The organism is Devosia sp. (assembly GCF_014860165.1).
In the GTDB taxonomy this organism is placed as follows: domain Bacteria; phylum Pseudomonadota; class Alphaproteobacteria; order Rhizobiales; family Devosiaceae; genus Devosia.
Genome location: NZ_JACZKG010000032.1, coordinates 56,360 through 113,172, shown reverse-complemented (window position 1 = coordinate 113,172; position 56,813 = coordinate 56,360). Strand labels below are relative to the sequence as shown.

Sequence of the window (56,813 nt, the reverse complement as noted above, 5' to 3'; positions counted from 1 at the left end):
AGGAGTCTGCCGCACCGCTATCCGTTTCTGATGATCGACAGGATCATCAAAATCGATGGCGACGAAAGTGCAGTCGGCATCAAGAACGTCACGTTCAACGAGCCGATCTTCCAGGGCCACTTCCCGGAAAACCCGATTTTCCCGGGCGTGCTGATCATCGAAGGCATGGCCCAGACGGCCGGGGCCATCGTCATCAAGCATGACTCGGGCACGGGCAAGAAGAACATTGTGCTGATGCTGGGCGTCGACAAGGCGAAGTTCCGCAAGCCGGCCGGACCGGGCGATACGATCGAGTTTCACATCGCCAAGATCCAGCGCCGCCGCAATGTCGGACGCTATGAGGCCAAGGCCATGGTGGATGGCGCGGTCATCGCGGAAGCCGAGATCACCGCGATGATCGTCGAGGCCAATTCGTGAGCGACGCGGTCATTCACCCGACCGCGATCGTCGGCTCGCTGGCCCGGCTGGGCAAAGGCGTGCAGATTGGCCCTTACTGTATCGTCGGCGACAATGTCGTGCTGCACGATAATGTCGAACTGATCTCGCATGTCTCGATCGACGGACATACAGAGATCGGCGCCGGTTCCAAGATCTACCCCTTCGCCTCGATCGGCCACCGACCGCAGGACCTCAAGTATCACGGTGAGGCGTCACGGCTGGTCATCGGCGAGCGCTGCACTATCAGGGAGTCGGTCACCATCAATCCGGGCACCGAAGGTGGCGGCATGCTGACCAAGATCGGCAATGACTGCCTGATCATGGCCGGAGCCCATGTGGCGCATGATGCGATCATCGGCAACAAGGTCGTCATGGCCAATTATGTCGGCATTGCCGGCCATTGCCATGTCGGCGACAACGTCATTTTCGGTGGCATGTGCGTGGTGCACCAGTTCACGCGGGTCGGTGCGCATGCCTTTATCGGGGCGGCATCGATGGTGGATGGCGATATCATTCCCTATGGCATGGCGGTGGGTAATCGCGCCTCCCTGACCGGGCTCAACCTGGTGGGTCTCAAGCGCCGGAAGTTCGACCGCGAGGCCATTCACCGCCTGCGCGCGGCCTATCGGCTGATCTTTGCCAGCGAGGGCACCCTGCGCGAGCGTGTCGAGGACGCGGCCGAACTGTTCAAGAATGACCCTCTGGTGCAGGACGTCGTCAGCTTCATTGCCGCCGCCTCGGATCGGCCGATCCTGATGCCGCGCAACGGCCATGACGCCGACTAGATGACCGCGCCGGCCAATGCCACAGGCGGTGAGCGCCTCAGGCTGTTCATTCTGGCCGGCGAACCCTCGGGGGACCGCATCGCGGGCGACCTTGTCAGTCGGTTGAAGCGCCTGGTGCCGCTCGACCTCAGCGGTGTCGGCGGTCATGAGCTCGAAGCGCAGGGAATGCGCTCGCTTTATCCCATGAGCGACCTGGCAGTGATGGGCGTCAGCGACGTGATCCTGCGGCTGCCGCTGCTGTTGTGGCGCATCGAGCAGACAGCCAGAGCCATCACCAAATCCAGGCCTGACATCGTCGTCCTGGTCGATTCCCAGGATTTCTCCAAGCTGCTGGCGCGGCGCCTCAAGGCGCTTGGCTTCGCTGGCAAGCTGATCCTCTATGTCGCACCGTCAGTGTGGGCGAGGGCACCGGAACGCGCCGCCAAGCTCACGCCGTTGTTCGAAGAGGTGTTGGCGGTGCTGCCGTTCGAACCTGCCGTCATGCAGCGCCTGGGCGGTCCGCCCACTTGCTATGTCGGCCATCCCGCGCTGGGAGAGCGGCTGGTTCGCGATGTTGTCGAACGCGGCCCGCTGGTGCTGCTGCCGGGCAGCCGGGACGGCGAGTTGCGACGGCATCTGCCAATGTTCCGGGAGATCGTCGCAGAGGTCGGTGCGCATCCGGCACTGGACGGCATTGTCATCCCCACGCTTCCCGCTTTGCATGAGCGCCTGACTCGCGAAGTCGCGGATTGGCCGGTACCCGTAACCATCGTGTCCGATCGTGCAGCACGTTCCGACATCTACCGAACGGCTGTATTGGCGCTGGCCGTCTCGGGAACGGTGACGCTTGAGCTAGCTTTGGCACGGGTGCCGATGGTGGTGACCTACGTGCTCGACCCGCATCAGGCGCGCATCTATACCAAGCATGGCCGGCCGCCGATATCGCTGCCCAACCGCATCCTGGACCGTCCGGCCGTGCCGGAACGCGTACAGGATGCTGCGGACGCCGAGGCCATTATCAAAGTGGTCCGCCCGCTGCTGGACAACAAAAAAGCCCGCCAGGAGCAGATCGAGGCCTTTGGCGAGCTTGCACTCCTGATGGAAGCCGGAGAAGCCGACTTCCCGCGGCAGGACCCGGCGGACCGGGTCCTCGCCCATTGGGATCAGCGGGCGCCGAGCGCGGAATAGTCGCGGGCCGGGGCTCCGTCATAGAGCTGGCGCGGGCGACCGATCTTCTTCTGCGGATCGGCAATCATTTCCTTCCACTGGCTGATCCAGCCAACGGTACGCGCGACCGAGAACAGCACGGTGAACATCGAGGTCGGGAAGCCGATCGCCTCGAGGATGATGCCCGAATAGAAATCGACATTGGGATAGAGCTTGCGGTCGATGAAGTAGGGATCCTCAAGCGCGATCTTCTCGAGCTCCTGGGCCACCTGCAGCGTCGGGTTGTTGTGCACGCCCAGCAGATCGAGCACTTCCTTGGCGGTCTTCTGCATCACGGTCGCGCGCGGATCGAAGTTCTTGTACACGCGGTGGCCGAAGCCCATCAGCTTGAAGTTGTCGGACTTGTCCTTGGCGCGGGCGATGAATTCGGGAATGCGGTCGACGGTGCCGATTTCCTTGAGCATGTTCAGCGCCGCCTCGTTGGCGCCGCCGTGAGCGGGGCCCCAGAGGCAGGCGACGCCGGCCGCGATGCAGGCGAACGGATTGGCGTCGGACGAGCCGGCCAGGCGAACCGTCGATGTCGAGGCGTTCTGCTCGTGATCGGCATGCAGGGTGAAGATCAGGTCCATCGCCTTGGCAATGGTCGGGTTGATCACGAACGGCTCGGCGGGAACCGAGAAACACATGTGCAGGAAGTTGGAGGCGTAATCGAGATCGTTGCGCGGGTATACGAAGGGTTGCCCCACCGAATACTTGTAGGCCATGGCCGCTATGGTCGGCATCTTGGCGATCATGCGGATCGAGGCGATCTCACGCTGCCGCGGATCGGAAATGTCGGTGGAGTCATGGTAGAACGCGGCCATAGCGCCCACAACACCGGTCATGATGGCCATCGGATGCGCGTCGCGGCGGAAGCCCCGATAGAAATAGTGCATCTGCTCATGCACCATGGTGTGGCGCGTGACGAGTTCGCTGAACTCCTCAAGCTGCGCCTTGCTGGGCAGTTCGCCATAAAGCAGCAGGTAGCAAACCTCGATATAGCTGCTCTTTTCGGAAAGCTGCTCGATGGGGTAGCCGCGGTAGAGCAACTGCCCTTTATCGCCGTCGATATAGGTGATGGCGCTGTCGCATGCTGCCGTCGAAGTGAAGCCAGGATCGTAGGTGAACATGCCGGTCTTGGCGTAGAGCGATCGAATATCGATCACATCCGGACCCACCGAGCCGGACAGAACCGGAAATTCGTGGGTCTGGTCCCCGATGACGAGTTTAGCGACTTTGTCGGTCATTGAGCTCTCCTCGAAGGCCTCCGCGTCCGCAATTGTTCCGGTCGCTCGAAGCCGTAAACTGGGCAGTCATGGCTGCTTTGCAGGGGTATCAGTTTTTGCCCCGGTGACGCAACCGATGGGTAAGCAAGGCTTACCCTCCGATTAGCACTAGACAGCGCCGATTTGGTCCTCAAGGCGGGCCATACTCTCGTCCCTCCCGATCAACACCATGACCTCGAAAATGCCCGGAGAAACGGTGCGCCCGGTGAGCGCGGCGCGCAAGGGCTGGGCCAGCTTGCCGAGCTTGAGACCCTTGGCTTCTGCCAGGGCCCGCATGGCCGCATCGATAGATGGTACCGACCAGTCGTTGAGGCCGCGCAGCGTCCCGGCCATGTCCTTGAGCACGGCGCGCGTATCTGATGTGAGCAGGGCCGAGGCCGCCGCATCGATCGCGAGCGGGCGTGAGGCATAGATGAACTGCGCCAGGTCGATCAGCTCGAGCACGGTCTTGGCGCGCGGCTGCAGCTCGGGCAGGGCCGAGAGCACGGTGTCCTTGTTGGACGAGAGGCCATCGACATCGATGTGGCGACCCACTTCGGAGGCCGTATCGAGCATCACCTGGTAGAGATAGGCCGGTGAGGCTTCGCGGATATAGTGGCCGTTGATGTTTTCCAGCTTCACGAAGTCGAAGCGCGCGGCCCCCTTGTTGAGGCCGTCGAGGCTGAACCATTCGATCATCTGCTCGGTCGAGAAGATCTCGTCATCGCCATGGCTCCAGCCGAGGCGGGCGAGATAATTGCGCAGGGCCTCGGGCAGGTAGCCCATCTGGCGGTAGGCCTCGACGCCGAGGGCGCCATGGCGCTTGCTGAGCTTGGCACCGTCGGGGCCATGGATCAGCGGAATATGGGCCATTTCCGGCACGGTCCAGCCCATGGCGTTGTAGATGACGATCTGGCGGGCCGCATTGGTCAGGTGGTCGTCGCCCCGGATGATGTGGGTCACGCCCATGTCGTGGTCATCAACAACCACGGCATGCATGTAGGTCGGGGTGCCGTCGGAGCGCAGGATGATGAAATCATCCAGGTTCTCGGCCTTGAACACGACCTTGCCCTGCACGTGGTCATCCACGACGATGTCGCCGGCCAGCGGTGCCTTGATGCGGATCACCGGCGCGACGCCTTCAGGCGCCTCGCTCTGGTCGCGGTCGCGCCAATAGCCGTTGTAGCGCGGCGGCTTGCCGGCGGCGCGGGCCTCCTCGCGCATCTGGTCGAGCTCGGCGGGCGAGCAATAGCAGTAATAGGCGTGGCCCATCTTCACCAGTTCATGGGCCACTTCGGCGTGGCGCGCTGCGCGGCCGAACTGGCTGATCGGCTCGCCCTCCCAGTCGAGACCCAGCCATTTGAGCCCGTCGACCAGCGCCACCACGGCGGCTTCGGTCGAGCGTTCGCGGTCGGTGTCCTCGATGCGCAGCAGCATCTTGCCGCCCTTGTTGCGGGCATAGGCCCAACTGAAGAGCGCCGTGCGGGCGCCACCGATATGCAGGTAGCCGGTGGGCGAGGGGGCGAAACGGGTAACGACCTGGGACATGAGACCGGAGTGCTTGGAGGATTTTGCAGCCGTGTGTAGCATAGAGCCGCACGAGCGCAAGGGCGGGGGCAACGCGGGTGCTGGAGGCCGAAACACGCGAGGGCGAGACGGGCGCGGTGGCCCTGCCATTGCCGGCGAAGCTGCGGCCGAGGCAGCCCGCAATCCGCTTTCGTCCAACCACGACCATGGACGGCGCGGGATGGCTCGACCCTGCGGCCACGCGCAGGCTTTTCGTGCTGCTGCCCTTCGCCGCCATTGCCGGACTGATCGCTTATGCGGCCCTGCCGGTCGAGCCCTTGCCGGAGGCTCTGGCCGGCGTCGGCGCGGCCCTGGCACTGCTCGTCATATTGCTCCGGCGCTCCGCCGGCCTGCCGCTGGCCGCGCTTGCCGCCGCAGCATGGATCGGCTTCTGCCTGCTGACTCTGCATGCACTGTGGTTCGGCACATCAATGCTGACCCGGCCCGCCTATGGCCTCTATGAGGCGCGGGTGGGGGAGATCGTGTCGGCAACAGCGGAGAGCCGCCGCATTGTCGTCTCGGGCCTGGTGCCGGTGGAGGGTGATCGGGCCGTCGATATTGCCCGGGCGCGGCTAGTCGTGCCGCCTGAGCCGCTGCTCGCGCCGGGAGACGTCATCCGGGCACGCCTGCGGCTGGCGCCGGTGCCCGGCCCGATCCTGCCGGGAGCTTTCGATGGGCAGTTCCACGCCTACTTCTCGGGCATCGGCGCCTACGGCAATGTCACGGGCGACTTAGCCCTGGTGGCCACCGGCGACAGCCTTGATCCGACCCGGGCCATCGAGGGCCTGCGCATGGCCATCGGCGGCCGCATCGATGCAGTGCTCGACGGGCCGTCGGCAGCGATTGGCCGGGCCATGGTCGTTGGCGACCAGAGCGCCATTGACGACGAGACCCGCGAGATCATGGCCGCCTCGGGCCTGGCGCATATCTATTCAATTTCCGGCTTGCACCTGTCGATCGTGGCCGGTGGCGTGTTCTTCCTGCTGCGCCTGTTGCTGGCGTCGATCCCTGCCGCCACCAGCCGCTGGCCGGTCAAGAAGATCGCGGCCATAGGCGGGATCGTCGCCGCCGCCGGCTATCTGCTGCTGGCGGGTGGTCTGGGCAACGTGCCAGCCCTGCGCTCCACCATCATGCTGGCGCTGATTTTCGGCGCCGTGCTGGCGGGCAGGCGGGCGCTGACCATGCGCAATGTGGCCATTGCGGCGCTGGCCATCATCGTCATCGACCCGGCAAGCGTGTTCCGCGCCAGCTTCCAGCTATCGTTTGCCGCCGTGGTGGCGCTGATCGGCATCTACGAAATGCCGCGCTCACCCCGGACTGGCGAGCGAAACTGGGGTGAGCGGCTCTGGGCGACGGTGTGGACGACGGCCCTGACCAGCTTCATTGCCGGCACGGCGACCCTGCTGTTCTCGGCCTATCACTTCCAGCAGACAGCGCCGCTTGGCGTGGTGGGCAATGTGCTGGTGCTGCCGGTCGTCAGCATCGTCATCATGCCCTTTGCGGTGCTTTCGGTGCTGGCCATGCCGCTCGGCGCCGAAGCGCCATTCGTGGGGATCATGGGCTGGGGCATCGACCGCATGGTGGATGGCGCAACGCTGGTTGCGCGCTGGAGCGAGGGGCTGACCGGTAACCCGCTGCTGACCAGTACCGCGCTGATGATCGGGCTCGCCGCGCTGGCCTGGTTTGCCTTCGTCAACAGCTGGTGGCGCTTGCTCGGCCCGGCGGTGGCCGTGCCGCTGGTGCTGCTGGTTGGACTGGATCAGCGGCCCGACATCCTCATCGCCGATACAACACAGGCCGTGGCCCTTCGAACGGAGACGGGCATGGGGCTGATTTCCGGTCGTGCCGGCAGCTTTGCCACCGATGTGTGGAGCGAACACTATCAGGAACCGATCGCCGAGACAGTCGACGGGCTGCGTTGCGACAGCCTGGGCTGCATTGCTCGTACTGACCGCTTCTCCGTCGCGGTGATCCGCAATCCGGCGGCCTTTGCCGAAGATTGCGGCCTGCACGCGCTGGTCATCGCCCGCGTTCGGGCGCCCGCGACCTGCATCGGCAGCCAGGTGATCGACGCCGACGCCCTTGCTGCGGGCGGCGTGCACTGGTTGGCTTGGAACGAAGCGGCGGCGCGGTTCGATATCCGCACCGCCATTCCCAATCTCACCCGGCCGTGGCGAGTCGTGCCACCGTGACGCCCGCGGCGGGCAGTTCGGTCGAGCCAAGCACATAGCCTGCTTCGTCCTTGGCGGGGACCAGCGTGGCGCGGCCGGCGCCGTAGTTCACATAGACGCGGAAGCCGTCGCGCGTGCGGCAGCGCACCCCGGCTGGCAGCGCCAGCGTGGGCAAATCGACCTCTTCGATCAGGTAGTCGACCACGCGCTGCACCAGGGCCTTGGTACCGCTGGCGCCCAGGTAATAGAGCTTGCCCTGGTTGACCAGCACCGGCCAGCCCTCGACATCCTCGATCACCACATTGGCCTTGGTCTCGATACGCTCGCGCCAGAGGTGAACGCCACCGCTGCCCTTGACCTCGACTTCGAGAGCGGGGTCGATGCTATCGATGCGCATGACCTTGAGGTTGAGCAGGTTGCTGGGCAGATCGGGTCCGAGCCTGGTCGGGATGGCGAAATCCTGCGTCTTCGAACCCGAGCGCGGGCCGATCAGCAGATGGCCATCGAATTCGGCAATGGCGGTGCGCAGGTCGTCGTTCCAGGCGAACAGCGTCGGAATAGCGACGATGTCATAGCCGGCAAAACTCTTCGTGCTGGGCGGCAGGATGTCGATATCGATGCCATGCTTGCGGAAGGCCGAATAGAGCGCGCGCACATGGGCGCCGTGGCTGAAGCCCTTGGCCTGCGGCTGGATTTCCCAGGCCCATTCGCTCTGGTAGTCATAGACCAGTGCGACGCGGCCCTTGGTGGCGGTGCCGGCCATGCCGACGGCCTTGAGTTCCTGTGCGACCTGGCTGGCTTCATGATAGGCCGGCGCGGGCTCGCTGTCGGGCCGCAGCAGGCCCGCATGCATCTGCTCCTGGGCAAACGGCGCCTGCCGCCAGCGGAAATAGGTCACCACCTCGGCGCCGTGGGAGAAGGCCTCCCACGCCCACAGGCGCGCCATGCCGGGCAGGGGATCGGGATTGAAGTCGGCCCAGTTCACCGGGCCGGGCTGCTGCTCCATGATCCACCAGCGGCCATGGCCGACGGCGCGATAGAGATCGTGGTGGAAGGCGGTGTTGTCGGGCTCGCCCTGGCGGCGATACTGGCGCTTGACCTCGTCGGGCTCGTCGCTGACCGCTAGATGACCCAGCGGGTAGCTGTCCCAGCTGGCGATATCGAGCGTCCTGGCCAGGTCGTAGTGATCGAAATCGGTGTAACGGCTCATGAAATTGTGGATGACCGGCAGGTCCGGCCTGACCGACTTGAGAATGTCGTACTGCACCTTGTTGAAGGCGGCGACCTGGTCGGAGGAATAGCGACGGAAATCGAGCGCATGCGACGGGGTCGGCTTCTCGACCAGGAGGTTCGGCAACTCGATCTGGTCGAAGCGGTTGTATTCCATGGACCAGAACACATTGCCCCAGGCCTGGTTCAGGGCTTCGACCGTGCCATATTTCTCGGCCAGCCAGCGCTGGAAGCCTTCCTTGGCGGCCGGCGAATAGGAATAGGTGGTGTCGTGGCAGCCATATTCATTGTCGATCTGCCAGCCGCCCAGTGCCGGGTGGTTGCCGACGGCGTCGGCGAGCAGGCGGGCGATACGCGCGCATTCCTCGCGATAGCCGAGGTGGCTGAAGTCGTAGTGGCGGCGCGAGCCGAAGCCCTTGCGCCGCCCGTGAACGTCCACGGCCAGCATGTCGGGATGCTTGTCGACCATCCAGCGGGGCGGGGTGGCGGTCGGGGTGCCGAAGATGACCGAGAGGCCATGCCGGCCCAGCACGTCCATGGCCCTGATAATCCAGTCGAAGGTCAGATTGCCCGGGGTCGCCTCGAGCCGCGACCAGGCGAATTCGCCGATGCGGACATATTTGATGCCGACTTCAGCCATGCGGGCGGCGTCGCTGTCCCACTGCGCCTCGGGCCAGTGTTCGGGATAGTAGCAGACGCCGAGTGTAGGGGTGGTCATGACGAATCTCAGAGGGTGATTGTGGGTTCGGGCTGGCCGGCGACATCGAGTTCGATGGCGAAGAGGCTGCCCGCATGGCGCTCGGCGGCAAGCTGCTCGGCGCTCAGATTCTTGGCGGCAGTGGTGATGAACATGGTCTTGAGGTCGGGTCCGCCAAAGGCGGGGCAGGTGACCTGGCTTACCGGCACCTCGACGATGCGGTCGATCGAGCCGTCCGGGGCGTGGCGCACCACGCATGAACCGCCCCATTTGGCGTTCCAGAGGTAGCCCTGGCTGTCGACCACCGCGCCGTCGGGATAGCCCCGGCCATCGGAGACGTCGGCAAACAGCGTCCATTCGCCCTGGGGCAGGCCGGTCGCCGGATCGGTGGCAACCTGCATGATCTTCTTGGTCGGCGTATCGCACCAATAGGCGATGCGGCCATCGGGCGAGAAGCAGGTGGCGTTGGGAATCTTGACGCCCGACTTGATCGTGGTCAGCACCCCGGCCCGGTAGTGATAGACCGCGCCACCGGGTTCTTCCTCGGCGCGGGTCATGGTGCCGATCCAGAACGCGCCGGACGGATGGACGCGGCTGTCATTGGTGCGGGTCAGTGGATTGTCGGCCTCGATCTCGTTGATGCGGTTCATGCCGCCGGTCGTCAGGTCGAATTCCTTGAGGCCAGTATCGGTGGCCAGCACCAGCGTGTGGTCGTCGACGACGGCCGCAGCGGCCACGGTCTCGTTGAACAGCCAGCTGTCGACGATCTCGCCGGCCGCCGTCACCGCGAACAGGGTCTGTTCGTTGATATCGAAGAAGAACAACTGCTGGCGGCCAGGATGCCAGATCGGGCCTTCACCGAGCTGGCACTGACAATCGAGCAGGAGGCGGACGGTCTGGCTCATTGGGCTTTCCCCGCATCATAGGCAGCCACCGCGGCGGCGGCGCGTTCCGCAACCTGCGCGGCGTCCATGCCGGGCTTGTAGATATAGGTGCCCAGGCCAAAGCCGGTGCAGCCGGCGGCGAAATACTCGCCAAAATTGTCCGGATTGGCGCCGCCCACGGCATAGACCGGCAGTTCCGGCGGCAAGACCGCCTTCATGGCCTTGATGCCCTTGGGGCCCAGCACTTCGGCTGGGAAGAATTTCAGCCCGGTGGCGCCGGCCTTGATGGCGCGGAAGGCGTCGGTGGGCGTGAACACGCCAGGATAGGACAGCATCTGCAGGCGCACGGTTTCCTCGATCACTTGCTTGTTGGTGTCGGGGGAAACGATGAAGGTTCCGCCGGCATCCGAAACGGCCCAGACATGCTTTTTGCTCAGCACCGTGCCGGCCCCGATGGCGGCCTCATCACCCAGCGTATTGGAGGCCATCGCGATGCTGGTGAGCGCGTCTGGTGAATTGAGCGGCACTTCGATCATGGTGATGCCGGATGAAATCAGCGCCTTGCAGACCTCAACGGTCTCGTTGGGCGTGATGCCACGTAGAATGGCGATGATGTGGCGATGGTCCATTGCAATGAACTCCGGGCTAGACGGCAAAGCTGCGCGCGGCCTTGAGGCCGGCGAGTACGATTTCGGTGGCATCCCTGGGCTCGCCCCGGGCGCCGGCCATATCAAGCACCTGTGCATAGAGTGCACACAGGGCGGGCGACCCGATCAGTGGCACGGCTTGCTCGCCGATCAGATGACGATTGCTGCCGATCTCGGTGCCAACAAGAAGCCCGGAGAGATAGCCGGCGCACCAATCGGGCTGGCGGCCCGACAGGAGCGAGGCGGCGCGCACCTGGAATAGCGTGCCAAGCAGCTGTTCGGGATGGGCCAGGCCGGCAGCGGCTCCGGCGGCAAATCCGTCGGCGCGGCCGGGGCCGTCAATGTCGCCATTGAACGAGTGGCGCAGCACCGAATGGGTGCGCAGCACTTCGAAGATCTCACCCGTCATGGCTGTCGAGAAACGCTCGATCCGCGTGCCTGACAGTTGCGCCCATTTCGAATGCGTGCCCGGCATGCATACCACGCCGGAAAAACCTGGGGTGAGCGTCGCCAGACCCAGAAGCTGGGTTTCCTCGCCGCGCATCACATTGTCGCCGCCTGCCTTCTGGCAGACGCCGGGGAGGATGACCGGGGCAATGCGTCCGCCCGGCATGGCGGGTCGTACGGCACCATCAAGCAGGCCGCGCAGATCGGTGGGGGCTTCAAGATAGGGCGCTTCGAGCCAGCCCTGGCGGGCTCCGGCCATGCCGCAGATCAGCACATCGAGCGCACCGGCGCCGGCCGGCGCGACGGCTTCCAGCAGTTCCGCAAGTGCCCCAGGAAATTCGTCGCGCGTCAACTTGCCCATGCCCTTGGGCGAGCTCTTCTCAAACACCACCGCGCCGCCGGGACCGATTCCCCAGGCGCGAAGGTTGGAGGTGCCCCAGTCTACGGCAACCCAGTCTACGATCTCAGTCACTGATTTTCCTCACCGCGACAGGCCCGACGCGGCGCGACCCTAATGGCTGATGCCCGTTTCAGCCAGTCTCAATTTGCGCGGGCAGATCACCGCGAACGGGCCGATATTGTCCCCTCGTTTAGTAAGATTTTCAGCGCATCGGGAAATATCGGGTGCCGATTCTCATTTGTATGATTTTTTCCTCGGAATCGCCTTCACTCTGGCGTAAGCCATGCTAGAACCGCTCCAAACGTGGGCCCGATCGAGCCCCCGGACCCCAAGAGGAACATGACATGACTGCAGGCAATGGCCACGGCGAGGCGCCGAAAAAGCTGCGCTCGCGCGCCTGGTTCGACAATCCTGACAACCCGGACATGACGGCGCTCTATCTCGAGCGCTACATGAATTTCGGCGTGTCGCGCGAGGAACTGCAGTCGGACAAGCCGATCATCGGCATCGCGCAGACCGGTTCGGACCTGTCGCCGTGCAACCGCCACCACATCGTGCTGGCCGAGCGCGTCAAGGAAGGCATTCGTGAAGCTGGCGGCATCGCCATCGAATTCCCGGTGCATCCGATCCAGGAAACCGGCAAGCGCCCCACCGCCGGCCTCGATCGCAACCTGGCCTATCTGGGCCTGGTCGAAGTGCTCTACGGCTATCCGCTCGACGGCGTCGTCCTCACCATCGGCTGTGACAAGACCACGCCGGCGATGCTGATGGGCGCGGCTACCGTCAACATCCCGGCCATTGCGCTGTCGGTCGGCCCGATGCTGAATGGCTGGCACAAGGGTGAACGCACCGGTTCGGGCACGATCGTGTGGAAGGCCCGCCAGATGATGGCGGCCGGCGAGATCGACTATGCCCAGTTCATCGAACTGGTGGCGTCGTCGGCTCCCTCGACCGGCTATTGCAACACCATGGGCACGGCCACGACCATGAATTCGCTGGCCGAGTCGCTGGGCATGCAGCTTCCCGGCTCTGCCGCGATCCCTGCGCCCTATCGCGATCGCCAGGAAATGGCCTATCGCACCGGCAAGCGGATCGTCGACATGGTGCACGAGGATCTCAAGCCCTCGGACATCCTGACCAAGGACAATTTCATCAACACCATCGTGGTGAACTCCGCCATCGGTGGCTCGACCAATGCGCCGATCCATATCCAGGCCATCGCCAAGCATATCGGTGTCGAACTGGAACTGCAGGATTTCCAGACCTATGGCCACAAGGTACCGCTGCTGGTGAACCTGCAGCCGGCCGGCGAATATCTGGGCGAAGACTATTACCATGCGGGCGGTGTGCCGGCTGTCGTCAACGAGCTGATGAGCCAGGGCCTGATCCGCGAGAACGCGCCCACCGTCAACGGCAAGACCATCGGCGAGAACTGCCGCAACACCACCATCCAGGACGACAAGGTCATTCGTCACTTCGATAATCCGCTCAAGACCGAAGCGGGCTTCCTGGTGCTGCGCGGCAATCTGTTCGACAACGCCATCATGAAGACATCAGTGATCTCGACCGAGTTCCGCGATCGGTACCTCAACAACCCGGCTAGCCCAGGCGCGTTCGAGGGCAAGGCGGTGGTGTTCGATGGTCCGGAGGATTATCACCACCGCATCGACGATCCGTCGCTTGAGATCGACGAAAACACGCTGCTGTTCATGCGTGGCGCCGGCCCCATCGGCTATCCGGGCGCGGCGGAAGTCGTCAACATGCGGCCGCCCAACTACCTGATCAAGAAGGGTATCCATGCCCTGGCCTGTATCGGCGACGGTCGCCAGTCCGGCACGTCGGGTTCCCCCTCGATCCTCAATGCCTCGCCCGAAGCGGCAGCCGGTGGCAATCTTGCCATCCTGCGCACCGGCGACCGGGTGCGGATCGACCTCAACAAGGGCCAGGCCAATATCCTGATCTCGGACGAGGAGATCGCGACGCGTCGCGCCGATCTGGAAGCCTCGGGCGGCTACAAGTTCCCCAAGCACCAGACCCCGTGGCAGGAAATCCAGCGCGGCCTCGTCGGCCAGCTCGGCGATGGCGCCATTCTCAAGCCGGCCGAAAAATACCAGCGCATCGCCCAGACCAACGGCATCCCGCGCGACAACCACTGATTGCCAGCAGAACCGCAAAGGCCCGCACGCGTGCGGGCCTTTTTTGTTGCCGAGCCTGCCAGGTGGCTCCGCTGCGAGTCTGAGTTCCTCCGACGCTATCCCCAGGCGCGATCCGGGGGGACGCATGAATGTTGTCCTTCGCCCGTTCGATGCCGCGGCGGACATACGGGCCGGCCTGTGCGAGGATGGCGCGACCAGTTCGGGCGGGGGAGAAGATGCCAGGCAAGATAGATCGACCGATTTCGGAGATACTTGCCGTGGCCTTCATGGTGGTCGGCGCCAGCGTAGGCGTGTTCCTCGCCGTCGAACAGAACTTTGTCCTGCGGATCATCATCATTGCGCTGGGCGCCATCGCGGGACTTGGAATTGGTCGGCAGATCGGGCTGGTGATCGAGCGACGGCAGACAACAAAAAGGCCACCGCGATAAATCGCAGTGGCCTCTCGTGAGCAGCGCCGAAGCGCGCTCGCCTTGCAGTAGCAGAAACTAGAGCAGGGTCAGGTTGGTTGCCGATTCCTTGCCGTCACGGCCGGTCTCGAGCTCGTAGGTCACCTTGTCGTTCTCGTAGAGGCCCTGCAGGCCCGAACGCTGAACGGCGGAGATGTGGACGAAGGCATCCTTGCCGCCATTTTCAGGCGAGATGAAGCCGAAGCCCTTGGTGGTGTTGAAGAATTTAACAGTGCCGGTGATGAGGGCCATGATAGGTTCCTTTTGCTCGTAACGAGCGGTTATCCGATGGCAACATGCCAAAGGGACATAACGTTCGCATGGTCGAGAAGGAGCCGCGGACCGGGATTTCCGGCGTCAGGCAGCCGACTTAGGCTGAAAACGTATGAGCACTATGTGGCATGGAAACAGTCATTCTGCAAGATGGCAGCCAGTAAGAGTTTGCAGATACTGCGCTTTGCCTTTCGGTCACACATTTCCGGGGCAGGGCAGGCGGGCGTTTCCGCCATCGACTGCCGCAGTCCAACCATGCAAGCACCCCCAGCCGCACCGGCCGGGACGCTCTGATTTCGTACGCTGCTGACCGAGAGCAACAAGCCGATCCTAGCCGCGAACGGCCTGCCGATCAGGCTTGCGCTTTGCCAACAGGCGAAACACGCGCGCTTCCAGCGCGAGGCACGGCTCAGCCGGACGTCTCCTTGCCCGCAACGGGCGAGGAGACACTCCTGCCATCGCTGCCAATGGTCACCCAGCGGCCGTTGCTGTCGCATTGCAGCATCAGCGTGTCGTTGTTGCGGATGCCCACCACGGCGCCGACCGAGGACAGTTCACCCTCGAGCAGGCATCCGATGATCGGCGCGCCGGCCTCCGCCTCCTGCCAGCCGGTCCCCGACCGGCAGATGGCCACCGACTCGCCGGCATTGATGCCGGCTCCCGCCGAGAAGGTCACATCACCCACCCAGCACCGGGTTTCCTTGACGCTCGCTTCCTGTGCGATTGCCGGCCCGGTGGGAAAGGCGAGCAGCGCCAGGGCCATGAGCCAGGCGCTGCGCATCAGTATTTCCGCAGCAGGCCGACGAGTCGGCCCTGGACCTTGACCCGGTCGGGCGGAAAAATCCGCGTCTCGTAAGCCGGGTTCGCCGCTTCCAGCGCCACGGTATTACCCTTGCGGCGCAGGCGCTTGAGGGTCGCCTCCTCATCGTCCACGAGAGCGACGATGATTTCACCCGTCGAGGCCTGATCCTGCTTCTTGATCAGCACCGTATCGCCATCGAAAATGCCGGCGTCGATCATGGAATCGCCACGCACCTCAAGCGCAAAGTGTTCGCCGGCGCCCAGCATTTCCGGCGGCACCATGATGGTGTGGGAGTGGGTCTGGATGGCCTCGATGGGCGTGCCGGCCGCGATACGGCCCATGACCGGGATGGCGATGGGTCGTGCATAGTCCTCGGTGGCCGAGATGCGCGACGGCGGCGAGGCCACCTTGCCCAGGTTGCCCTCGATGACCGATGGCTCGAAACGCACCTTGCGGCCGCCGAGCGAGGGATTCATCGAATCGGGGAGCTTGACCACTTCCAGCGCTCGCGCCCGGTTGGGCAGGCGGCGAATGAAGCCGCGCTCCTCAAGTGCGGTAATCAGCCTGTGGATGCCCGACTTGGACGCCAGGTCGAGCGCATCCTTCATCTCATCGAACGATGGCGGGATGCCGCTTTCCTTCATCCGTTCGTGGATGAACATCAGCAGCTCGTGTTGTTTGCGCGTCAGCATGGGCCCCTCGGGGAGAGAATCGGAACATAGGCAGAACGACTATATGTGTTCCAGTTATGTTCTGCAATATGCTTGCTGGGGCAGCAGTCCTGTAGCCGGCAGGATTGTCAGAATGCTTCGATCTCAAGTGCCTCGACAATAGTCCCGGCCGGCTGCCCCGGATCGTGTTCCGGCTGGATGATCAGCATGTCGGCATGGGCAAGCGACGAGGTATGGCCGCTATCGGTCTGGGAGATCGGCAGCAGCTCCGGTCCGGTCGTGGTATGCCGCAACTGGGCGCGCATGAAGTGGCGGCGCGCCGTATTGGGCGGGGTGGGGCCGGCGAGGGGCAGGCGCCATGTCGCCGGTTCGGTGTGTCCGAGCCAGCGGCGCAAAGCCGGTTTGATGAAGACGATCGCCGTGACCATGGCCGACACCGGATTGCCGGGCAGGCCAAAGACCAGCGTCCTGCCGCGCGTGCCGAACATCAGCGGCTTGCCCGGACGCATATTGATGCGCCAGAAGTCGAGCGTCACGCCCAGTTCCAGGAGGATTTCCTGCACGATGTCGTGGTCGCCCACGCTGGCGCCGCCGGTCGTGACCAGGATATCGGGCTCCTCGGCAAAGATGGCGGCCAACTTGCCGCGCAGTTCGTCGCGGTCATCCCTGGCGATGCCATGGTCGGCCACGTCAGCGGCGTAGCGTGCGAGCAGGGGGCGCAGGCCGAAGCTGTTGGAGGCGACGATCTGGTCGGCGCCCAGTGGCTGGCCGGGCAGCACCAGTTCGTCACCGGTCGCCAGCAGCGCCACGCGCGGGCGCCTGGCGACGAAGAGCGTCGCGACATTGGCAGCGGCGGCCACGGCAAGCTGCATGGCGCCGAGGCGTGTGCCGGCGTCGACGAGGACCTGGCCGCGCGCAAAGTCATTGCCCAGCGGCCGGACGCTGTGGCCCAGCCGGGCCGGGGCGGTGAACGAGACATGGCCGTCTTCGACCACGGCCTCTTCCTGCATGATGACCGTGTCGGCCCCTGCTGGCACGGGCGCGCCCGTGAAAATACGGACGGCCTGGCCCGCGCCGACTGTGCCGGAGAAGCCCGCCCCAGCCTGCGACGTGCCGATGAGGGCAAGGCGGTGGCCCGCGACGACGTCGGCGGCCCGCATGGCATAGCCATCCATGGCGCTGGCATTGAAGGGCGGCTGATCATGCGTGGCGATCACCGGCTCCAGCAAGATGCGCCCGGCGGCGTCGGCCAGCGAAACGGGGTCCCCGGTCGGCGCGGGGACGCGCTGCAGGATCGCGCCTATCGCGTCATCGACCGGAAGCAGGCTCATTTTTCCAGATCCGGGCGGCTGAAATCGCCCGATTTGCCGCCCGATTTCTCCAGCAGGCAGAGATCGGTGACGACCATGGCCCGATCGATCGCCTTGGCCATGTCGTAAAGCGTCAGCGCGGCCGTGGAGGCGGCCACCAGGGCTTCCATTTCAACCCCGGTCTGTCCGGTGGTCTCGGCGGTGGCATGGATGAGGATCGCGGCGTCGCCATCGCCCATGATATCGACGCTCACCTTGGTCAGCGCAATCGGGTGGCAGAGGGGGATCAACTCGCTTGTCTTCTTGGCCGCCATGATGCCGGCAATACGGGCGACCGCGAGGGCGTCGCCCTTCTTGAGGCCGCCGCCCATGATGGTGGCAATCGTCTCCGGCTGGGCCAGGATCCGCGCCTGTGCCACGGCGCGCCGACGCGTAACCGCCTTGTCACCGATATCGACGATATGGGCCTCGCCCCGGGCGTTGAGATGGGTGAGGCCCTGGACCATCAGCGGACCGCCTGTGGCGCGCCCATCAGCAGCGCACGGGTCGCGGCGACCACGTCGTCCTGGCGCATCAGGCTTTCCCCCACGAGGAAGGTGCCGATGCCGGCCTCATGGTCGAGCTTGAGCAGGTGCTCATGGTTGAGGATGCCGCTTTCGCTGACCAGCAGCGTGCCTTTCGGCACGCCGACGGCGAGCTTGATCGAGGTATCGAGCGTGGTCTCGAAGGTGCGCAGGTTGCGATTGTTGATGCCGATGAACTCTGCCCCCAGCGCCAGGGCGCGGTCCAGCTCCAGTTGGTCATGCACCTCGACCAGGGCATCCATCTTCCATTCCTCGGCCGCGTCGAGCAGGAAGCGCGCCACATCGTCCCCGACGGCGGCCAGGATGATCAGGATGCAGTCAGCACCCCAGGCGCGGGCCTCTGCCACCTGGTACGTTTCGAACAGGAAATCCTTGCGCAGCACCGGCAATTGCGTGGCTGCGCGCGCTTCGATCAGGTAGCTCGGTGATCCCTGGAAGCTGGGGCGGTCCGTCAGGACGGACAGGCAGGCCGCCCCCGCCATTTCGTAGCTGCGGGCGATCTCGGCCGGGTTGAAGTCGGCGCGGATCAGGCCCTTGGATGGGCTGGCTTTCTTGACCTCGGCGATCAGGGCGTACTGGCCCTGGGCCCGCTTGGCCTTGATGGCGCGGATGAAGCCGCGCGGGGCAGGCTGGTCATGCGCCTGCGCCACCACTTCAGCCCAGGGCCGCATGGACTTTGCAGCGGCGATTTCCTCGCGCTTATAGGCCTCGATCTGCTTGAGAATGTCGGTCATGACTAGCGTCCGTTCGATACCGCCACGAGGCGGGCGAGTGTCTGTTTTGCCTTGCCGGAATCGAGGGCGTCCCGCGCCATGGCAATCCCGGCCTCAATCGTATCCACCCGGTCCGCCACAAACAGCGCCGCAGCGCTGTTGAGCAGCACGATGTCGCGGTAGGCGCTAGGGGCGCCGTCCAACAGTCGCGTCATGGCGAGAGCGTTGTCGGCCGGTTCGCCGCCGCGCAGGTCGTCCAGCGTGGCCCGCGGCAGGCCATATTGTTCCGGTGTGATCTCGAAGGTGGTGAGGCTTCCCCCCTCGATCTGGGCCACATGCGTCGGTCCGGTCGTGGTGATTTCATCCAGCCCATCGCTGCCATGGACAACCCAGGCCTTGATGGCACGGTTGGCCAGCAGGGCCGCAGCGACGGGCTCGACCCATTGCTCGTCATAGACGCCAAGCAGGTAGCGCCGAACGCCGGCCGGGTTGGATTGCGGACCCAACAGGTTGAACAGCGTGCGCGTCCCCATTTCGGTACGCGAGGGTCCGACATGCTTCATCGCCGGGTGGTGCATGGGCGCGAACATGAAGCCGATGCCGGCTTTGTCGACGGCCGCGCCGATTTCGGCCGGAGTCAGGTCGAGCTTGACGCCCAGCGCTTCCAGCACCTGCGAGGCGCCCGATTTGGACGACAGTGCGCGATTGCCATGCTTGGCCACCGGTACGCCGCAGGAGGCAACCACAATGGCGCTGGCTGTGGAGATGTTGAGCGTGCCGGCGCCATCGCCGCCGGTGCCAACGATGTCGATGGCGTCGTCCGACGTAACGACCGGGATCATCTGCTCGCGCATGATCGATACTGCGGCGGCGATTTCGACGACGGTTTCGCCCTTGACCCGCATGCCCATCAGGAAGGCGCCGATCTGGCTGGGCGTGGCTTCGCCGGCCATGATCGTGCGCATGACGGCGCGCATTTCCTCGCCGGTCAGGTCCTTGCGGCTGGCGATCTTGTTGAGTGCTGCCTTGATATCCATCATGCGGCTCGCTTCTGGTTGAAGTCGCGCGCCAGGTTGAGGAAATTCTGCAGCAGGGCGTGGCCGTTCTCGCTGGCGATGCTCTCGGGGTGGAACTGCACGCCGTGCACCGGCAGGCTCTTGTGCTGCATGCCCATGATCAGGCCGTCATCGGTCGTGGCGGTGACTTCGAGCGTCGCGGGCAGGGTGTCCTGCTTGACGATCAGCGAGTGGTAGCGTGTCGCCTCGAAGTCATTGTTGAGCCCGCGAAACAGGCCCTTGCCGGTGTGGTGGATTTTGCTGGTCTTGCCGTGGACGAGGTGCGGCGCGCGGATCACGTCGCCGCCCATGGCCTGACCGATGGCCTGGTGGCCCAGGCAGACGCCGAGAATGGGGATTTGCGCCTTGAAGCGGTCGATCAGCGCGAGGCAGATGCCGGCTTCGTTAGGCGTGCAGGGGCCGGGCGACAGCACGATAGCCTCGGGCGCCATGGCGGCGATCTCGTCGAGCGTGATCTTGTCGTTGCGCACGACGGTAATGTCGGCGCCCAGCTCGCCCAGGAAATGGACGAGGTTGTAGGTGAAGCTATCGTAGTTATCGATGACGAGAGTGCGGGTCATTGGGCAATCCAGGCTGTACTATCCACCGGGTCATTCCCGCCTGCGCGGGAATGACACCGAGTGTGTATCGATTTCTGCTCATTGCCCGATCCTCGCCTCGCCAGCATAGCGTAGCGCTTCCTCGGCGGCGCTGAAAAGGGCGCGGGCCTTGTTTTCGCATTCCATCTGCTCGAGCTCGGGCACGCTGTCGGCGACGATGCCAGCGCCAGACTGCACATAGAGCTTGCCATCCTTGAGGATGGCGGTGCGCAGCACGATGCAGGTGTCCATGGTGCCGTCGGCGCCGAAATAGCCGACGCAGCCGCCATAGATGCCGCGGCGCGATTTCTCCAATTCGTCGATGATCTCCATCGCCCGCACTTTTGGCGCGCCGGAAACCGTGCCCGCCGGGAAGCCGGCCGAGAGGGCATCGACGAAGTCGTATTTCGGGTCGAGCACGCCCACGACGTTGGAAACGATGTGCATGACGTGGGAATAGTATTCGAGGAAGAACTTGTCCGTGACCCTGACCGTGCCGGTCTTGGCCACGCGTCCCACATCATTGCGGCCGAGGTCGAGCAGCATCAGGTGTTCGGCCAGCTCCTTGGGATCGGCCAAAAGTTCGGCTGCCAGTTCCTGGTCGCGCGTCGGGGTCGAGCCGCGCTTGCGCGTGCCAGCGATGGGGCGGATCGTCACCTCGCCATCCTGCACCCGCACCAGGATTTCCGGGCTCGATCCGGCAACCGCGAAGGTGCCGAAATCGAGGAAATACATATAGGGGCTGGGATTGGTGCGGCGCAGGGCGCGATAGAGCGCTGTCGGGGGCAGGGTGAACTCGGCCTCGAAGCGCTGGCTCAGCACCACCTGGAAGATATCCCCGGCGGTGATGTAGTCCTTGGCCTTGGCCACCATGGCAAAATACTCGTCTTTCGACGTGTTGCTGGTGACGGCGATGGATTCGAGATCGGGCAAAGCCGGTGTCGTCGGCAGCGCCCGTCCGAGCCGGGTGATGGCGTCGTCGATCCGCGCTTCGGCGGCCTCATAGGCCTGTCGCGCCGAGACGCCTGCGCGCACATAGACTGGCGCCGTCAGGTAGAGCTCATCCTTGAGCGTATCGAAGATGGCCAGGAGCGAGGGGCGCATTAGCACGGCTTCGGGGGTCTGCAAGTGGTCCGGATTGCTGTCGGGCAGCACTTCCATGTAGCGGACCATTTCGTAGCCGAGATAGCCATAGACGCCTGCGGACTGCGGCGGCAGGCCAGGCGGCACGTCGATCTTGCTGTCGGCGACCAGGTTGCGCAACGCATCGAGGGGCAGGTCGGGGAGGGGCACGAAGGCCGCATCGTCGATCTGCGCCGAGCGATTGATCGCTGCCGCGCCGGCCTCGACCTTGAGAATCACGTCAGGCTGCGTGCCGATGATCGAGTAACGACCCCGCACCGCGGCATCCTGCACCGACTCGAGCAGGAAGGTGTTCTTCCGGCCCTGCGCCAGCTTCAGATAGGTCCCGACAGGTGTCTCGAGGTCCGCCACGATGCGACGCCAGACGATCTGCGACTTTCCAGCATCGTATTGCTCGGAGAAGCGCTGATAGAAGTCGTCGCCCATCGTTGTCGTGTCCAGTTGGGGTGAAGTCCGGCCTGTCGATTACAGGCCGGTATTGAGCGCCAGCACCTGTTGCAGGGTCTGCTGGTTGATGACCATGCGCGCATCGTCCCTTACCGCGGTGACGAAGTCGCCATAGATACCGATGCGCGCCTCGTTTTCGAGCGTGGCGCTGGCCGATGCCTCGAGCGGTGCTGCGGGTTCGGTCAGGTCAGTCACCTGGAAGACGATGAACTCGCCGCCCTGGCTCACGGCAGAGCCGTGATGGCTGGCATCGCCGGCAAAGGCGGCCGAAGCCACGGCGCCGTCGATCGTGCCATCCGAGGAGCCAAAGCGGGTGAACGGCGCGCTGAGCTGCGGGAAGACGTTGTAGGCGGCTGCCACGTCTGCCAGTGCCTCGCCGGCATCGAGACGTGCCACGGCCTCGGCCTGCGCCGCGATGATGGCGTTGTTGACGCGTTCGGCTGTCATCGTCTCGGCGACCTGGTCGCGCACTTCGTCCAGGGTCTGGTCGCGCGCAGGTTCGATGGCGTTGAGGTCAAACCACAGGTTGCCGTTGCCGGCCAGCGGAATGGCAGCGGTCAGACCACCCTGCTCGGCCTTGAAGATGGCCTGGGTGACGCGCGGTGCGTCTTCGGCGGCAAGATCGGGGATCACAGTCAGCTCGGCGCCGCCAGCGGTCACGTCGGCCTCGTAGAGGTCGAGGCCATAGCGCTGGGCGATCTCGGTCAGCGGCCGGAAGGCGGCACGCAATTCCTCGATCTGGTCCTGCACATCGGCCAGTTCGGTGCGGGCTTCGGCGAGGGCCAGGTTTTCAGCAACCTGGTCGCGCACATCCGCCAGATCAGGGACGCCACCCGCCTCGATGGTCGAAACATGCACGGCGCGCTTGCCGGCCACGCCATCGATGACGACAAAGGCGCCTTCCGCCAGCCCGAAGGCGGCGGTCGCGAGGCCTGCATCGTTGATATCGGCCTGGGCCAGCGTGCCCAGGTCCGTCGGCGTCAGCCCCGCGTCGGCGACCAGCGTCGCGAACGGCGTGCCAGCCGCGAGGCCGGCTTCGAACGCTGCGACCTGCTCGTCATTGAGCACGACCTGCTGGATCGTGCGCCGCTCGGCCTTGCTCAGCGTCGCCTTGCTGCGCTCGTATTCGGCGGCAATGGCATCGTCGGTGATCGCGGCGACCTTGGTTGCTGCCAGGTCGGCCACCGACAGGCGCAGCATCTGCACGTTGCGTGTCTCCACCGTGCGGAACTCGGCCTGGTGCTCGGCGAGGTAGGCGGCGAGCTCCGCCTCGGTCGGTGCGGCCGGGGTTTCGATATTGGTCTCGCCCAGCGTGAAATACTCGATGGTGCGCTGGTCGGCGACATAGCGGTTGATCAGGTTTGCCGCCGTGTCGGGCAGCTTGGTGTCGCCGAACAGGCTCAGGATCAGCTGCTGGCGCCGTGCCGCGTCGCTCTGGTCCTCGAAATACTCGGCCTCCGTCAGGCCGCTCATCTGCAGCACCTGGCGAAAGCTCTCCGGATTGAACGCACCCAGCGCGTTCTGGAACGACGGGTCCTCGCGCAGCATTTCGCTGAGCTTGGCCTGCGATACGCCGAGGCCAAAGCCGGTGGCGAGCTGGTCGAGCGCGGCGTCCTGCGCCAGGTTCTGCAGCACCATCGACGGGACGCCCAGGGCGACGGCATCCTGGGCGGTCGGCACCGAGCCGAGCTGCTGCGCTACCTGGTTCAGCTGGTTCTGATACGCCCGCAGGAATTCGCGCGAATTGATTTCCTCATCGCCGACGCGGGCGACGGTATTGCTGCCCAGATCGGTGATGACATTGTTGATGCCGAAGCCCGCCAGGCCCACCAGCAGACAGGCGCCCATAATCTTGCCGGGCCAGGATTTTGCAAAAACACGCAAACTATCGAGCATCTGAGACGTTCCAGTTGGGCAACATGAGGCTTTACCGCGCCAGCGGGAGGGCACTAGTAATCCATTTTGACAGCCGGGGTTAGGGCAATCCTTTCCCCGGTGCAAGAGGCAGCAGGAGCAAAGAGTGACAACGACAATAACGCCGCTGATCGCAGGGAACTGGAAAATGAACGGCATGAGGGCGTCGCTCGACGAGCTGACGACCCTGGCAGGCATCATGACAACGGGCGATGCGCCCCGCGCCGTGGTCGTCATCTGCCCGCCCGCGACCATCCTGGCTGCCGTGGCCCGACAGGGCGCCTCCAGCGGCATCCTGGCCGGTGGTCAGGACTGTCACCCGAGCGCCGCAGGGCCGCATACTGGCGACGTCGCGGCCGGGATGCTGGCCGATGCCGGCGCCCAGTATGTCATCGTTGGCCATTCCGAGCGCCGCGCCGCCTATGGCGAAACCGATGATCTGGTGCGCGCCAAGGCCGAAGCCGCCATGGGCGCCGGCCTCAAGCCCATCATCTGCGTCGGCGAGACCGAGGCCGAACGCGATGCCGGCAATGCCGAGGCCGTGGTGGCGAGCCAGCTTGCCGGCTCCGTTCCCGAAGCGGCCGGCCAGCATGACGTGGTTGTCGCCTATGAGCCGGTCTGGGCCATCGGCACGGGCCGCACCCCCAGCAATGACGAGATCGCCCAGATGCATGGCGCGATCCGCCGGCTGCTCGTCGACCGCTTCGGCGAGCGGGGCGCTACGGTGCAAATTCTCTATGGCGGCTCGCTCAAGCCGCAGAATGCGCGCGAGATCCTGGCCCTGGATAACGTCAATGGCGGGCTGGTCGGCGGCGCCAGCCTCTTGGCAAAGGACTTTGCCACCATTATCTCGGCGGTATAGCGCGCATGTGCCGGAGGCGGGCCGGAAAATCCGGCCGGGCTCTGGCATTTGTCACGCGGGGCGTGTAAGACGCCGCATCTTTTGCTTAGACCTATAGACTGAGACACAATGGCGAACGTCCTGATCGTGGCCTATTTGCTGATCGTCCTGGCGCTGATTGCAGTGATCCTGCTGCAGCGCTCCGAGGGCGGTGCGCTGGGCATTGGCGGTGGTGGTGGCGGCGGTTTCATGACCGCGCGCGGCTCGGCCAACCTGCTCACCCGGACCACGGCGATTCTGGCGACCCTGTTCTTCGCCACCGCGATTGGCCTGACCATCTTGTCGGAACTTGATCGCAGCACCTCGGGCATTCTCGAAGGCGCGACCACGACCGAGGATGGCGAGACGCCGACCAATGTGCTTGATGCGCTGAACGCGCTGCAGCCGGAGGCGCCGGCTTCCGATCTGCCCGTTCCGGTCACCGAAACGGCCCCGGCGGCCACCGACACCGCGCCCGCGACCGAAACGGCGCCAGCCGCGGCTCCGGAGGCATCGAGCGAGTTGCCGGTGCCCGAGGTTCCGGCGGAGACGCCCGCCGAAACGCCGGCCGCTCCGGCGACCAACTGACGAGACCAAAAAGGGGGATGGAAACATCCCCTTCTTCTTTTTGTGTAGAGCCGGCTGCCGGCTCTACGAATCGATGCTGATGTGATTAAGGTGAACGCCCATGGCTCGGTACGTATTCATCACCGGAGGCGTGGTCTCCTCATTGGGTAAAGGTCTTGCATCGGCGGCGCTCGGTGCCGTGCTGCAAGCGCGCGGCTACAAGGTCCGCCTGAGGAAGCTCGACCCCTATCTCAACATCGATCCGGGCACCATGTCGCCCACCCAGCATGGCGAGGTCTTCGTCACCGATGACGGCGCCGAGACCGATCTGGACCTGGGGCACTACGAGCGCTTCACCGGCCGGGCCGCGACCAAGCGCGACAACATCACCACGGGCCGCATCTATTCGGACATCCTGGCCAAGGAACGCCGCGGCGAATATCTGGGCGCCACCGTGCAGGTCATTCCGCATGTGACCGACGCCATCAAGAATTTCGTCATCGAGGGCAATGACGAGTTCGATTTCGTGCTGGTCGAGATCGGCGGAACGGTCGGCGATATCGAGGGCCTGCCCTTCTTCGAGGCGATCCGCCAGCTCGGCAACGACCTGCCGCGCGGCCACACCTGCTACCTGCATCTGACGCTGATGCCCTATATTCCTTCGGCCGGCGAGCTCAAGACCAAGCCGACCCAGCACTCGGTCAAGGAGCTCCGCTCCATCGGCATTGCTCCCGACGTGCTGCTGGTGCGCTGCGACCGCCCGATCCCCGATGGCGAGAAGAAGAAGCTCAGCCTCTTCTGCAACGTGCGCGAAAGCGCCGTCATCCAGGGCCTCGATGTCGGTTCGATCTATGACGTGCCGCTGGCCTACCACAAGGAGGGCCTCGACCGCGAAATCCTGGCGTCCTTCGGCATAACCGATGCGCCTGAGCCCGATCTCTCCGCCTGGCAGGACGTTTCCACCCGCCTCCACAATCCCGAGGGCGAGGTTAACATCGCCATCGTGGGCAAATATACCGGCCTCAAGGATGCCTATAAGTCGCTCTCGGAGGCCCTGACCCATGGCGGCATCGCCAACAAGGTCAAGGTCAACCTGCAGTGGATCGACTCGGAGGTGTTCGAGCGCGACGACCCGGCGCCCTATCTCGAGCATGTTCACGGCATCCTGGTGCCCGGCGGGTTCGGTGAGCGCGGCTCGGCCGGCAAGATCGAGGCCGCGCGCTTTGCCCGCGTCAAGGACGTGCCCTATTTCGGCATCTGCTTCGGCATGCAGATGGCCTGCGTCGAAGCGGCCCGCAACACCGCCGGTATCAAGAATGCCTCATCGACCGAGTTCGGCCCCACCAAGGAGCCAATCGTGGGCATGATGACCGAGTGGGTGAAGGGCAACGAAACCGAGCAGCGCGCTGCCGAAGGCGACCTGGGCGGCACCATGCGCCTGGGCGCCTATCCGGCCCAGCTCACCCGCGGCTCCCGCGTCGCAGATATCTATGGCACCACCCGCATCTCCGAGCGCCATCGCCACCGCTACGAGGTGAACATGGACTACCGCAAGCTGCTCGAAAAGAATGGCCTGCTGTTTTCCGGCGTCTCGCCCGATGGCAAGCTCCCCGAAATCGTCGAGCGCACCGACCACCCGTGGTTCATCGGTGTGCAGTTCCACCCGGAGCTCAAGTCCAAGCCCTTTGAACCCCATCCGTTGTTTGCGAGCTTCATTGCCGCGGCCATGGAACAAAGCCGGTTGGTCTGATGGAAATCCGCACGGAGCGCCTGTTGCTCAGGCGCCCGCGTCTGGATGATCTCGACGCCATGTTCGAGATCATGTCGGACCCCGTAGCCATGCGCTACTGGTCGACGCTGCCCCATGCCAACAGGGAGGTCACGCGGCCCTGGCTGGAACGGAAGATCGCCCGCACGGCCGATGGCGGCGAGGACTTCGTCATCGAGCATGAAGGCCGAGTGATCGGCGATGTCGGGGCAGGACGCCTCCCCGATTTCGGCTTCATGCTGCGCCGGGACTGCTGGGGCAAGGGCTTCGCCACCGAGGCATCTCGCGCCTTCATCGACCACGCCTTCCGTAACACGGCGGCTACCGAACTTTGCGCCGATGTGGATCCGCGCAACATGGCCTCGCTACGGGTCCTCGACCGCCTGGGCTTCGTCGAAACGGGGCGCGCCGAGCGCACCTTCCTGCTCGGCGACGAATGGTGCGACAGCGTCTATCTTGTCCTGCAGCGGCCGGCATAACTTCCATTCAAGACGGCCGTTCTGCTAGGCTGCCGCATGTCGCGCATCAGGAAGCTGCCATGGCCGAGATCATCAACCTCAGGAACGCCCGCAAGCAGAAGGCTCGCGCCGCCAAGGACGTGCAGGCGGCACAGAACCGCGTGCTGTTCGGCCAGACCAAGGCCGAAAAGCTGCGCCAGGCCAGCGAGAAGGCCCTGGCCGAGAAGCGAATCGAGGGTCACAAGAAGGACGAGCCGAAATGAGCAAAGTCGTTGTCATCGGCGCCACCGGCCATATCGGTACCTATCTGATACCCCGACTCGTGATGGCGGGCCATGACGTGACCGCGGTCAGCCGCGGCGTCGCCCGGCCCTACCAGCAAAGCCCGGTCTGGGGGCACGTGACTGCGGTCGTGCTCGACCGCGAAGCCGAGGAAGCAAAGGGGCATTTCGGCCAGGCCATCGCCGCGCTCGGCGCTGATATCGTCATCGATCTCATCTGCTTCACCGAGGCCAGCAATACCCAGCTTGCCGATGCCCTGCAGGGACGTGTGAACCAGTTCATCCATATCGGCACGATCTGGACCCATGGCACGTCTTCAGTCGTCCCGACCCCCGAATCCGCTGCCAAATACCCCTTTGGCGACTACGGCATCGCCAAGGCCGCCATCGAGGCCGACTTGTTGGCCCGCGCCCGGCAGCACGGCTTCCCCGCCACCATCGTCCATCCCGGCCATATCGTCGGCCCCGGCTGGGCGCCGCTCAATCCGGCCGGGCATTTCAACGCCGCCGTCTTCAGCACCATCGCCCGGGGCGAAACGCTGGCGCTGCCCAATTTCGGCATGGAGACCGTGCACCATGTCCATGCCGACGATGTGGCGCAGGTCGTCATGCGGGCCATCGAGAACCGCTCTGCGGCGCTGGGCGAGAGCTTCCACGCGGTCTCAGCGGCGGCGCTGACCCTGCGCGGCTATGCCGAGGCGATGTACCGCTGGTTCGGTCATGAGCCCAGGCTCAGCTTCGCCGGGTTCGAAGAATGGGCGAAATCGCAGGACGCTGACGAGGCCACGGCCACCTGGGAACATATCTTCCGTTCGCCCAATTGCTCGATCGAAAAGGGCCGACGGCTGCTGGGCTACGCGCCGCGCTACACCTCGGTCGAGGCTGTGCAGGAGGCGGTGACCTGGCTCATCGGTGATGGCCAGGTAGAACGGCAGGCTTGAGGGAACCCGCGTAACCATTTTTCGAGATGACGTTGCCTGGTACTCAATCGTCACCCTCGGGCTTGACCCGAGGGCCCTGTACTTACCGACACTTCCGAAAGTGAAATGTCCTCGGGTCAGTGGGCGAGGGCGGGTATCCGCTAAAAGCGCTCTACCAGTTCACCTGGCAAACGCCGCCCCTGGCGCCGAACTGCATGCTGTTCTCGGTGTACTGGAATATCTCCAGCTTCACCCCGTTCGGGTCCTTGGTCCAGGCCTGCCACGTCCCGTCGGCGCCCAGCTTCTTGTCGGTGATCTCCACGCCCTGGCCGCGCACATGCGCCAGCAGGCCGTCAAGGTCATCAGTCTCCAGGCAGATGTGGTTGATCTGGTTCTTCTCGTCGAAGCTGGACTCTGCCTTGCGGAACACTTCGATGAAGGTGCGGGCGCCCAGATCGAGGTAGAAGCCGATCCAGTCTTCGCCCCGCCGGAAATCGAACGCCTTGGGGATGCCCAGGACGTCGCGATAGAAAGCCTCGGTGGCGGCGAGATCTTGGGCGAAGATGCAGGTATGGGCGACCTGCTTGATGAGTTGCTTGGTCATGAGTCCTCCGGAAGTCGCCTGCCGTATTAACGATAAACCGGCCACCGATCAACCGCCGCGCCGGCTCAGCCCGGCGCCGTGAGGCATTTTTTTGTGCCGCCCTCTTTTACTTGTCACGCCCCGCGTCTAGGAGAGGCGCAACGAACCGACAGAACCCAACCGGAAGGGGCTTTCCATGTCTTCAATCATCCATGTCACTGGCCGCCAGATTTACGACAGCCGCGGCAATCCCACGGTCGAAGTCGATGTGGTGCTGGACGATGGCAGCTTCGGTCGCGCCGCCGTTCCCTCGGGCGCGTCCACCGGCGCGCATGAAGCCGTCGAGCTGCGCGATGGCGGCAAGAAGTATTCCGGCAAGGGCGTCACCCAGGCGGTCGAAAACGTCAACTCGGTGATCTTTGACGAGATCCAGGGCATGGACGCCCTCGACCAGCTCGCCGTCGACCAGGCGATGATCGAGCTCGACGGCACGCCCAACAAGTCGCGCCTGGGCGCCAATGCCATTCTCGGCGTGTCGCTCGCCGTGGCCAAGGCCGCTGCTGAATCGAGCGAATTGCCATTCTACCGCTATATCGGCGGCCCCAACGCCCATGTGCTGCCCGTGCCGATGATGAACATCATCAATGGCGGCCAGCATGCGGACAACCCGATCGACATGCAGGAATTCATGATCCTGCCGGCCGGCGCGGAAAACCTCGCCGATGCCGTCCGCATCGGCTCTGAAATCTTCCACACCCTCAAGAAGGGTCTCTCGGCCGAGGGCCACAACACCGCCGTTGGTGACGAGGGCGGCTTTGCGCCCAACCTCAAGTCGGCCGATGACGCGTTGGGCTTCATCATGCGCTCGATCGAAAAGGCCGGCTACAAGCCGGGCGAGGACATCTTCCTCGGCCTCGATTGCGCCGCGACCGAATACTACAAGGGCGGCAAGTACGAGATGGAAGGCGAGGGTAAGTCGCTCTCTTCCGAAGAAAACGTCCGCTTCCTCGAAGACCTGGCCAACCGCTATCCGATCATCACGATCGAAGACGGCATGGGCGAAGACGATTGGGAGGGCTGGAAGGCCCTGACCGACGCCATCGGCAAGAAGGTGCAGCTGGTGGGCGACGATCTCTTCGTCACCAACACGCAGCGCCTCGTTTCCGGCATCAAGATGGGCGTCGCCAACTCGATCCTGGTCAAGGTCAACCAGATCGGCTCGCTGTCTGAGACGCTCAACGCGGTCGATACCGCCCACCGCGCCGGCTACACCTCGGTGATGTCGCACCGCTCGGGCGAGACCGAGGATTCGACCATTGCCGACCTCGCGGTGGCGCTGAACTGCGGTCAGATCAAGACCGGCTCGCTGTCGCGTTCGGATCGCCTCGCCAAGTACAACCAGCTCATTCGTATCGAAGAGCAGCTCGGCACCTCGGCCAAGTATGCCGGCTACTCGGTGGTCAAGGGCCGCTGATTTCGGCGAACGGAATGCAAAGCCCGGCAGCGATGCCGGGCTTTTTGTTGCTCGATCTGGCTTCAATCCACTGTGTCATTCCGGCGAAGGCCGGAATCCATGCGGGGAGACCTCCGACGACGCTCCAGCCAGGGGCGGCATGCGGACATGGATTCCGGCCTTCGCCGGAATGACATCGTGGGCAGCCCTAGACGCCTCTTCCTACTGAAACGCCGTCTCCGCAAAGCTGCGCAGTTTCCGCGAATGCAGCCGTTCCGCCGGCTGGTCGCGCAAGATCTCCATCGCCCGCAACCCGATCTGCAGATGCCGGTTGACCTGCGTACGGTAGAAGTCCGAGGCCATGCCCGGCAGTTTCAGCTCCCCATGCAGCGGCTTGTCCGACACACACAGCAACGTCCCATAGGGTACGCGGAACCGGAACCCGTTGGCGGCGATCGTTGCGCTCTCCATGTCCAGCGCCACAGCGCGGGATTGGCTCAACCGCTGGGTGATCTCGGCCTGGTCGCGCAATTCCCAATTGCGGTTGTCGAAGGTCGCGACCGTGCCGGTGCGCATGATCTTCTTAGTCTCGATGCCTTCGGTCTCAGTGATCTCGTGCACGGCCTGTTCGAGGGCGACCTGGACTTCTGCCAATGCCGGGATCGGCACGGAGAGGGGCAGGTCGGCGTCGAGCACATGGTCCTCGCGCACATAGGCATGGGCCAGCACGTAGTCGCCCAGTTCCTGGCTGTTGCGCAGGCCGGCGCAGTGGCCGAGCATGATCCAGGCATGCGGACGGAGCACCGCGATGTGGTCGGTAATGGTCTTGGCGTTGGAAGGCCCGACGCCGATATTGACCATGGTGATGCCACGGCCGCGGTCGGCGGTCAGGTGATAGGCTGGCATCTGCGGCGCCCGTACGGGTGCCGAGCCGGCCGTATTGCCGCCCCTTAGCGTATTGTCGGTCACCACATTGCCCGGCTCGATGAAGCTCTGGTAGTGGGGGTGCCCGTCGGCCATGTAGCGCTTGGCCACCCGGCAGAATTCTTCGATGTAGAAGGCGTAGTTGGTGAAGATGACGAAGTTCTGGAAATGGGCCGCATCGGTGCCGGTATAGTGGCTCAGCCGGAACAGCGAATAGTCCACCCGCGGCGCCGTGAAGGCCGATAGCGGGTAGGGCCCGCCCTTGGGCGGCACGAAGGTGCCGTTGGCGATTTCGTCGTCGGTATTGCCCAGGTCGGGTGCGTCGAACACGTCGCGCAGCGGGATATTGAGCGCGTTCAGCGCTTCGCCGTCGATGCGCTCGCTTGGATTGACGGCAAAATGCAGCGGGATGGGCGTGTCGGATTCGGCGATGTCGATGGTGCCGCCATGGTTCTTGAGGATGACGGTGAACTGCTCCTGGAAATAGGTGCGGAACAGGTCGGGCGCGGTCACCGTGGTGCGATAGAGCCCCGGCGTATGCAGGAAGCCATAGGGCAGGGTGCTCTCATGCTTGCTGTAGCTGGTGGAGCGCACTTCCACCTGCGGGTAGCAGGCGCGAACCCGCCCTTCCGGCACCACGCCCTTGGCCAGGTCGGCAAGATGGCCTCGGATGAAGCCGGTATTGCGGTGATAGAGCTCGGCCAGATATTCCCATGCCTTCTCGGGGTCGGTGAAGGACTGCTTTTCGAGGCGGGGCGGGCTGATCGTGCTCATGATGTTCTTTCTTTTCGCGGGCTCCGGATTGAGCCTGCCATCTTCTCGGAATCGCGCTGAATTTCCGGCAGCGTCTAGCCTTCCTGCATGACAGCTTCGCGGCGTCGCTTCAACTGTGGGGCCGGAGGGGCGGCGATTTCACATCGGTGTGAAGGACACTTTTATCGCCGCATTTCGCCACCATCTTCATTGCAGTTCACTGGCACGGCAAGCGACCCATGCAGCTGGTGAGCGAGGAATGTTGCGTTGGCCGCTTGTCCCCCAAGCCCTCAACAGCGCGGTCGGCCGATGTTCCCCAAGGCTGCAATGACAGAGATGTCGTTGCAGCCTTTTTCTTTCTCGCATGGCTGCCCCGCCGCAAGGCCATAGACGAACGCCGCCGCGTTTTCTATTGCTGCGCCATATCGGCTTTGGAGGTTCCCATGACGGCAAGCATCATCGACGGCAAGAGCTTCGCCGAGAACCTGCGGGGTCGCATCGCTGGCCACGTGGCGCGCCTCAAGGCCGACCATGGCATCACGCCCGGCCTCGCGGTGGTGATTGTCGGCCATGATCCGGCCAGCCAGGTCTATGTCACCAACAAGGCCAAACAGACCGCCGAAGTCGGCATGGCCTCCTTCAAGCATGAACTGCCCGAGGATACGAGCGAAGCCGACCTGCTGGCCCTGGTCCACCAGCTCAATGCCGATGACCGGGTACATGGCATTCTGGTGCAGATGCCGGTTCCAAAGCACATTGATCCGATCAAGGTGATCGAGGCCATCGAGCCGTCCAAGGATGTCGATTGCTTCACGCCGGCCAATGTCGGCAAGGTGCAGATCGGCCTGCCCGGGCCGGTCTCCTGCACGCCGCTGGGCTGCCTCATGCTGCTGCGCGACCAGCTCGGGTCACTGGCCGGGCTCAATGCCGTCATCATCGGCCGCTCCAACCTGGTCGGCAAGCCGATGATGCAGCTCCTGCTGCGGGAGAACTGCACGGTCACGGTGGCCCATTCCAAGACGAAGAACCTGCCGGATGTGGTCCGCGGGGCCGATATCGTCGTCGCCGCCGTCGGCCGGCCGGAAATGGTCAAGGGTGACTGGATCAAGCCGGGCGCCACCGTCATCGATGTCGGCATCAACCGCATTCCGGCGCCTGAACGGGGCGAGGGCAAGACCCGCCTGGTGGGCGACGTGGCCTATGCCGAGGCGGCCGAGGTTGCCGGCGCCATCACCCCGGTTCCGGGTGGCGTTGGACCGATGACCATTGCGTGCCTCCTGGCCAATACCATCACGACGGCGTCGCTCATCAATGGCCTCGTGCCGCCTGCCGACCTGACGGCATGAGCATTGCCGCGCATGACCCCGGCGGCAAGGTGCGCCTGCCGCTGATGCCGGGCGTCAAGGGCGACGCCACGTTCAGTGCCGACGGTCGCTACCGCCAGCTCATGCGGCGCTGGATCGGGGAGACATTCCCCGAGCGCTACGTGCTGTTCATCGGCATGAACCCCAGCACCGCCGATGCAACGGCCAACGATCCCACCTGTGCCCGCGAATGGACCTTCGCCCAGCGCGAGGGCTATTCGGCCATGGTCAAAGCCAATGTCGGCGACTATCGCGCCACCGACCCGAAAATGCTGTTGGCGCCCGATGTCGTGGCGGTATCGGAGGCCAACCTGCCCGCCATCCGCCAGGCCGCGGCCGGGGCCGATTTCGTCATTCTCTGCCACGGCAAGCTCAACAAGGCGCTGGCGCCGGCAGGCAAGGCGCTGGTCGACGCGCTCAGGGCCGACGGCATCGATCTGTGGTGCTTTGGCACCAATGGCGATGGCTCGCCCAAGCATCCGCTCTATCTGCGCCAGGACACGCCGCTTCGCCGCTTTCCGGCCTGATCCTACAGCGGTCGCGTGCCGCTCAACCGCGCTTCGATGGCGGGCAGGGCTCGTTCGGTGGCGGCCCGGCCTTCCGCTATGGCCTCGGCGGCGCGATGGAAGTCGAGCAGGCCGATATCCACCACGCGCGGCAGGATCAGCGCATGCGGTGGCTCGCCGGCCAGGCGCGACCGCGTGATATGGTCCTGCATGATGTTGAGCGCATTGGCCAGCACGTCGAAATAGCCCGGCGTGGCGGGGCTGCCGAACAGGCGGAAACTGGCCAGGGGCGCCGCCCAGGCAGCGGGCGCCGCCTTAAGCAGTTCCATCAGGTTGGCGGGCTTGGGGAGGTCGACCTCGGGCGATGGTTCGGGCACCAGCCGCCGTCCCAGCAGGTCCTCGTTGACGTTGACGGCGATGACGAAGTCGGCGCCCATGGCGCGGCACAGCGATACCGGCACCGGGTTCACCAGCCCGCCATCGACCATCCAGACGTCATCGATCTGGATGGGACTGAAGATGCCGGGCATGGCAATGGAAGCGCGAATGGCGCGGTCCAGCGCGCCCGAGCGCAGCCACATCTCGCGACCGGTGGTGACGTCGGTCGCCACGGCACCATAGGGTATCTTGAGGTCCTCGATGGTTTTGGCGATCTCGAGCTTGCCGAGCCACTCGACAATCCGGACGCCATCGATCAGCCCCCCGGCCATGAAGGCAACGTCGACCAGCGAGGTGACGATGCGCCGGTCGGCTTTCAGCGCCCAGTCATGCAAGGCCGCCAGCCTGCCGCTGGCATAGACCCCGCCGACCAAAGCCCCCATTGAGGTGCCGCAAACGATGTCCGGCTTGATGCCGGCCTGGGTCAGGGCCTCAATGACCCCGATGTGAGACCAGCCGCGGGCCGCGCCGCCACCCAGCGCCAGGCCGATCTTGGGTTTGTGCATTGCCGCCTCTTTGCCCTATCGCAATCTGACTCTAGGCATTCGTGAGGGAGCCGTCACCCGGTTCCGGCCAGATAGAACAGGCGGGCGACGGTGTGGTCGCGCAGCGCCTGGGCCGGCAGCTTGCCGGTGAGGGCGGCGACCACCACCGACGTATCGGGGACCGCGCTCGCATCCACCATCACCTTGGTGAATTTCGGCCGCAGCCCCTGCTTGGCCTCTTCCAGTAGGTCGAACAGCAGCGCCCGCACATCGGTGCGCATGGCGCAGGCGATGCAGCTTGAGCCGTCGTCGTGGCCGTGCCCGGAATTGGCGGGGAGGCGCAGCAGGGCGGTATCGGCGTCGAGCGCCAGCAGGCGTCCCGGCTCGGTGATGACGGTGACGGGGATTTGTTCGACAGGTTTTTTCATAGAGGATACCCCCTCCTAACCTCCCCCAGATAGGGGAGGAAAAGATCCAGTTCAAAGCACCATCTCGCCCGGCCCACCGCCCGGATTCCTCCCCCTATCAGGGGGAGGCTAGGTGGGGGTACCCGACAAAGGCTCTTCTTCGCCGCGCTACTCCGCCGCTACGATGGCCGGACCCGGAATGTAGTTCAAGATCGGTCCAAGCCAGCGCTCGACCTCGGCCACCGGCATGTTCTTGCGCCGGGCGTAGTCGATCACCTGGTCCCGCTCCACCTTGGCCACGCCGAAATAGTAGGATTCCGGATGGCTGAAATAGACTCCTGACACCGATGAGCCAGGCCACATGGCAAAGCTCTCCGTCAGCGTCACGCCGGCATTCTTCTCGGCGTCGAGCAGGCGGAACAGGGTGGTCTTTTCGGTATGGTCCGGCTGGGCCGGGTAGCCCGGCGCCGGGCGGATGCCGCGATAGCTCTCGGCGATCAGGTCATCGGGCGAGAAGGCTTCGTCGGCGCCATAGCCCCAGAGCTCCTTGCGGACCTTCTCGTGCATGGCTTCGGCAAAGGCTTCGGCGAAGCGGTCGGCCAGCGCCTTGACCAGGATGGATGAATAATCGTCGTTCGCCCGCTCGAAGCGTTCGGCGATGGCCACTTCCTCGATGCCTGCGGTGACGACAAAGCCCCCCATATAGTCCGGGATGCCCGCCGGCGCGACAAAGTCGGCCAGTGCCATGTTGGGCTTGCCGTCGCGCTTGCTGAGCTGCTGGCGCAGCGTGAACAGCGTTGCCAGCTCCTCGGCGCGGCCCTCGTCGGTGAACAGGCGGATATCGTCGCCGTCGGCATTGGCCGGCCAGAAGCCGACCACGGCGCGGGGCCGGAACCACTTTTCGTCGATGATCTGCTTGAGCATCGCCTGGGCGTCGTCGAACAACTGCCGCGCCGCCTCACCCTGCCGCTCGTCCTCGAGAATGGCCGGATAGCGCCCCTTGAGCTCCCAGGTCTGGAAGAAGGGTGTCCAATCGATATACTTCGCCAGCGTCTCGAGGTCGAATTCCTCGAATACCCTGGTGCCCAGGAAGCTCGGCTTGGGTGGCGTATAGCCGGTCCAGTCGGGCTTGAAGGCATTGGCCCGGGCCTTGGCCAGCGGCACGCGCTGCTTTTCGCTCTCGGCCCGCTCATGCGCCGCCGCCGCCTTGGCATATTCGGCGCGAATATCCTCGATGAAAGCCACTTTGGTGTCCTTGGACAACAGGTTGCCCACCACGCCGACGGCTCGGCTGGCATCGTTGACATGCACGGCCTGACCGCGCTCGTAGCGCGGGTGGATCTTGACGGCCGTATGTACCCGGCTGGTCGTCGCCCCGCCGATCAGCAGCGGAATGTCGAAGCCCTCGCGCTCCATTTCGGCGGCCACATGCACCATCTCGTCCAGCGAGGGGGTGATGAGGCCCGAAAGGCCGATAATGTCGACGTTGAGCTCCTTGGCCGTCTGCAAAATCTTGGCGGTCGGCACCATCACGCCCAGGTCGATGATCTCGTAATTGTTGCAGCTCAGCACGACGCCGACGATGTTCTTGCCGATATCGTGCACGTCGCCCTTGACCGTCGCCATCAGCACCTTGCCGGCGCTTTGGCGGCCGGTGGCGTTGCCGTCGGCATTCTTCTCGGCTTCCATATAGGGCAGCAGCAGAGCCACGGCCTGCTTCATCACGCGGGCGGATTTGACCACCTGCGGCAGGAACATCTTGCCCGAGCCGAACAGGTCGCCGACCACGCTCATGCCGGCCATCAGAGGGCCTTCGATGACATGCAGCGGTCGCGGCAGCTTCTGGCGGGCCTCCTCGGTGTCGGCATCAATGAATTCGGTGATGCCGTTGACCAGCGCATAGGAAATGCGCTCCTCGACGGTACCCTCGCGCCAGCTCATGTCCTTGGCCGCGGCTTCCTTGCCCGCCGTGCCGCGATAGCGCTCGGCGAGCGCCAGCAGGCGATCGGTAGCTTCCGGATTACGGTTGAGGATCACATCCTCGCAGGCGTCGCGCAGTTCCGGATCGATCGATTCATAAACCGCCAACTGCCCGGCATTGACGATGCCCATGTCCATGCCATTTTGGATGGCATAGTAGAGGAACACGGCGTGCATGGCCTCGCGCACCGGCTCGTTGCCGCGGAACGAGAAGCTGAGGTTCGAGATGCCGCCCGAAATGTGCACGTGGGGCAGGGTGTCGGTGATGATCTTGGTCGCCTCGATGAAGGCGACGCCGTAGCCGTTATGCTCCTCGATGCCGGTCGCCACAGCGAAGACATTGGGGTCGAATACGATGTCTTCCGGCGGAAAGCCGACGACCTCGGTGAGCAGCTTGTAGGCCCGCGTACAGATTTCGACCTTGCGCTCCAGCGTATCGGCCTGGCCTTGTTCGTCGAAGGCCATCACCACCACGGCGGCGCCATAGGCGCGGACCAGTCGCGCATAGTGCAGGAACTGCTCTTCGCCTTCCTTCATGGAGATGGAATTGACCAGCGCCTTGCCCTGCACGCATTTGAGGCCGGCCTCGATCACGTCCCACTTGGACGAGTCGATCATCAGCGGCACCTTGGCGATGTCGGGTTCGGCCGCCAGCAGGTTGAGGAAGTCGATCATCACCTGCTTACTGTCGATCAGGCCCTCATCCATGTTGATGTCGATGACCTGGGCGCCATTGGCCACCTGGTCGCGCGCCACGTCGAGCGCAGCGGTATAGTCACCCGCCGTGATCAGTTTGCGGAAACGTGCCGAGCCGGTGACGTTGGTGCGCTCACCCACATTCACGAAGGGGATTTCCGGCGTCAGCGTGAAGGGCTCGAGGCCCGACAGGCGCAGGAATTTCTGGGCCTCGGGAACCACGCGCGGCTTGTGCTTGCTCACCGCCTGGGCGATGGCGCGGATATGGTCGGGGGTCGAGCCGCAGCAGCCACCCACGATGTTGACATAGCCCGAGGCGGCAAAGCCCTCGATCTGCTCGGCCATGAATTCGGGGCTCTCGTCATACTGGCCGAAGGCGTTGGGCAGGCCGGCATTGGGATAGGCGCAGATGAAGGTGTCGGCCGTATCCGACAGCTCCGCCAGATGCGCGCGCATGGCGTTGGCGCCCAGCGCGCAATTGAGCCCGATGGTCAGCGGATTGGCATGGCGCACCGAATACCAGAAGGCCGTCGGCGTCTGGCCGCTGAGGGTGCGGCCGGAGAGGTCGGTAATGGTGCCCGAGATCATGATCGGCACGTCGATGCCGCGCTCCTCGAACAGCCGCTGGGCGGCGAAGATGCCGGCCTTGGTGTTGAGCGTGTCGGTGATGGTCTCGAACAGCAACAGGTCGGCGCCGGCGTCGACGAGCCCGCGGATAGCCTCGCCATAGGCCACGACCAGCTGGTCGAAGGTGATGGCGCGGTGGCCGGGGCTGTTGACGTCGGTGGACATGGACGAGGTCTTGTTCGTCGGCCCCAGCGCCCCGGCAACATAGCGCCTTCGGCCGTCGGCGGCCTCGGCGCGCAACGCTGCCCGGCGCGCGACGATCACGCCCTGGTAGTTGATGTCATAGACCGCGCTTTCGCAGGCATAGTCGGCCTGTGCCACCGAGGTGGCCGAAAAGGTGTTGGTCTCGGCAATGTCGGCGCCTGCCATGAAATAATCGAAGTGGATGTCCTCGATCATTCTCGGCTCGGTTATAACCAGCAGGTCGTTGTTGCCTTGCAGCGGCAATGTCCAGTCCTTGAAGCGGGTGCCGCGGAAATTCTCCTCGGTCAGCTTCTGGCGCTGGATCATGGTGCCCATGGCCCCATCCAGAATCAGGATGCGCTCGCGCGCCGCCTTGGCCAGCGAAGCGCGGACCTCGTTCCAATCAGGGATATGGGCGTCATTGGACTGGCTCATCGCCATCTACCTCGGTTCGCTGAACTTTTCCGATGACATAAAGATATCTTTATATCAGCAAATGCGCAAGGTCGGGTGGGAGGCACATTTGCCCCCGATCACGCCCGCATTGGCATCAAATGCTACGCCCAATGCTAACAGTCCGTTCCCCTTAACCTGCGCGAAACCAGAAAACTGCTAGCTGAATGCGGGCGCCTGCGGATCGCGTTATGATCGGCGCTCGCGTGTAGTCAGTGTAGAGTATTGCGTACCGTGACGACGACCCCCTGGCGCCATGCCATTCGCCTTGTCGCCCTCGCGGCCCTCGTCGCGCCCATCCTAGCGGCCTGCGGCGGCGGTGGTCTTGGGGCCACGGTCAACCGCGCCGCCTTCAGCTCCTCCGAATATGGAGTCGGTGTTTCGCCCCGGGTCACCACCAATCCCAATCCGCCCAAGGGCGGCGGCCGCTACCAGGTCGGCCGGCCCTATACCGTGCGCGGCAACACCTATGTTCCGGCCGAGGACCCCGATTATGTCGCCATGGGCGACGCCTCCTGGTATGGCGCCGATTTCCATGGCCGCCGCACCGCCAATGGCGAAATCTTCTCGGCCAATGCCATTACCGGCGCGCATCCCACCTTGCCGCTGCCCTCCTATGTGCGCGTGACCAACCAGGCCAATGGCCGCTCGGTGATCGTCCGCGTCAATGACCGTGGCCCCTATATGCCCGGCCGCATCATGGATTTGTCCTACCGAGCCGCCACCATGCTGGGCTATGTCAACAACGGGCATACGCAGATCAAGGCCGAGTATGTGGGCCCGGCGCCGCTTGAGGGCGATGATACCCGCATGCTGGTTGCCAGCTATTCCGGCCCGGCCGATTTCGGCGGTGGCAATACCCAGTTCGCCTATGCCGACAATACCAATAGCCTGGCCGATATAGCCGGCAACTTCTTCGGCGGCCTGTTCTCCTATGCCGACACCACGCCGCAGGAGCAGGACGTCGCCATCGGCACCGCCCACGCTGCTGTCAATGCCATGGCAACCCGTGCCACAGGCCTGGACGCATGGGTCGAGGCGGTCGACATGGATGCCCGCGACATCAGGCTGAGCCTGGGCATTTTCGCCGATCAGGCCAATGCCATCGCCCTGGCCGAGCGCTTTGCGGTGCTGGGCGCGGTGGATGAAGAGGCGGTCACCATCAACGGCCGTGCAGCAACCAGGCTGACGCTAACGCATTTGAAGGCCGGCGTTTCACGCATTGATGTTCTCGACCTGGCTCGCGAACTCGGGCTCAATGATTTAGAACTCGACTAAACCACGACGTCATTCCCGCGAAGGCGGGAATCCATTCTTCTGCGATGAGAGTAGATTCCCGCCTTCGCGGGAATGACGCCGTGAATGGGGGGCGCTGTGAAGAAAATCCTGCATATTCTCGCGATCACGCTGGCAATGACCGTGCCGGCCCTGGCTCAGGCCGAATTCGACACGCAGGCCAAATTCGCCATCCTGATGGACCACGATTCCGGCACGGTGATCTTCCAGAAGGATGCCGACCTGCCCATGGAGCCGGCCAGCATGGCCAAGCTCATGACCATTGCGGTGGTCTTCAACGAGATCCGCAACGGCCGGCTCAGCATGACCGACTTGTTTTTCGTGTCCGAGCACGCCTGGCGGACCGGCGGCGCCTCGTCGGGCGGTTCGACCATGTTTGCCGACCTCAACTCCCAGATTTCGGTGGAAGATCTGATCCGCTCGGTCATCATCCAGTCAGGCAACGACGCGGCTATCGTCCTTGCCGAAGGCATTGCCGGGTCCGAAGGCAGCTTCGCCGCCATGATGAATGAACTGGGCGAGGAAATCGGCCTCACCGACTCCCATTTCACCAATCCAACCGGCCTGCCGGACCCGGACATGTATGTCACGGCCCGCGACCTGGGCGATCTGGCGCGCTATCTGATCCGTGAGTTTCCGGACTATTACCACTACTTCTCCGAGCCCGAGATGGAGTGGAACGGCATCAAGCAGCCCAATCGCAATTCGCTGGTGGAACTCGGTATCGGGGTCGACGGTCTCAAGACCGGACATACTGAAGCCGCCGGCTACGGCTCGGTGATCTCCACCGACGAAGGCGGCCGTAGGCTGATCGCCGTCATTCACGGGCTGACCTCGATGGCGCAGCGCGCCGAAGAGGGGCGCAAGCTCATCACCTGGGGTGCCAGGGCATTCGAGCGCGTCGCCGCCTATCCCGAGGGCGCCATCGTTGCCTATGCCAATGTCTATGGCGGCACCACGCCCAGCGTTGGCCTGGTTGGCAACGGCGAAGTGGCGCTCTACCTGCCGCGGGGCTCGCGCAAGTGCCTCAACGCCCAGGTGAACTATACCGGCCCGCTGCTGCCTCCGGTGGTGGAAGGCGACCAAGTCGCTGAACTGCGCGTATTCTGCGACGAGCAATTGGTGCAGACCGCGCCGCTCTATGCTGCCGAGACGGTGGAGGAAGGCGACATCGTGCGCAAGGCGACCGACGCCCTTAAGCAACTGGCCCTTGGCTGGCTGTGAGACTCGTATAGAACGTCCCTATGCTCGAAGCGCCCAAAGCCCCCCGCGCCCGTTTCATCACCTTTGAAGGTGGCGAAGGCGTGGGCAAATCCACCCAGGTCAAGCGCCTGCTGCAGAACCTGCAGCGGCATGACATTGAGGCCGTGCGCACCCGCGAGCCAGGTGGCACGCCCAAGGCGGAGGCGATCAGGTCCTTCATTCTCCAGGGGCGGTCGGAAAGCTGGGGGCCGGGCGCGGAGGCCGTGTTGTTCGCGGCGGCGCGGCTTGATCACGTCAACCAGCTCATCGCGCCCAACCTGCGCAACGGCGTCTGGGTGCTGTCGGATCGCTTTCACGATTCCACGCGGGCCTATCAGGGTCTGACCGGTGGTGTCGACGACAAGCTGATCGCCGGTCTCGAATCCCTGGCGCTCGACGGGCACACGCCCGATCTCACGATCATTCTCGACATGGACCCAGAGGCCGCCTTTAAGCGTGTCGCCGAGCGGGCCATCGAAGATGGGCTGGCGCTGACCGGCGATCGCTTCGAGAAGGAAGAGATCGACTGGCACAAGCGGCTGCGCGAGGGATTCCTGGCCATCGCCAGGGACAATCCCGACCGCTGCGTCGTCATCTCCGCAGCCCAGCCTGAAGAGGCGCTGGAAGCGGCGATCTGGGAGACCGTCAGCCAGCGCTTTCCAGAGCTGCTGCGCGGTTCGCAGGCGTGAGCGACCCCGACGCGCTTGAGGGTATCGCCACACCCGAGCGCCGCCAAAAGGCCCTTGGGCATGATGGGCCGCGCGCCGCCATCCTGGGTCAGCTTGCCGAGCGCCGGCTGCCTGGCGCCATCCTGCTGCATGGGCCGCAGGGCATCGGCAAGGCCACTTTCGCCTTCGAGATGGCCGCCGCAATCCTTGTCGCCAGCGGAGACGAGGATGCCCAGCGGGTCGAAGAGCAGATCGCCTCGCTGTCCCACCCGAATCTCTTTCTGGTTCGCCGGACGCTGAACAAGACCGGCAGCAAGATCAGTGCGACGATCTCCGTCGACCAGATCGCCCGACGCGATACCGGCGACAGCCACCCCTTGCGCGACCGCCTGCACCAGACGCGCGGCCGGGATGGCTATCGCGTGGCTGTGATCGACAGCATCGACGACCTGACGCCGTCCGCGGCCAATGCGTTGCTGAAAATCCTCGAGGAACCGCCGCCGGAGACGATTTTCCTGCTGGTGTCGCATCGGCCCGGTCAGTTGCTTCCCACCATCCGGTCGCGTTGCCACAGCCTGGCGCTGCGGCCGCTCGATGACGCGCTGGTGCGCGCGATCCTGATCGAACAGGATGCCACCCTCGGACAGGCGGAGCTTGACCGTGCTGTCGCGCTTGCCGGCGGCCGTCCGCGGCGGGCCTTCGAAACGCTGGCCCTGGAGCCGGAATCCGCCCTGGGGGCGTTGCAGGCCTGGCTGATCGATCCCAACAGGCATCCGGCCGGCGTGGCCCTGCAACTGGCAGATGCGCTGGGTGCCGATGCGCAAAGCACCGAGCTGAGCTTCGCGCGCGAGATGCTCGACGACTGGATGGCGGACGAGGCTCGCAACGCGGCCATGCAGCCGCAGGGTCGCATGCGTCTTGCCTCGGCCAACGAGCTATGGGACAAGGCACACGCCCTCTTTGCCGAGGCCGATGATATCAATCTGGACATGAAGCAGACGCTCGTCGCCATTTTCGACGCGATCAGGAAGCATGCTGCAATGACCGCCTCCGTTTCCGCTGAGCACCCATGACCGCCAAGCCCTTCTACGTCACGACTGCGATCTCCTATCCCAACGGCGCGCCCCATATCGGCCACGCCTATGAGATGATCGCGACGGACGCCATCGCCCGCTTCAAGCGGCTCGAGGGCCGCGAGGTCTATTTCCTGACCGGCACCGATGAGCACGGCATCAAGATGGTGCAGACGGCCGCCACGCAGGGCGTGACGCCGCGCGAACTGGCCGACCGCAATTCCGCCGAGTTCCGGCGCCTGGCCGAAGCGCTCGACATTTCCAACGACGACTTCATCCGCACCACCGAGCAGCGCCACCACGAGGCCAGCCAGGCCATCTGGAAGAAGATGGCCGCCAGCCACAACGGCGACATTTTCCAGTCCACCTACAAGGGCTGGTATTCGGTGCGCGACGAGGCCTATTTCGACGAGGACGAACTGACGGAGAAGGATGGCAAGAAATTCGCCCCCTCCGGCGCCGAAGTGAACTGGGTGGAGGAGCCGACCTATTTCTTCCGGCTCTCGGCCTATCAGCAGAAGCTGCTCGACCTTTACGAGTCCAATCCCGATTTCATCGCGCCCAAGGAGCGGCGCAACGAGATCATCTCCTTCGTCAAGAGCGGCCTGCAGGATCTGTCGATCTCACGCACCACCTTCGACTGGGGCATCCCGGTGCCGGATGCGCCTGACCATGTGATGTATGTCTGGGTTGATGCCCTGACCAACTACCTTACCGGCGTCGGCTTCCCGGACGAGCAGAGCGAGCTGTTCAGGAAGTTCTGGCCGGCGGACCTGCACGTCATCGGCAAGGACATCATCCGCTTCCACACCGTCTATTGGCCCGCTTTCCTGATGAGCGCCGGCATCGCCGTGCAGCACCGCGTCTTCGCGCATGGCTTCCTCACGGTCGACGGCCAGAAGATGAGCAAGTCGCTGGGCAATGTCATCGACCCGTTCGAGCTGATCGCGGAATTCGGCGTCGACGCCGTGCGCTACTTCTTCCTGCGCGAAGTCTCCTTCGGCAATGACGGCGACTACAGCCACGACAAGCTCGTGCTGCGCGTCAATGCCGACCTCGCCAACAACCTGGGCAACCTGGCGCAGCGCTCGCTGTCGATGATCAACAAGAACTGCGACGCCAGGGTGCCGCAGCCTGGTCCGCTGACCGAAGCCGATCAGGCCATCATCGCTGAAGTGGGCGAAGCCATCGACGTTGCGCAGAAGGCCATGGATGAGCAACTCGTCCACGAAGCAACCGGCGCCATCATCGCCGCGCTCAGCTCCGCCAACAACTACTTTGCCGGCCAGGAGCCCTGGGCGCTGAAAAAGACCGATCCGGATCGCATGGCCACCGTACTCTACGTTACGGCCGACACGGTTCGGCGTCTGGCCATCCCCATGCAGGCCTTTGTGCCCGCATCGGCTGGCCGTTTGCTGGATCAACTCCGCATTCCCCCAGAAAACCGCAAGCTTTCTGACAGCAGAATCCCGGCAGGCTTGCAGCCCGGCACCGAGCTTCCTGTGCCGCAGGGCGTGTTCGCCCGCCTCGAACGCAAGGCCGAGTAGGATGCTGATCGACAGCCATTGCCATCTCGATTTCGAGGCCCTGGCCGCCGATATCGACGGCGTAATGGCCCGCGCCGCCGCCGCCGGCGTCTCGGGAATGGTGACGATATCCACACATGTGGAGAAGTTTTCCACATACGCCGCCATCGCGGAACGATATGCGAACGTCTGGTGCTCGGTGGGGACGCATCCCCATCACGCCGACGAAGAGCTGCATATTCAAGTGGATGAACTTGTCCGGCTAAGTGCCCATCCGCGCTGCGTTGCCATCGGTGAGGCGGGCCTCGACTACTTCTACGACAACGCCCCGCGCGAGGCGCAGGCGACGGGGCTCCGCCGGCATATCGCGGCGTCGCGGATCACCGGTCTTCCACTGGTTATCCACAGCCGCAAATGCGACGAGGACATGGCCGCCATCCTCCAGGAAGAAACCGGGCAGGGGGCGTTCCCCTTCGTGCTGCACTGCTTCACGGCCGGCGTCGAACTGGCGCGCGCCGCCCTCGACCTGGGCGGCTATATTTCCTTTTCCGGCATCATCACCTTCAAGAATGCCGAGGAGATCCGCGACGTCGCCAAGTTCGTCCCTGGCGATCGCTATCTCGTTGAAACGGATGCACCTTATCTGGCGCCCATCCCGCATCGCGGGCAGTCCAACGAGCCCAGTTTCGTTCGCCATACGGCCGAGAAGCTGGCGGAAGTGCGGGGCGTAGGCCTCGAACAGCTCGGGGCCGAGACCACGGCCAACTTCGCCCGGCTGTTCGCCAAGACCGGGCTCGCCTGACCCATGCCGGCCGCCGAGAGGATCATCGCGACCATACTGGGCTGCGGATCATCCGGCGGGGTGCCGCGCATCGGCAATGTGTGGGGCGACTGCGACCCCAGTGAGCCACGCAACCGGCGCCTGCGCTGCTCGCTGCTGCTCGAGGGCTGGAGCGAGGGGAGCGACACGCCGACCCGCATCGTGATCGACACGGGCTGCGACCTGCGCGAACAGATGCTGGCCGCCGAGGTCGACCGCGTTGAGGCCGTGCTCTACACGCATGCCCATGCCGACCACATCCACGGCATCGATGACCTGCGGGTGCTGGCGCTGCACAATCGTCGCCGCGTGGATGTGTATTTCGATGCCGAAACCGGCGCCCGGGTGCGGGAGGCTTTCGGCTACTGCTTTGTCTCGCCGCATGGCAGCGACTATCCGCCCATTCTCAACGCGCACGAGATCGCCGACGGGGATGTGCTCGAAGTGGATGGGCCGGGTGGCACGATCGCCGTGACCGCGTTCGAGCAGTCCCATGGCAATATCGCCTCGCTGGGCTTCCGCATCGGCAATCTAGCCTATTCCTGCGACGTGTCGGGCTTTCCCGAGGACTCGCTTGCGGCGCTTTCCGGTCTCGACGTCTGGGTTATCGATGCGCTGCGGCCAACGCCGCATCCCAGCCATCTGAGCCTGCCGGAGACGCTCGAGTGGATCGCCCGCCTGGCGCCGAGGCAGGCGGTGCTGACCAACCTGCACATCGACCTCGACTACGCCCGCACCGAAGCCCATACGCCGGCCAATGTGACGCCGGCCTTTGACGGCATGCAGATCGATGTGACGACCGGAACCATCCTCAACCGCTAGGGCAACAGCCGTTGCGGCAGAGCACCAGTGGCCCCCCGCTATCAGCGGAAGGCCGGGATGACGTGACGGCCGTAATTGGCGATGATTTCTTCCTCGTCGCCGCTGTCGAGATAGATGTTGAACTGGGTCACGCCGGCATCCTTGAGGGCGTGCATCTTGGCGATATGGTCTTCGGGTTCGCCCAGCACACAGAAATTCTCCACCACATCAGGGGTGATGAAGTCGAGGAACGGGTTATCCGACTGGCCATGCTTGGAATAGTCGTAGCCGCGGCGCTTCTCGATATAGCTGGTGAGGCTCTTGGGGATCTGGTCGTTGTCGGCGCCGTATTTCTCGACAATGTCGGCGACGTGGTTGCCCACCATAGCCGGGAACCACTTGGTGGCTTCGATGGCGCGGGCCTTGTCACCGAAATAGGCGGGTGCGGCGGCCATGGAGCGGAAGTTCGACATATTCTTACCCGCGGCCTTACCGGCCTCGATGCACTGGTCTGTGAACCACTTGCAAAGCCCGGGATCGGCCAGTTGCAACACGACGCCGTCGGCATGTTCGCCTGCTGTCTTGAGCGCCAGCGGGCCGTAGGCGGCGATCCAGCTTGGCATTTCGTGGCCGACGGCCCAAGGGAACTTCACGGCGGCAGGGATCTCGCCATAGGTGACCTCTTCACCGCGCACCATGGCCTGGGTCTTGGCAATGAAGTCCGCCACGCGCGCCAGCGTGGCCGGCTTCTTGCCCATGACGCGCATCGAGGAGTCGCCGCGACCCACGGCCAGGTCGAAGCGCCCGCCACTCTGCTTGGACAGCGAGCCGAAGATGGAGGCGGCGACCGACCAGTCGCGGACATCGGGATTGGTCACCAGCGGTCCGAACCGCATATTGGTGGTGTGTTCCATGCACATGGCGATGGCGGCATAGCAATCGCGCCACAGGATGTGGCTGTCATAGAACCAGCAATAGCTGAACCCGGCATATTCGGCGGCGCGCACCAGATAGCGTGCGCGCTCGGCTTCGATGAAGCCCTTGAACGTGATGCCGAATTCCATGAGCGCCTCCCGCTTTGCCACGGTCTAAAATTTGACCAGCCGATCAAATTTTTGGGTCGGCGCTCGGCGATTGTCAATCGCAATTGCGCGCCGATGTCGAATTAGCCCGGCAGGTCATAGGCAATCAGCGGGCGACCGTTCCGGGGATGGCGCAATACGGTGACGTCCACGCCATAGACCGCGCGGAGCAGGGCAGGGGTCAATACCTGCTCCGGCGGGCCGGCTGCGACCTGCCTGCCGTCATGCAGCAGAATCAGCGCGTCGCAGAAGCCGGCCGCGAGATTGAGGTCATGCAGGGCCAGCAATATGGTGCCGCCGGCCCTGGCGCGTTGATGCAGCAAGGCGAGCGTGGCCAGTTGCGCATGCACATCAAGGTGGCTGGTGGGCTCATCGAGCAGCAACAGGCGCGGCTGCTGCGCCAATGCGCGGGCGATCTGGACGCGCTGCTGCTCGCCGCCGGACAGCGTGTGATAGAGCCGGTCGGCAAAGGCCAGCATGTCGACGGCAGCCAAAGCAGCCTCGGCAAGGCTCGTATCCTCGGCAGAGGGGGAGACCTGCCACACGGTCTGGAACGGTATGCGGCCCAGCAGGACCACTTCACGCGTCGTCAGCCGCGCGTCGGTGCCGGCACTCTGTTCCACGAAGGTGGCGAACTGTGCGCGCCTGCGCCGCGTCATGGCGAGCAGGTCGGTGCCGCCGAACGAAACGGTCCCACTCTCAATAGGGGCAAGGCCCAGTATGGCGCGCAGCAGTGTCGATTTGCCCGCCCCGTTGGGGCCGATGAGGCCGGTGACCATGCCAGGCTCGGCGGTCAGGTCGACAGCATCGAGGATGGTCTGTGCGCCCAGTTGAACGCTAACACTGTGAACCGACAGCCCTGCGCTCATGTGATCCGCCTGTAGCGCAGCAGGACGGCCAGGAAGATCGGCGCGCCCAGCAGGGCGGTGATGATGCCGACCGGCAGTTCGCGGGGCGCAAAGAGGCTGCGCGCGGCAGTGTCGGTCCAGATCATGAAGCTGGCGCCCAGCAGCATGGCAAGCGGCAGCAGCACGCGATGGCGCGAGCCGGTCAGCAACCGCACCACGTGCGGTACGATCAGGCCGACAAAGCCGATGGCGCCGCCGATCGAGACCAACACGCCGGTCAGCAGCGCCGTGCCGCCCAGCAGCAGCCAGCGCAGGCGGGCAACGTCCACCCCTAGCGTCGCTGCCGCCGTGTCGCCGAAGGCGAAGGCGTCGAGCGCGCGGCCTGACAGCAGGATGGGAAGGCCGGCCAGTGCCAGCGCCGCCAGCACCAGCAGGGCTTCCGACCAAACGACGCCGCTGAGCGAGCCCATCAGCCAGCTCAGGATTTCGCGGTAGGAATCACCAGTGGCCGACCAGAAGATCAGGAATGACGTTGCGGCGGCGGCGAGCGCCGAGATGGAAATGCCGGCCAGGATGGCCCGCGTTGGCGTCGCGCCGCCGAGCAGTTGGGTCACCAGCAGCGTCAACGCCATGGCGGCGCCGGCGCCAAGGAAGGCGCCCAGCGGCATCAGCAGCGCCGCCCCCATGAGCAGGAATGCAACGGCCCCCAGCGAAGCGCCGGATGACAGGCCTAGCAGATAGGGATCGGCCAGGGGATTGCGCGTCAGCGCCTGCATCACCGCGCCGCAGAGCGCCAGCCCGGCCCCCACCGCTGCCGCGGTGAGGACGCGCGGCAGGCGCAACTCCCAGATAATGGCGTCGCGCAGGCGACTTACGGGGCTCTCGGGCAGAAGGCCGAAGTGATGGCCGATGGTCAGCCACACCTCCGATGGGGCGATGTCGGCTGGCCCGAAGGTCACCGCCAGTACCAGGCTGGCGAACAGAAGCGCCAACAGGCTCAGGCAGAGCGTGACCAGGGTCCGCTGGTTCACGGCGCGAAGGTGAGGCCGGCCAGTTGCGCCGCCATGTCCGCGGTGGCGCCGACATTGCGCACGCCAGCCTCGGAGGCGGGGAACGGCACGATGAGGTAGCGCTGGTTGACGACCGCATCGAGCTGGCTGGTGATGGGGTTTTCCGCCAGCAGCTTCTTCTTCTGCTCCGCCGAGTTCCAGGTGGCGTCGACCAGCACGATGACATCGGGATTGGCGTCGACCACCGCCTCCCAGCTCGCGGCGACCCAGCCATCGTCCACATCGGCCATGATGTTCTTAAGACCAAGCGCTTCCAGCATCATCTGCGGTGCGCCGCTGCCAGCCCCGACATAGGGCGCCTTGGTGCCCGAGGAATACCAAAGCGCCGTCAGCCCGCGCGCGTCGGGCGAGACCGCGGCAAGCGCGGCCTTCTGCTCGGCGATCAGCGCTTCGGCAGCGGGCGCGGCGTCGAATATGGTCCCCATCTCGCCGATCTGGGCAAAGACCTCGTCGAAGGTCAGCTTGGCCGGCTTGATCGACCGGCAGGCAGCGGGCGACACATAGCTGGCGATGCCGAGTTCGGCGAGGGTCGGGCGTTCACCGGCGCCATCGGCAGCAAAATTGCTTTCCCAGCCGCCATAAATGAAATCCGGCTCGACCTTGAGCACCACTTCCTGCGATGGCAGCTTGTCCGACAGGACCGGCAATGCTGCCGCCGCTGCGGTCCAGGGGGCGGGCGCCGGACCATCCTGGAAGCCGACGCCGACAATCCGGTCGCCAAGGCCGAGGGCCAGCAGCATTTCGGTCGCCGTTGACTTGATGGTCACCACCCGCTGCGGCGCGGCGGGCAGGGTGACCTGGACGCCGCAATTGTCCAGGGTGAGCGGGTAGCCCGTCTGGGCGAGGGCGGAGCCGGCAGAGAGGGCCAGGATGGCAAGGCCGAGCAAATGGGGCAGGCGACGCATGGGTCAGTCCTTCTTGACGCGTTTAGGCTGAGACTCGGAGTGGTCCGGCGGCTCGCGCAACTCGGCCCGCGCGGCCTGGTAGCCGAGCTGATAGGCCTCGGCCGAACCGAAACGGAACATGTCGTCATCGACCGAGCGGACCAGCGTGCGGGCGCCCGGCGCGTCCATGTCGGTCACGAGACGCGCGAGGCCGCGCACCACGGCGACAGGAATGCCTGATGCCTTGCCCTTGACGAGGTCCGCGGCTCCAGCCAGTTCATCGGCCAGCACGGTGATGGTGACATTGAGCGGGCGGCCATTGGCATCCACGCCGCCGCGCAGATCGTCGGTCACGACGATGCCGGCGGCGCCGATGGCGACATCGGTCTGGCCGACCCGCCAGGGGCGGCCGAGAGTGTCGGTGATGATGATGCCGAGGGCGACGCCGAAGTGCTGGCGCAAACCGGCGCAGAGGGCGCGGGCGGAGCTGTCGGGGTCGAGCGGCAAGCGCAGCGCCAGGCCATCGGGTACATTGGAGGTGTCGATGCCGGCGGCGGCCATGATAAGGCCGTGGCGAGTCTCGACGATCTTGGTGACGCCGCCAGGATGGACGCGCTCGGCCACGATTCGGACGGTGTCTTGCGTAATCGCCTTTTCTCGATCTGCCACCGGCACCTGCATGCCTTCGGCCTTGGAGACGATCTTGCTGGTGATCACCAGGATGTCGCCATCCCGCAGGGCAGCGTCGGCATCTTCGGCCACCGTCGCGTCGATGGCGGCAGCGATCAGGGCGACGAGGTCGTCGCCAGCGCCGATTTCCGGCAGGCCGGGAATGCCCCAGACCGTGTAGCGCGGCATGGCCATGGCTAGGAAATCGCCCGCAGGCGCGGCAGGATTTCTTTGGCATAGAGCGCGATGAACCGGCTCTGGTCCTCGCCCGGCGCATGGAACACCAGGTGGTCGAAGCCATAGTCCATATAGGTCCTGATGGCCGCGACGTGTTCGTCGGGATCGCTGGAAACAATCCAGCGCTTGGCGATGCGCTCGATGGGAAGCTGTGCCGCAAGACGCTCCATCTCCGCAGGGTCCTCCACCGAATGCTTCTCCTCGGCCGTCAGCGACAGCGCCGCCCAGCCCCGGGTATTGTTGAGCGCGGCTTCCGGATCGGGGTCGAAGGAGACCTTCACCTCGATCATGCGCTCGAAGGGCAGGTTTTCACGGCCGGATTCGGCGCGGCCGATGGCGACATTGGGCAGCAGCTGATCGACATAGAGCTCGGCGCCCTTGCCGGATGTGCAGATGAAGCCGTCTCCGGCGCGGCCGGCATATTTGGCGTTGAGCGGGCCGCCGGCGGCCAGGTAGATCGGCACAGGTCGGTCGGGCCGGTCATAGATGGTGGCGTTCTGCGTCTTGTAGAATTCGCCATCAAAGGTAACGCGCTCCTCGCTCCACAACTGGCGAATGAGCGCCACCGCCTCGCGCAGCCGGGCCGAGCGTTCCTTGAGCTCGGGCCAGGCCATGCCGGTGGACGGAACCTCGTTGAGCGACTCGCCGGTGCCGACGCCCAGGATGACGCGGTCGGGAAACATGGCGCCCAGGGTGCCGAAGGCATGCGCGACGACAGAGGGATGGAGACGGAAGGTCGGCGTCAGCACCGATGTGCCGACAATGATCCTCTCGGTACGCGCCAGCGCCGCGGCCATCCAGGATGGCGCGAAGGGTGCGTGGCCATCCGTATGCTTCCAGGGCTGGAAATGATCGCTGATGAACACCGATTCGAAGCCGGCCTCTTCGGCCTCGATGGCAAACTTCAGCAAGGTATTGGGTGCGAATTGTTCGGCCGAGGCCTTGTAACCGAAGCGCATGCCCATTCTCCCAAAGGCTCAGCGGTGTTGTGCTACTTTTGACCAAATGGTCAAAATTGTCCATTGGATTCGTTTAGCACGTGAATGGCGGTTGAGATGGCGCCCGGCAATGGCTATCTGGTGCCAACTTCCAGCCACACGCACAAGGCGCATCCCCGCATGACCCCAGATTTCCTCGTCACCCATTCGGGTGGCTTCCATGCCGATGAGCTACTGTCGAGCGTGATCCTGACGCGGATCTTCCCGCAGGCGCGCATCGTGCGCAGCCGCGCGCCGGAATGGATCACGCCGGGGGCAGATCGCATCATCTATGATGTCGGCGGCGCCTATGACGCCGAGGCAGGGATTTTCGACCATCACCAGCGCGGCGCGCCGCTGCGTGAGGATGGCCAGCCGTTCAGTTCGTTTGGCCTGATCTGGAAACATTTTGGCCGCGACTATCTGGCCGCTTCGAACGTACCGGAAGCGCATGTCGCGGCTTTGCATGCTGCATTCGATGCCAGTTTCGTGCTGCCGATCGACCTGACCGACAATGGCGCGTTGAGCCCGTCGGGCCCGCTGGGCGGAATGACGCTGCCGGTGCTGCTTGAAACCCTCAAGCCCGACTTCGACAGTGTCGATCCGGATGCGGAGACCAACGCGTTCCAGAGCGCACTGGCCATTGCCCGCAGTTTCCTCGAGGCCGCCATTGCCCGTCGCGCGGCCAAGCTGCGGGCTGAGGCGGTTGTGCAGCAGGCCATTGTCGCCACGGGGGCAGGGCGCGTGCTGGAGCTTCCCATGGGCATGCCGTTCCGGCCGGCCATCGAGAAGGCTGGTGCCGACCATCTGCTGTTTGTGGTGCATCCGCGCGACAAGGACTGGTGCCTGACCACGATCCGCCGCTCGGATGAGGGCTTTGACGTCCGCGCGGACCTGCCGGCTGCCTGGGCCGGTCTGACCAACGCTGACCTGGAGGCGGCCAGTGGCGTAGCCGGCGCCAGCTTCTGCCACAATGGCCGTTTCGTTGCCGCTGCCCGCACGCGCGAGGCGGCGCTGGCAATGGCCGATCTGGCGGTGGCCGAGGCCTTGGGCGACCGTTAGGCTGGGGCTGAGCAGGGTCTCAGCCGGGGTGGGTAGCCCCGGTCCTGCCCTTCGCGGAAGCGTATTTGCGCTCGTTTGCTGGCGAGCCCATGCAACGGAGTGCGTCGCCATCCATTGCATCCTGCGAATGAGCAGGGTGCTTCCGCGATGCAGGACTACGACTATTACGTCATCTTCAACGAGCGGGCCGGAACGGCCAGCGCGCAGGGACTGACGGCAGAGGCGCTGCGCGGCATGTTCGAGGATGCCGGCCTGCGCTGCCATGTGGATGCGCGCAGCGACGTGCCGCTGCCCGAGCGGGTCGGGGATGCCGTCGCGGGGCCGGCTGGTATTGTCGTGGCAGCCGGAGGCGATGGCACCGTCACCGCGATTGCCGAGGCGCTGACCGGCTCGCCGAAGAGTCTGGCCATCCTGCCGCTTGGAACGGTCAATGCGCTGGCGAAAGATCTCAACATTCCGCTCGAAATCCGCCGGTCAGTGGAGGCGCTGGCCGCCGGGGAGCCGCAACTCATCGATGTCGGCGAAGTCAATGGCCGCACCTTCCTGCACAAGGTGGTGGTTGGGGTGATCCCGGGGGTTGCCGCTGGGCGGGAGCACATTCGGGGCCAGTCCGGCATCGGGGCAAAGATCGGCTTCCTGCGCTACTTTCTGCGCCGCCTGCAGCGGGCAAGGCGCATGGCCGTCCAGATCCGAACACCCGATGGCGAGACGCGGATCGAGCGTGTGCAGTCCATAGCCGTGGCCAGCAATTCCTATGATGAGGGGCTGGGCCAGTTCTTCTCCCGCTCATCACTCGATAAGGGCAAGCTGACGCTCTACATCCTTCGGCATCTGACGCCGGGGGATGTCATCCGGCTGAGCGTGTCGATGCTGCTGGGCCACTGGCGGAACGACGATGCCCTCTCCATCGAGAGCGTCGACGCGGTGACCATCACCACGCACAAGGGACTCCTCAAGGTCATGTTTGACGGGGAAGTTGAAACCCTTCACTCCCCACTGGAGTTCTCCATCCGGTCGAAGGCGCTTTCGGTGATTGCGCAGCCCATCGCGGCAGTGGAGGAGGTCGTCCAGTGAAGATCCTGCATCTATCGGACCTCCATTTCGGACACCATGACGAGGCTCTGGCAGAGGGGTTTGCCCACGACATCAACGCTCAGAAGCCGGACCTTGTCGTGGCCAGTGGGGATTTCACCCAGGTGGGGACCAAACGGGAGTTCCAGCAGGCGAGGGCGTTTCTCGACCAGCTTCATGCTCCCATTTTTGCAGTGCCGGGCAATCACGACGTGCCAGCAATCAACATCCTGCGCCGTTTCATTGATCCCTATGGCCTCTATCGTCGATATATCTCGCCCGATACGGAGCCGTTCCTCGAAATGGGCGGGGTGGTTCTGGTGGGTCTGCGCACCTCGCGCCGTGCGCGACTCGAATGGAACTGGGGTCACGGTACGATCTCCTCGGACCAGCTTGAGGATCTAGCTACCCGTTTTGAAGCCGCATCGCCCGACGCGTTGCGGATCATCGTGGCACATCACCCGCTGCTGTTTCCGACCGAACCCATGGTGCAGAAGACCAAGCGGGTGAAACGGGCAGACGAGGCGCTGGCCACCTTCGCCAAGGTGGGCGTGCGGCTGGTTCTGTCCGGCCATTTCCACCTGTCCTATGTACGCAAGCACGAGGCCCTGTCGGCCGCCCGCGAGGGAGAGCCCGTGGGGCTCAGCCACTCCTCGGTTGCGCCAATCCTGGTGGCGCAGGCCTCGTCAGCCATTTCCACCCGATTGCGCGGTGAGCCCAACGCCTACAACATCATCAATATCTTGGAGAACCGCATCGTCATTACGGTGCGGGAGTGGAATGACGGCGCCTGGCGAACCCGCGACAAGGCGGTAGAGCCGGCATAGTCGTGCCGTTTCTCGGCCACATCCCTTATCGATCCACTAAGCCTGCGGCGGCCGCGATGCCCGCCGGCTCGGCTCGCCCGTGCGGCGATAGCCGGATTGGGGCACTTTCGTGGCATGCGCCGGGCGCATCACAGCGTCACCCTGGGTCACGTTGACCCTCTCGTCCATGCGTCGTGAACTCCGCGTTCAGTCCCGCGCTTCGGCGGGGAACGGCCGATGCGTCCTTGACGCCCGCGCTTTGCTTGGAACAGGAGACGCCTCGTTGCCAAGAATTTTGTACTTGGTTCACAACCTTGCCGACCCTGCGGTCGAGCGGCGCGTCGCCATGTTCACCGCGGGCGGAGCCGAGGTCGAGATTGCCGGCTTTCGGCGTGGTGATGCAGCCAGGCCCAGCCTGCCCCTCACCACGGTCATCGAGCTCGACATCACCCATGATGGTCGCATGCTGCACCGATTGGCGGCCACGGCACGCGCCGCTGCCGGTGCGCGCGGCTGGTCGCAGTCGCTCCGCCGCCCGGATGTCATCGTGGCGCGCAATCTGGAAATGCTGGGCGTTGCCAACCGATTGCTGGGGCGCTGGGACAGCAAGCCGGTTCTCGTCTACGAGTGCCTCGACATTCATCGGCTGATGCTGCGCCAGGACCGCATCGGCGGGGTCATGCGCGCGGTCGAGCAAAGGCTGATGCGCCATGTCGATATGCTCATCACCAGCTCGCCAGCCTTCCTGCGCAATCATTTCCACCGGCTCGGTGCGCCCCCCGCCGTTTTGGTCGAGAACAAGGTGTTCGCGCCCGATCCTGGCGAGGTCGGCCGCAATCCGGTGCTCGTCGGAGAGACCAATCCCATTCGCATCGGATGGTTTGGCGCCCTGCGCTGCCACAAGTCGCTGGCAGCGCTGACGGCACTGTCGCGGCACTTTGGCGGGCGGCTGGACGTCGTACTGCGGGGGCGGCCGGCGCTGACTGAATTCGACGACTTTCAGGGCACGGTGAATGCCACGCCGCATCTCGAATATGGTGGGCCGTTCCGATACCCCGATGACCTGGCACCGCTCTATGCGGGCGTGCATTTTGCCTGGGCCATCGATTTCTTCGAAGAGGGCCTCA

Annotated in this window: 53 protein-coding genes (2 of these 53 running past the window's edge); 26 read left to right on the top strand and 27 right to left on the bottom strand. The window is 64.5% G+C overall.

Annotation, left to right across the window (positions count from 1 at the left end; all coding sequences use genetic code 11):
- The 3 genes in view from fabZ to IH615_RS07580 are tightly spaced (each overlapping or abutting the next) and all read left to right on the top strand, a layout consistent with a single transcriptional unit that may run on beyond the window.
- Nucleotides 1-417, top strand: partial view of a 3-hydroxyacyl-ACP dehydratase FabZ gene (gene fabZ, locus IH615_RS07590; RefSeq protein ID WP_291361097.1) — the 3' portion only. The gene continues 60 nt to the left of window position 1, outside the view; 417 of the gene's 477 nt are visible here — the last part of the coding sequence; its start codon lies beyond the left edge, outside the window; the stop codon is at nt 415-417.
- Nucleotides 414-1,223: an acyl-ACP--UDP-N-acetylglucosamine O-acyltransferase gene (gene lpxA, locus IH615_RS07585; protein WP_291361096.1), complete on the top strand. Its 810-nt coding sequence runs from the start codon at nt 414-416 to the stop codon at nt 1,221-1,223. Before fabZ ends, lpxA begins: the two co-directional genes overlap by 4 nt.
- On the top strand, nt 1,224-2,390 hold the full coding sequence (locus IH615_RS07580) for a lipid-A-disaccharide synthase (protein WP_291361095.1): 1,167 nt from the start codon (nt 1,224-1,226) through the stop codon (nt 2,388-2,390).
- Here IH615_RS07580 and gltA read toward each other — a convergent pair.
- Together gltA and gltX are read right to left on the bottom strand one after the other, a co-directional pair.
- Nucleotides 2,366-3,655, bottom strand: coding sequence for a citrate synthase (gene gltA / locus IH615_RS07575; RefSeq protein WP_291361094.1), 1,290 nt, complete (start codon nt 3,653-3,655; stop codon nt 2,366-2,368). The genes IH615_RS07580 and gltA overlap by 25 nt on opposite strands.
- A 147-nt stretch (nt 3,656-3,802) precedes the next feature.
- A complete protein-coding gene (gltX, locus tag IH615_RS07570; protein ID WP_291361093.1) occupies nt 3,803-5,263 on the bottom strand; it encodes a glutamate--tRNA ligase in 1,461 nt (486 codons plus the stop codon).
- 35 nt (nt 5,264-5,298) lie between these two features.
- Between gltX and IH615_RS07565 the strand changes: the two genes are divergently transcribed.
- On the top strand, nt 5,299-7,431 hold the full coding sequence (locus IH615_RS07565; RefSeq protein ID WP_291361092.1) for a ComEC/Rec2 family competence protein: 2,133 nt from the start codon (nt 5,299-5,301) through the stop codon (nt 7,429-7,431).
- On the opposite strand, the gene IH615_RS07560 is transcribed toward IH615_RS07565, so the two are convergent.
- Genes IH615_RS07560 through IH615_RS07545 form a run of 4 tightly spaced genes read right to left on the bottom strand, consistent with a single transcriptional unit; the run spans nt 7,400 to nt 11,787 of the window.
- A complete protein-coding gene (locus IH615_RS07560) occupies nt 7,400-9,358 on the bottom strand; it encodes a beta-galactosidase (RefSeq protein ID WP_291361091.1) in 1,959 nt (652 codons plus the stop codon). The two genes, IH615_RS07565 and IH615_RS07560, sit on opposite strands and share 32 nt — an antisense overlap.
- 8 nt (nt 9,359-9,366) lie before the next feature.
- Nucleotides 9,367-10,242, bottom strand: coding sequence for an SMP-30/gluconolactonase/LRE family protein (locus IH615_RS07555; protein WP_291361090.1), 876 nt, complete (start codon nt 10,240-10,242; stop codon nt 9,367-9,369).
- Entirely contained in the window at nt 10,239-10,850 is a 612-nt protein-coding gene (locus IH615_RS07550) for a 2-dehydro-3-deoxy-6-phosphogalactonate aldolase (protein WP_291361089.1), read from the bottom strand. The genes IH615_RS07555 and IH615_RS07550 overlap by 4 nt, the downstream gene beginning before the upstream one ends.
- 16 nt (nt 10,851-10,866) lie before the next feature.
- Nucleotides 10,867-11,787: a 2-dehydro-3-deoxygalactonokinase gene (locus IH615_RS07545; protein ID WP_291361088.1), complete on the bottom strand. Its 921-nt coding sequence runs from the start codon at nt 11,785-11,787 to the stop codon at nt 10,867-10,869.
- A 272-nt stretch (nt 11,788-12,059) separates the two neighbouring features.
- On the opposite strand from IH615_RS07545, the gene IH615_RS07540 reads away from it, so the two are divergent.
- Both IH615_RS07540 and IH615_RS07535 read left to right on the top strand, forming a co-directional pair.
- Nucleotides 12,060-13,871, top strand: a complete 1,812-nt coding sequence (locus tag IH615_RS07540; protein WP_291361086.1) for an IlvD/Edd family dehydratase — start codon at nt 12,060-12,062, stop codon at nt 13,869-13,871.
- Between the two features lie 215 nt (nt 13,872-14,086).
- Complete coding sequence (locus IH615_RS07535; protein WP_291361084.1) at nt 14,087-14,299, top strand: hypothetical protein; 213 nt, start codon at nt 14,087-14,089, stop codon at nt 14,297-14,299.
- Between the two features lie 57 nt (nt 14,300-14,356).
- Here IH615_RS07535 and IH615_RS07530 read toward each other — a convergent pair whose 3' ends face one another.
- The 10 genes from IH615_RS07530 to IH615_RS07485 all read right to left on the bottom strand — a co-directional run bounded on the left by IH615_RS07530 (nt 14,357) and on the right by IH615_RS07485 (nt 23,810).
- Nucleotides 14,357-14,569 carry a cold-shock protein gene (locus tag IH615_RS07530; RefSeq protein WP_056230464.1) on the bottom strand — a complete coding sequence of 71 codons (213 nt, stop codon included), beginning with the start codon at nt 14,567-14,569 and terminating at the stop codon, nt 14,357-14,359.
- A gap of 430 nt (nt 14,570-14,999) precedes the next feature.
- The gene (locus tag IH615_RS07525; protein WP_291361082.1) at nt 15,000-15,371 is read right to left on the bottom strand and encodes a hypothetical protein; all 372 of its coding nucleotides are present in this window, start codon (nt 15,369-15,371) and stop codon (nt 15,000-15,002) included.
- Nucleotides 15,371-16,084, bottom strand: coding sequence for a transcriptional repressor LexA (gene lexA / locus IH615_RS07520; protein WP_291361081.1), 714 nt, complete (start codon nt 16,082-16,084; stop codon nt 15,371-15,373). Before lexA ends, IH615_RS07525 begins: the two co-directional genes overlap by 1 nt.
- Nucleotides 16,085-16,191: 107 nt before the next feature.
- Nucleotides 16,192-17,394: a gephyrin-like molybdotransferase Glp gene (glp, locus tag IH615_RS07515; RefSeq protein ID WP_291361080.1), complete on the bottom strand. Its 1,203-nt coding sequence runs from the start codon at nt 17,392-17,394 to the stop codon at nt 16,192-16,194.
- Nucleotides 17,391-17,879 (bottom strand): cyclic pyranopterin monophosphate synthase MoaC, encoded by a 489-nt coding sequence (moaC, locus tag IH615_RS07510; protein ID WP_291361079.1) that lies wholly within the window; start codon nt 17,877-17,879, stop codon nt 17,391-17,393. The genes glp and moaC overlap by 4 nt, the downstream gene beginning before the upstream one ends.
- Nucleotides 17,879-18,691 carry an indole-3-glycerol phosphate synthase TrpC gene (gene trpC, locus IH615_RS07505; RefSeq protein WP_291361078.1) on the bottom strand — a complete coding sequence of 271 codons (813 nt, stop codon included), beginning with the start codon at nt 18,689-18,691 and terminating at the stop codon, nt 17,879-17,881. The genes moaC and trpC overlap by 1 nt, the downstream gene beginning before the upstream one ends.
- 2 nt (nt 18,692-18,693) lie before the next feature.
- Nucleotides 18,694-19,710, bottom strand: a complete 1,017-nt coding sequence (gene trpD, locus IH615_RS07500) for an anthranilate phosphoribosyltransferase (RefSeq protein ID WP_291361077.1) — start codon at nt 19,708-19,710, stop codon at nt 18,694-18,696.
- Nucleotides 19,707-20,306 (bottom strand): aminodeoxychorismate/anthranilate synthase component II, encoded by a 600-nt coding sequence (locus tag IH615_RS07495; RefSeq protein ID WP_291361076.1) that lies wholly within the window; start codon nt 20,304-20,306, stop codon nt 19,707-19,709. The genes trpD and IH615_RS07495 overlap by 4 nt, the downstream gene beginning before the upstream one ends.
- A 78-nt stretch (nt 20,307-20,384) precedes the next feature.
- Nucleotides 20,385-21,893 carry an anthranilate synthase component I gene (gene trpE / locus IH615_RS07490; protein ID WP_291361075.1) on the bottom strand — a complete coding sequence of 503 codons (1,509 nt, stop codon included), beginning with the start codon at nt 21,891-21,893 and terminating at the stop codon, nt 20,385-20,387.
- Between the two features lie 39 nt (nt 21,894-21,932).
- Entirely contained in the window at nt 21,933-23,810 is a 1,878-nt protein-coding gene (locus IH615_RS07485) for a peptidylprolyl isomerase (RefSeq protein WP_291361073.1), read from the bottom strand.
- A gap of 124 nt (nt 23,811-23,934) precedes the next feature.
- Between IH615_RS07485 and tpiA the strand changes: the two genes are divergently transcribed.
- From tpiA to IH615_RS07455, 6 genes are all read left to right on the top strand, one after another.
- Complete coding sequence (gene tpiA, locus IH615_RS07480) at nt 23,935-24,690, top strand: triose-phosphate isomerase (protein WP_291361072.1); 756 nt, start codon at nt 23,935-23,937, stop codon at nt 24,688-24,690.
- 108 nt (nt 24,691-24,798) lie between these two features.
- Nucleotides 24,799-25,296 carry a preprotein translocase subunit SecG gene (gene secG / locus IH615_RS07475; protein WP_291361071.1) on the top strand — a complete coding sequence of 166 codons (498 nt, stop codon included), beginning with the start codon at nt 24,799-24,801 and terminating at the stop codon, nt 25,294-25,296.
- Nucleotides 25,297-25,396: 100 nt separating this feature from the next.
- Nucleotides 25,397-27,025 (top strand): CTP synthase, encoded by a 1,629-nt coding sequence (locus IH615_RS07470; RefSeq protein WP_291361069.1) that lies wholly within the window; start codon nt 25,397-25,399, stop codon nt 27,023-27,025.
- Nucleotides 27,025-27,522: a GNAT family N-acetyltransferase gene (locus IH615_RS07465; protein ID WP_291361068.1), complete on the top strand. Its 498-nt coding sequence runs from the start codon at nt 27,025-27,027 to the stop codon at nt 27,520-27,522. Before IH615_RS07470 ends, IH615_RS07465 begins: the two co-directional genes overlap by 1 nt.
- Nucleotides 27,523-27,581: 59 nt before the next feature.
- Entirely contained in the window at nt 27,582-27,764 is a 183-nt protein-coding gene (locus IH615_RS07460; RefSeq protein WP_291361066.1) for a DUF4169 family protein, read from the top strand.
- Nucleotides 27,761-28,723, top strand: coding sequence for an NAD-dependent epimerase/dehydratase family protein (locus tag IH615_RS07455; RefSeq protein WP_291361065.1), 963 nt, complete (start codon nt 27,761-27,763; stop codon nt 28,721-28,723). Before IH615_RS07460 ends, IH615_RS07455 begins: the two co-directional genes overlap by 4 nt.
- 151 nt (nt 28,724-28,874) lie before the next feature.
- Here the strand turns inward: IH615_RS07455 and IH615_RS07450 are convergent, their stop codons facing one another.
- Nucleotides 28,875-29,306, bottom strand: a complete 432-nt coding sequence (locus IH615_RS07450; protein ID WP_291361063.1) for a VOC family protein — start codon at nt 29,304-29,306, stop codon at nt 28,875-28,877.
- A 175-nt stretch (nt 29,307-29,481) separates the two neighbouring features.
- Here IH615_RS07450 and eno point away from each other — a divergent pair, with 175 nt between their 5' ends.
- The gene (gene eno, locus IH615_RS07445; protein WP_291361061.1) at nt 29,482-30,759 is read left to right on the top strand and encodes a phosphopyruvate hydratase; all 1,278 of its coding nucleotides are present in this window, start codon (nt 29,482-29,484) and stop codon (nt 30,757-30,759) included.
- Between the two features lie 201 nt (nt 30,760-30,960).
- Here eno and IH615_RS07440 read toward each other — a convergent pair whose 3' ends face one another.
- The gene (locus IH615_RS07440) at nt 30,961-32,436 is read right to left on the bottom strand and encodes an AMP nucleosidase (protein WP_291361059.1); all 1,476 of its coding nucleotides are present in this window, start codon (nt 32,434-32,436) and stop codon (nt 30,961-30,963) included.
- Nucleotides 32,437-32,858: 422 nt separating this feature from the next.
- On the opposite strand from IH615_RS07440, the gene folD reads away from it, so the two are divergent.
- Nucleotides 32,859-33,761 carry a bifunctional methylenetetrahydrofolate dehydrogenase/methenyltetrahydrofolate cyclohydrolase FolD gene (folD, locus tag IH615_RS07435; RefSeq protein WP_291361057.1) on the top strand — a complete coding sequence of 301 codons (903 nt, stop codon included), beginning with the start codon at nt 32,859-32,861 and terminating at the stop codon, nt 33,759-33,761.
- Nucleotides 33,758-34,306 carry a DUF1643 domain-containing protein gene (locus tag IH615_RS07430; protein WP_291361055.1) on the top strand — a complete coding sequence of 183 codons (549 nt, stop codon included), beginning with the start codon at nt 33,758-33,760 and terminating at the stop codon, nt 34,304-34,306. Before folD ends, IH615_RS07430 begins: the two co-directional genes overlap by 4 nt.
- 2 nt (nt 34,307-34,308) lie before the next feature.
- Here the strand turns inward: IH615_RS07430 and IH615_RS07425 are convergent, their stop codons facing one another.
- The 3 genes from IH615_RS07425 to metH all read right to left on the bottom strand — a co-directional run bounded on the left by IH615_RS07425 (nt 34,309) and on the right by metH (nt 39,536).
- Entirely contained in the window at nt 34,309-35,229 is a 921-nt protein-coding gene (locus IH615_RS07425; RefSeq protein ID WP_291361054.1) for a patatin-like phospholipase family protein, read from the bottom strand.
- A 53-nt stretch (nt 35,230-35,282) separates the two neighbouring features.
- Nucleotides 35,283-35,636, bottom strand: a complete 354-nt coding sequence (locus IH615_RS07420; protein WP_291361053.1) for a hypothetical protein — start codon at nt 35,634-35,636, stop codon at nt 35,283-35,285.
- 147 nt (nt 35,637-35,783) lie between these two features.
- Nucleotides 35,784-39,536 carry a methionine synthase gene (gene metH, locus IH615_RS07415; RefSeq protein ID WP_291361051.1) on the bottom strand — a complete coding sequence of 1,251 codons (3,753 nt, stop codon included), beginning with the start codon at nt 39,534-39,536 and terminating at the stop codon, nt 35,784-35,786.
- Nucleotides 39,537-39,788: 252 nt separating this feature from the next.
- Here metH and IH615_RS07410 point away from each other — a divergent pair, with 252 nt between their 5' ends.
- From IH615_RS07410 to IH615_RS07380, 7 genes are all read left to right on the top strand, one after another.
- Nucleotides 39,789-40,832, top strand: coding sequence for a septal ring lytic transglycosylase RlpA family protein (locus IH615_RS07410; RefSeq protein ID WP_291361049.1), 1,044 nt, complete (start codon nt 39,789-39,791; stop codon nt 40,830-40,832).
- Between the two features lie 96 nt (nt 40,833-40,928).
- Nucleotides 40,929-42,074 carry a D-alanyl-D-alanine carboxypeptidase family protein gene (locus IH615_RS07405; protein ID WP_291361047.1) on the top strand — a complete coding sequence of 382 codons (1,146 nt, stop codon included), beginning with the start codon at nt 40,929-40,931 and terminating at the stop codon, nt 42,072-42,074.
- A 20-nt stretch (nt 42,075-42,094) separates the two neighbouring features.
- Complete coding sequence (tmk, locus tag IH615_RS07400) at nt 42,095-42,781, top strand: dTMP kinase (protein ID WP_291361045.1); 687 nt, start codon at nt 42,095-42,097, stop codon at nt 42,779-42,781.
- The gene (locus IH615_RS07395; protein WP_291361043.1) at nt 42,778-43,833 is read left to right on the top strand and encodes an AAA family ATPase; all 1,056 of its coding nucleotides are present in this window, start codon (nt 42,778-42,780) and stop codon (nt 43,831-43,833) included. The genes tmk and IH615_RS07395 overlap by 4 nt, the downstream gene beginning before the upstream one ends.
- A complete protein-coding gene (gene metG, locus IH615_RS07390; RefSeq protein WP_291361041.1) occupies nt 43,830-45,380 on the top strand; it encodes a methionine--tRNA ligase in 1,551 nt (516 codons plus the stop codon). Before IH615_RS07395 ends, metG begins: the two co-directional genes overlap by 4 nt.
- Nucleotide 45,381: 1 nt before the next feature.
- Nucleotides 45,382-46,161 (top strand): TatD family hydrolase, encoded by a 780-nt coding sequence (locus IH615_RS07385; protein WP_291361039.1) that lies wholly within the window; start codon nt 45,382-45,384, stop codon nt 46,159-46,161.
- A gap of 3 nt (nt 46,162-46,164) precedes the next feature.
- The gene (locus IH615_RS07380; RefSeq protein ID WP_291361037.1) at nt 46,165-47,001 is read left to right on the top strand and encodes an MBL fold metallo-hydrolase; all 837 of its coding nucleotides are present in this window, start codon (nt 46,165-46,167) and stop codon (nt 46,999-47,001) included.
- A 41-nt stretch (nt 47,002-47,042) separates the two neighbouring features.
- On the opposite strand, the gene IH615_RS07375 is transcribed toward IH615_RS07380, so the two are convergent.
- From IH615_RS07375 to fgd, 6 genes are all read right to left on the bottom strand, one after another.
- Nucleotides 47,043-48,044: a TIGR03842 family LLM class F420-dependent oxidoreductase gene (locus tag IH615_RS07375; protein WP_291361035.1), complete on the bottom strand. Its 1,002-nt coding sequence runs from the start codon at nt 48,042-48,044 to the stop codon at nt 47,043-47,045.
- A 101-nt stretch (nt 48,045-48,145) separates the two neighbouring features.
- Nucleotides 48,146-48,931: an ABC transporter ATP-binding protein gene (locus IH615_RS07370; RefSeq protein WP_291361033.1), complete on the bottom strand. Its 786-nt coding sequence runs from the start codon at nt 48,929-48,931 to the stop codon at nt 48,146-48,148.
- Nucleotides 48,928-49,941 carry a putative F420-0 ABC transporter permease subunit gene (locus IH615_RS07365; protein ID WP_291361031.1) on the bottom strand — a complete coding sequence of 338 codons (1,014 nt, stop codon included), beginning with the start codon at nt 49,939-49,941 and terminating at the stop codon, nt 48,928-48,930. The genes IH615_RS07370 and IH615_RS07365 overlap by 4 nt, the downstream gene beginning before the upstream one ends.
- Nucleotides 49,938-50,885, bottom strand: a complete 948-nt coding sequence (locus tag IH615_RS07360) for a putative F420-0 ABC transporter substrate-binding protein (RefSeq protein ID WP_291361030.1) — start codon at nt 50,883-50,885, stop codon at nt 49,938-49,940. The genes IH615_RS07365 and IH615_RS07360 overlap by 4 nt, the downstream gene beginning before the upstream one ends.
- A 3-nt stretch (nt 50,886-50,888) precedes the next feature.
- Complete coding sequence (gene cofE / locus IH615_RS07355) at nt 50,889-51,728, bottom strand: coenzyme F420-0:L-glutamate ligase (protein ID WP_291361028.1); 840 nt, start codon at nt 51,726-51,728, stop codon at nt 50,889-50,891.
- Nucleotides 51,729-51,730: 2 nt separating this feature from the next.
- Nucleotides 51,731-52,729 carry a glucose-6-phosphate dehydrogenase (coenzyme-F420) gene (gene fgd / locus IH615_RS07350; RefSeq protein ID WP_291361027.1) on the bottom strand — a complete coding sequence of 333 codons (999 nt, stop codon included), beginning with the start codon at nt 52,727-52,729 and terminating at the stop codon, nt 51,731-51,733.
- Nucleotides 52,730-52,888: 159 nt separating this feature from the next.
- On the opposite strand from fgd, the gene IH615_RS07345 reads away from it, so the two are divergent.
- The 4 genes from IH615_RS07345 to IH615_RS07330 all read left to right on the top strand — a co-directional run.
- Nucleotides 52,889-53,809 carry an MYG1 family protein gene (locus IH615_RS07345; RefSeq protein WP_291361122.1) on the top strand — a complete coding sequence of 307 codons (921 nt, stop codon included), beginning with the start codon at nt 52,889-52,891 and terminating at the stop codon, nt 53,807-53,809.
- A gap of 147 nt (nt 53,810-53,956) precedes the next feature.
- Nucleotides 53,957-54,883, top strand: a complete 927-nt coding sequence (locus tag IH615_RS07340) for a diacylglycerol kinase family protein (RefSeq protein ID WP_291361024.1) — start codon at nt 53,957-53,959, stop codon at nt 54,881-54,883.
- Nucleotides 54,880-55,707 (top strand): metallophosphoesterase, encoded by an 828-nt coding sequence (locus IH615_RS07335; protein ID WP_291361023.1) that lies wholly within the window; start codon nt 54,880-54,882, stop codon nt 55,705-55,707. Before IH615_RS07340 ends, IH615_RS07335 begins: the two co-directional genes overlap by 4 nt.
- A 280-nt stretch (nt 55,708-55,987) precedes the next feature.
- On the top strand, nt 55,988-56,813 hold the 5' portion of the coding sequence (locus IH615_RS07330) for a glycosyltransferase (RefSeq protein ID WP_291361022.1). Its footprint extends 314 nt past the window's final position; the window shows 826 of its 1,140 coding nt (coding positions 1-826); it begins with the start codon at nt 55,988-55,990; its stop codon lies off the right edge, out of view.

Excerpts from the sequence above, each read along its gene's own strand:
- IH615_RS07580 (WP_291361095.1), top strand. The coding sequence starts at position 1,224 with ATGACCGCGCCGGCCAATGCCACAGGCGGTGAGCGCCTCAGGCTGTTC.
- gltA (WP_291361094.1), bottom strand. The coding sequence starts at position 3,655 with ATGACCGACAAAGTCGCTAAACTCGTCATCGGGGACCAGACCCACGAA.
- gltX (WP_291361093.1), bottom strand. The coding sequence starts at position 5,263 with ATGCTACACACGGCTGCAAAATCCTCCAAGCACTCCGGTCTCATGTCC.
- IH615_RS07560 (WP_291361091.1), bottom strand. The coding sequence starts at position 9,358 with ATGACCACCCCTACACTCGGCGTCTGCTACTATCCCGAACACTGGCCC.
- IH615_RS07555 (WP_291361090.1), bottom strand. The coding sequence starts at position 10,242 with ATGAGCCAGACCGTCCGCCTCCTGCTCGATTGTCAGTGCCAGCTCGGT.
- IH615_RS07550 (WP_291361089.1), bottom strand. The coding sequence starts at position 10,850 with ATGGACCATCGCCACATCATCGCCATTCTACGTGGCATCACGCCCAAC.
- IH615_RS07540 (WP_291361086.1), top strand. The coding sequence starts at position 12,060 with ATGACTGCAGGCAATGGCCACGGCGAGGCGCCGAAAAAGCTGCGCTCG.
- IH615_RS07535 (WP_291361084.1), top strand. The coding sequence starts at position 14,087 with ATGCCAGGCAAGATAGATCGACCGATTTCGGAGATACTTGCCGTGGCC.
- IH615_RS07530 (WP_056230464.1), bottom strand. The coding sequence starts at position 14,569 with ATGGCCCTCATCACCGGCACTGTTAAATTCTTCAACACCACCAAGGGC.
- IH615_RS07525 (WP_291361082.1), bottom strand. The coding sequence starts at position 15,371 with ATGCGCAGCGCCTGGCTCATGGCCCTGGCGCTGCTCGCCTTTCCCACC.
- lexA (WP_291361081.1), bottom strand. The coding sequence starts at position 16,084 with ATGCTGACGCGCAAACAACACGAGCTGCTGATGTTCATCCACGAACGG.
- glp (WP_291361080.1), bottom strand. The coding sequence starts at position 17,394 with ATGAGCCTGCTTCCGGTCGATGACGCGATAGGCGCGATCCTGCAGCGC.
- moaC (WP_291361079.1), bottom strand. The coding sequence starts at position 17,879 with ATGGTCCAGGGCCTCACCCATCTCAACGCCCGGGGCGAGGCCCATATC.
- trpC (WP_291361078.1), bottom strand. The coding sequence starts at position 18,691 with ATGACCGACATTCTCAAGCAGATCGAGGCCTATAAGCGCGAGGAAATC.
- trpD (WP_291361077.1), bottom strand. The coding sequence starts at position 19,710 with ATGATGGATATCAAGGCAGCACTCAACAAGATCGCCAGCCGCAAGGAC.
- IH615_RS07495 (WP_291361076.1), bottom strand. The coding sequence starts at position 20,306 with ATGACCCGCACTCTCGTCATCGATAACTACGATAGCTTCACCTACAAC.
- trpE (WP_291361075.1), bottom strand. The coding sequence starts at position 21,893 with ATGGGCGACGACTTCTATCAGCGCTTCTCCGAGCAATACGATGCTGGA.
- IH615_RS07485 (WP_291361073.1), bottom strand. The coding sequence starts at position 23,810 with ATGCTCGATAGTTTGCGTGTTTTTGCAAAATCCTGGCCCGGCAAGATT.
- secG (WP_291361071.1), top strand. The coding sequence starts at position 24,799 with ATGGCGAACGTCCTGATCGTGGCCTATTTGCTGATCGTCCTGGCGCTG.
- IH615_RS07470 (WP_291361069.1), top strand. The coding sequence starts at position 25,397 with ATGGCTCGGTACGTATTCATCACCGGAGGCGTGGTCTCCTCATTGGGT.
- IH615_RS07465 (WP_291361068.1), top strand. The coding sequence starts at position 27,025 with ATGGAAATCCGCACGGAGCGCCTGTTGCTCAGGCGCCCGCGTCTGGAT.
- IH615_RS07460 (WP_291361066.1), top strand. The coding sequence starts at position 27,582 with ATGGCCGAGATCATCAACCTCAGGAACGCCCGCAAGCAGAAGGCTCGC.
- IH615_RS07455 (WP_291361065.1), top strand. The coding sequence starts at position 27,761 with ATGAGCAAAGTCGTTGTCATCGGCGCCACCGGCCATATCGGTACCTAT.
- IH615_RS07450 (WP_291361063.1), bottom strand. The coding sequence starts at position 29,306 with ATGACCAAGCAACTCATCAAGCAGGTCGCCCATACCTGCATCTTCGCC.
- eno (WP_291361061.1), top strand. The coding sequence starts at position 29,482 with ATGTCTTCAATCATCCATGTCACTGGCCGCCAGATTTACGACAGCCGC.
- IH615_RS07440 (WP_291361059.1), bottom strand. The coding sequence starts at position 32,436 with ATGAGCACGATCAGCCCGCCCCGCCTCGAAAAGCAGTCCTTCACCGAC.
- folD (WP_291361057.1), top strand. The coding sequence starts at position 32,859 with ATGACGGCAAGCATCATCGACGGCAAGAGCTTCGCCGAGAACCTGCGG.
- IH615_RS07430 (WP_291361055.1), top strand. The coding sequence starts at position 33,758 with ATGAGCATTGCCGCGCATGACCCCGGCGGCAAGGTGCGCCTGCCGCTG.
- IH615_RS07425 (WP_291361054.1), bottom strand. The coding sequence starts at position 35,229 with ATGCACAAACCCAAGATCGGCCTGGCGCTGGGTGGCGGCGCGGCCCGC.
- IH615_RS07420 (WP_291361053.1), bottom strand. The coding sequence starts at position 35,636 with ATGAAAAAACCTGTCGAACAAATCCCCGTCACCGTCATCACCGAGCCG.
- metH (WP_291361051.1), bottom strand. The coding sequence starts at position 39,536 with ATGAGCCAGTCCAATGACGCCCATATCCCTGATTGGAACGAGGTCCGC.
- tmk (WP_291361045.1), top strand. The coding sequence starts at position 42,095 with ATGCTCGAAGCGCCCAAAGCCCCCCGCGCCCGTTTCATCACCTTTGAA.
- metG (WP_291361041.1), top strand. The coding sequence starts at position 43,830 with ATGACCGCCAAGCCCTTCTACGTCACGACTGCGATCTCCTATCCCAAC.
- IH615_RS07385 (WP_291361039.1), top strand. The coding sequence starts at position 45,382 with ATGCTGATCGACAGCCATTGCCATCTCGATTTCGAGGCCCTGGCCGCC.
- IH615_RS07380 (WP_291361037.1), top strand. The coding sequence starts at position 46,165 with ATGCCGGCCGCCGAGAGGATCATCGCGACCATACTGGGCTGCGGATCA.
- IH615_RS07375 (WP_291361035.1), bottom strand. The coding sequence starts at position 48,044 with ATGGAATTCGGCATCACGTTCAAGGGCTTCATCGAAGCCGAGCGCGCA.
- IH615_RS07370 (WP_291361033.1), bottom strand. The coding sequence starts at position 48,931 with ATGAGCGCAGGGCTGTCGGTTCACAGTGTTAGCGTTCAACTGGGCGCA.
- IH615_RS07360 (WP_291361030.1), bottom strand. The coding sequence starts at position 50,885 with ATGCGTCGCCTGCCCCATTTGCTCGGCCTTGCCATCCTGGCCCTCTCT.
- cofE (WP_291361028.1), bottom strand. The coding sequence starts at position 51,728 with ATGGCCATGCCGCGCTACACGGTCTGGGGCATTCCCGGCCTGCCGGAA.
- fgd (WP_291361027.1), bottom strand. The coding sequence starts at position 52,729 with ATGCGCTTCGGTTACAAGGCCTCGGCCGAACAATTCGCACCCAATACC.
- IH615_RS07345 (WP_291361122.1), top strand. The coding sequence starts at position 52,889 with ATGACCCCAGATTTCCTCGTCACCCATTCGGGTGGCTTCCATGCCGAT.
- IH615_RS07340 (WP_291361024.1), top strand. The coding sequence starts at position 53,957 with ATGCAGGACTACGACTATTACGTCATCTTCAACGAGCGGGCCGGAACG.